Origin of the sequence: Streptococcus sp. A11 (assembly GCF_043674225.1) — a bacterium.
GTDB lineage: Bacteria > Bacillota > Bacilli > Lactobacillales > Streptococcaceae > Streptococcus > Streptococcus suis_V.
Genome location: NZ_JBIMJS010000018.1, coordinates 1 through 48557 on the forward strand (window position 1 = coordinate 1; position 48557 = coordinate 48557).

Consider the following 48557-nt stretch of genomic DNA (forward strand, 5'->3'; position numbering starts at 1 on the left):
TTCAATTGGTTTCTTTCCCATTTTAAGATAAGCAGCAATTTCACCACGTTCTGTGGCTGAGAGATGAGAATAGGATGAGTTTCTGGTAGAATGAGTATTGGACATGTTCATCTGCTTTCTATACTGAGTTGGGGAATTCTAGTATATCAGACGAACATGTCTTTTTTGTTGCATTTCATTTTACAACGCGGGAAATTATCCTAGTTAGTTTTCTTGGTAGATTTCACTGTCCACGCCAGCATTGCCAAAGAAAAGAGCTCGTAGAGAACGAAAAACAAGATAAAGCAATGGAGGAAAAAGTCCTGTGGCAGAATGTAGATGACAGGGTCTTTTGCTGGGTCAAAGAGCCAGGTCGAATCGCCCGGAAAGAGGACCTTGTGGAAGAGGACAAAGAACGTATCAAATCCAATTAAGACACCGACCAGTCCGATAAGAACAGGCGCCAAGGCAACCCAAGTAAAAACCCGATGATAGATCTGACCATAGCCCATGTTTAGAACCTGTTTAACAAAGGAAATAAAGACTGGCAGGCTAATCAGAAAGGCAAACTGGGCAAAATGAAAGAGATACTTAACATCCCTAAAATGCTTGAGACCAGCTGCCGATGAGCGGAAATTTGGCATGTCTAAAACACTTGCAAAAGGATTGGTCAGATAGTTCATCAGGATATTGAAATTGTAGGAAATATCCGACGCATTCATGTAGACAACATTTTCCAAGCCTAGGTAGGAAATTTCTAGCGGATAAACTAGCCAAGCTAGGTAGATGGTTCCTAGAACTGCTGCCGACAAGACAAATAAAATCGTTCCGATAATCTGTAACTTAGTTCTCATCAAAACTCCATTCATCTAAGCTCTCGAGGACATGGGTTGGAGCCAGGGGTAAGTCTGCTACTTCTTCTGGCTTAGTGAAGCCAGTCAGGACTAAAAGAGTTGGAAATCCATTATCAATCCCTGCACGAATATCCGTCAGGTAGTTATCTCCCACCATAACCGTTTGGCTGCGTTCTGTCCCTAAAATCTCTAGAGCCTTGTCCATGATAATAGCTTCAGGCTTGCCAATAAAGATCGGCTCAACACGGGTAGCAGCTTTCAAGAGTGCAATCAATGAACCAGCACCTGGCAAGTGACCACGCTCCGTCGGAATATTGAGGTCAGGATTGGTACCTATAAAGGTCGCTCCCTTTTGAATAGCCAAGGTAGCAATGGTAAGCTTTTCATAGGTCAACTGAGCGTCCAGTCCCACCACCACATAGGCAGGATTTTCCCTGTCTTCCACATAACCTGCCTCAAAAATGGCAGACTTGAGCCCGTCCTCACCGATGACATAAACCGTCATTTCCCGACCCAAATCATTCATATAATCCACGGTAGCCAGACTGGCCGTGTAAATGGTCTCAAGTGGCGTTTCAATATTAAAATTCTCCGCCAACATAGCTTGTACCGTTTCAGGACGACGAGTGGTATTGTTGGTCACAAAGAGATAGGGAATGTTGCGCTCCTGCAAACCATGAATAAACCGTTCACCAGCAGGAATCCGCTTTTTCCCTTCATAGATCGTCCCATCTAAATCGATCAAATATCCTTGATAGGTCATACTTTCTCCTTAATCAAATCGTGTTTCCCAATGCTCAGACCGACTAGCTTCCAAGCAAAGTGCTAACTGCTCAGGAGTATTTTTCCCAAGGTAGAGCGGAGGCAAGTCATCTAGACTGAAAAAACCACTGGCGACTGTTTCCGAATTGGGCTGAAACTCACCGCCAAGTAGACGACATAAAATGAAGACCTTGGTCACGCGGTGGGCTGACTTGGCAGGATTGTTCTTGTGCTTGTCCAAAATCGCAACGACTCGCAGAGCCTCCACATCCAGCCCCGCTTCTTCCTTTACTTCCTTGACCACATTGTCCTTGATGGACTGGTCCACATCGCACCAACCACCTGGTAAGGACCAGAGCCCATCGTTTTCCTGGACCAGTAGGATTTTATCCTCTTGGAAAATAGCTGCGCGGGTATCCAACTTAGGTGTCTGATAGCCTGTTTCATTGCAAAACAAGTCATTCACCACTTCCAAGGGCTGCCCAGACGGCTCCACCAACATTTCTGCCGCAATCTGTCTGATTTCTTCGAAACGCTCCATGTCATAAACATCTTTTCCATAGGCCAAACCTGTCTGAGCCAAGGCCTGTAAACGTACGGCCCATTCCAACCACTTATCCTGTGACATGATTTTCCCTCCATTCTATGACAGCTTGCGCATGGATATGCCCATCTACCACAATCTCATGCTGGCTGATACCAGGTTCTGCCACCATGCGTGAACTCACCAAGCTAGTCGCCTCTACCTCCTTGAGATACTTGAGTTGGATTTTTTTAGGAACATGGCAGAGCAGAAAATCATAACCCAGTGCTTCATACATCCATTCCAAATACTTGCCATTATTGACATGACCATTCATATCCAAATCAAAATAGCGAACAGGAAATTCTTGTACAGACGGATTTTCCAAGAGCTGATACTTGGGAGCCCGAGGCAATTTCTTGACCTGCTCAGACTGATAAGGAGCAATCAAATCTTCTGGCACAGGCGCCACCTTGCGAGTTTCAAAATCAATCAAAACAAAATAGCAAAGAATATCTAGCAAGAGATTACCGACCTCATCGTAGATATAAAACATCCGATGACAGAAAAACTTGTTATAGGCAACCGCTTCTGTTTTAATGGTAATGGTTTCATTGTATTTAGGTAGGCCTTGAATAGTCAGTTCATAGTCTGTCACCACCCAAATCAAGCCAAATTCCTGAAACACATAGAGATCACTCCGCCCCAGCTCTTCTGACTGTCGGCCCGAAAGCCCCAGACAATAGGAAATCAAGTCAGGCAGTTTGACAGCCTGCTTCACATCACACATATCAAAGGGAATGCTGAAATTTTCTTGGTAGGTTAAGCCCATCGTTTTTGCTCTTTTCTAATCTGTAATAATAAATCGTTCAGCAACCGTATCGCCCAGAAATAACCCTTTTTTGGTCATCCGAAGCCAACGGTCTTCTTCTTGCAAGAGACCTTCATTTTTCAAGTCTCTGACCACCTGACCGTAGCGGTCTTCAAAGGAAATGCCAAACTTTTCCTCGAATCGCTCAATGGACACGCCAGTTTTCTTCCGTAGACCTAAAAACATCTCTTCTTCCATCTGCTCGGTCTGGCTGAGGAATTCTTCGTGTAAGCGAGAATGGCCTTTTTCGCGGATAGACTTGAGGTAGTGCTGGATGGGGCCGCGGTTGCGATAGCGCATGCCGTCGATGTAGCCAGATGCTCCTGCTCCTAGACCATAGTACTCCGAGTTGTCCCAGTACATGAGGTTGTGGCGGCTTTCAAAACCTGGCTTGGTGAAGTTGGAAATCTCATAATGCTCGAAGCCGTTTTTCTCCAACTCCTGAAGAATATAGTCGAACATATCGGACTCCACATCTTCGTTGGGTAGATGCAGATTGCCACGGCGTTGACGGTTCATGAAGACCGTGTGGTTCTCCAAAATCAAGCTATAGAGGCTCATGTGGGGAATGTCCAGCTCTAGGGCCTTGGTGACATTGTCCACCACCTGCTCCATGGTCTGACCAGGCAGGGCATAAATCAGGTCAATGGAAATGTTGTGAAAACCCGCTTCCTTGAGGGCTGCAATGGTTTCATAAATCTGGGCCTGGTTATGGCTGCGACCGATTTTTTTCAGCATACGGTCATCAAAGGTCTGAACACCAAGCGACACCCGATTGCACTTGGATTTTTTCAGAACCGCAATCTTATCCGCCGTCAAGTCACCTGGATTAGCCTCAATGGTGAATTCTTCCAGCTGTGACAAGTCCAGCAGGTCCTCCAGATTGGTCAGGAGATAATCTAGCTGGTCTGCCGAGAGAGCCGATGGTGTTCCGCCTCCGATATAAAGCGTGCGGAGGGCTGGCAGGTCGTAAAACTTGACCTCTTCCATGAGGGCTGCCAAATACTCATCAACAGGCTGATTCTTGATAAAAACCTTAGAAAAATCACAATAGTAACAAATCTGGGTACAAAATGGAATGTGGATATAGGCAGATGTCGGTCGTTTTTTCATAGGACTATTATAGCATACTGTCAGGGAAATTATTTTCTAGATACTTTACCCCCCCTCAAATAATGATATAATGAAATACAGAAGAGATACTCTTAATAAGGTTATAGGTTAAATACTATTGAGGACAATAAAATAAAAGGAGATGATCAAGTCATCTCCTTTTATTTTATTGTCCTCTTGAAGTTTGTTTTTAATTTAATAGGTCAAGAATAGGTACACTCATTCCTGAACCCCCTCCGGCATGATTATTTGTTTCAACACCAGGAATGACCACACTCACTCCACCGGGACCAGCAGCAGCACCCCAAAACTCTACTTTTCTTATTTTTCCATTTACATATATTGATCCAGAAACAGATTGACCTGGGCCTCCACCTCTGCTTACAGGGTAGATTAAATTTCTTCCGTTTGTTAATGTAATACTAACTGTACCAATAAAGGTATAATGGGATTTAATATATGGACGAGCATACCACCAAGCTCTACTACGATTATCATGAATTTCTATTTTTGATACTCCCCCATCTCCATATGCAGTTGCGTACGGAGTGATACTGTTTGTTGGTAGAGTATCAGCATATGTTGTAGAAATACTAAAACAAACAGATAGAGCGGCAAACCAACAACAAAATACATTTTTTCATCATAAAAACTCCTTTTTTTTGTATAATTATATCATATAAAAATAATTTTTGAAAGGGTTTTCAATGGAGGGGGATACATTTTTTAACATTTTTTTAGATTCTTTGAAACTGTGTTTAAATAGTGTTAAAGGCAATACTGAGAGAGATTTGAGTTTTGTTCATTTTTTAAAACGAGGAAACAATACATTTATTGTTATTGAAGATTATATTTTAGAATCTTTAGTAGTATTAGTGAACTTGTTGAGTGAAGAAAAAATTATATTTTCTTGTGGAATAATTTATGAAGAAAATGTTATTGTTGGTATAGAGGTATGTATTAATTCTTTAGATTTAGAGAGATTTGGAAAATGGTAATGTTAGAATTTATCTTTGAAACGTTTTTTAAAACTTTACCAGTTATTTCTTGTGTTTTGGCTGCCCAATTAATTGTAAAAATAAAAAATAAAAAGTCTCCTTGAGAGACTTTTTCGTGTGCTCATTTGTACGAATTAGCTCTCTGCAAGAGTCCCTCGGAGGAGCGTTTGCGTTTTGATACGAAGTGTCAAAACTGCATAAACGTTACTTTTTTGGAAAAAGTAACAAAAATTTGGTAGTAGGCACAAATGACATCAAGGATATGCACGAATACAAGGCTATGATTCAAGAGGTCAACCGAGAGAAAGAACGTCTATTATCTCAAATTGACGTAGAACGCTCTCAGAAGCTCTTAGAGAGCCGAAAACTTCAGGAACGATTAAATACCCTCCAAAACAAACAAAATGTCTTAGAGGGCAAAATAAAGGCTTTAGATGACGAAATATTGACTAAGGAGGAATATAGTCATAAACTGGAGATGGAAGCTTTTAGTCTGGAAGAAGTTCACCTACCTCGCTTACGAGCCGAAAATAAGACCCTAGAAGAGCGTATACAGCGTTTTACGTCCGAGGTAGGGGAAATGGAACAGAGAGTTCGAGAAAGCCATGAGAGGGTCTTAAAACAGCTCGAGGAAGATTTTGATGTTATTACCCAGGAAATGACTGCTCAACTTCCTGAAGTTGGTCAAAGCAATCAAGAAAGGAGGTCCTCTATGAAAAAAGAAGTTATCTATGACTGTATTAACCTGATCCTGTCATTTCTACTTTGCCGCTGGCTCTTCATGACCTTTCTCTTTTACCAGTTCACGACCATTTTCATGACGGTTGATTTTTGGCCAGCATTTGCCGCAATCCTGTTAATGACCGGATTTTGCTTTACCCTATTTCGACTTGTCTATAAGCCCCGCATTTCGCGACCGACACTTTGGTTTTTCTACGCTTGCTACGGGCTTCTGCTAGTCTATCTTCTCTTTTTCAAAAGCATGGGTGTCCAAGGCATCAACTGGAATCTCATTAGCACCTTTTCTCAAGACCTATTTATCAATCCTGCTATATTGATCTTTAACCTCTTACTCTTTTTACCACTTGGGTTGCTTTTTTCATTTTCTTGGAAAAAACTTTCTCTCTTTGTAGGTGCCATATTGCTAGTTGAAGCCTGTCAATTCTTCTTTTCACTGGGCTTCTTCGACCTTGGCGACATCTTGCTCAACACCTCTGGTTTTGCCCTCGGAAACCTCTTGGGACAATCCGCAATCGCTCAATCGTTCAAAAATAGAATACAGAAAAAATGACCCCGAAAGGTCATTTTTATATGCTACGCTTCCAAATGCCAAATATCTTCGTTGTACTGTTGAATGGTACGGTCTGATGAGAAGAATCCTGCTTTGGCAATGTTGACGATAACCTTATCCAACCAGCTGTCACGATCTTCGTAGTCTGCCAGCATTCTTTCCTTAGTTGCAATGTAGTCTTCCAAGTCTAGCAAGGTCATGAAGTGGTCATTGTGCTTGAGGTTGTCTTGTAAGCGCCAGAGGCGTTCATCGATACCACCAGCCTGACGAATAGTGTCAGAAGTGATGAAATCAATCAATGGACGGATAGCTTCGCGCTCGTAGAAGGCATAAGGATGGTAGGTTCCATTTGCATAGTGGTCGATAACAGTCTGGCTATCTTGACCGAAAATGTAGATATTTTCATCGCCAACTAATTCATGAATTTCCACATTGGCACCGTCATCTGTACCGATGGTCAAGGCACCATTGAGCATGAATTTCATGTTACCAGTACCAGAAGCTTCTTTAGATGCAAGAGAAATTTGCTCCGAAATGTCTGCCGCTGGGATGATAAAGCTAGCTTCCGTTACGTTGTAATTTTCAATCATAACCAACTGCAAGTGTGGTGCTACTTCTGGGTCATTTTTGATAACCTGTGACAAGACCAAAATCAAGTGGATAATATCTTGAGCCATTGTGTAAGCAGGTGCTGCTTTTCCGCCAAAGAAGACTGTCAACGGACGAGTTGGGATATTACCAGCCTTGATATCCAAATACTTGTGGATAACATAGAGGACATTCATCTGTTGACGCTTGTACTCGTGCATGCGCTTGATTTGCACGTCGAAGATAGACTCTGAATTGACCTCCACACCTTGCGTCTTAGCAATATGACGTTGCAACTTACGCTTGTTGTGCTGCTTGGTTTCTTCCAACCATTTCTTCAATTCTTTGCTGTCTTTGTGATCCAAGAGTTTTTCCAACTCGCTGGCATCATGGTGGTAGCCATGACCAAGTAGGCCATCAAGATAGTTAGCCAATCTTGGGTTAGCATGCATGAGCCAACGGCGGAAGGTGATACCATTCGTCTTGTTGTTAAATTTCTCTGGGTAAAGCTCGTAGAAGGCTTTCAACTCAGATGTCTTCAAAATCTCAGTATGGAGGGCTGCCACACCGTTGATAGAGTAGCCATAGTGAATATCCATGTGGGCCATGTGGACACGACCGTGCTCATCGATAATATTAACCGCTGGATCATTTTTTACTTCTTTGGCACGGCGGTCCAACTCCTCGATAAATGGTACTAAGTGAGGTACCACACGATTCAAGAAGTCAAGCGGCCATTTTTCAAGGGCTTCAGACAAGATTGTGTGGTTGGTATAGGCAGTCATCTTCTTAACAATTTCGATTGCCTCATCAAAGGAAATGCCACGGAGTTCCAAGAGACGAATCAATTCTGGAATGACAAGTGATGGGTGTGTATCGTTGATTTGAACCACTGCATAATCAGGCAAGTCATGAAGATTTGACCCTTTGGCAACCGCTTCATCAATCAAGAGTTGGGCAGCGTTAGACACCATGAAATACTGCTGGAAGATACGGAGAACTTTACCCTCGTCTGTCGAATCATCTGGATAAAGGAAGAGAGTCAAGTTACGGAAAATGTCTTCCTTGTCAAACTCAATGCCATCGTAAATGATATTGTCATCAACTGAACCAAGGTCAAACAAACGCAAACGGTTCTTCCGCTCAGTCTTATAACCTGGCACATCGATATCGTACAACTTAGAAGTTAAGGTAAAGTTAGCAAAGGGCACTTGGTAAGAAATTGGGGATTCTGTCAACCAAGAACGTGGCGTAATCCATTCATTTGGCACTGCAGATTGTTGGTGGTATTCAAACAACTGACGGAAGAGTCCGAAGTGGTAGTTCAATCCGACACCATCTCCGTTGAGACCAAGGCTAGCAATGGAATCAAGGAAGCAGGCAGCCAAACGACCCAAACCACCATTTCCTAGTGATGGCTCCATCTCCACATCTTCAATAGCAATCAAGTCTTTACCTGCGGCTGCAAGCTGGCTCTTCACCTCATCATAAACACCCAAGTTGATCAAGTTATTAGACAAGAGTTTACCAATCAAGAACTCAGCAGAAATATAGTAAACTTTTTTCTTCTGCTCATTGGTGTACTTAGCTTCACTTTGTTGCTTGGTAAATGCAAGCAAGGCATAATAGAGTTCGTAATCCGAACAGTCTTCAATCCGCTTAGCGTACATGGACTGGACAAAATTTTGTAAATTAATCATTCCTAATCTCCTAAATGAAACTAATATATGTAAGTGTTCATGATTATTTCGTTACTATATGTAACCGTTTTCTATTATACACTAAAAAACAAAAAAAGACAAGCTAAGTTCCATACAAATAGAACTTAGTTCGTCTTTCAAACGGTTACAGATTAACCTGATAACTTCTCTGTCTACTGATTTAGGCTGTCGGACGATTGTCCTTAAACTTAACAACCACGCGTAGTTGACGGTCAGGATGTTCCGTCAAATCAATCATTTGAACGCGAGCTTCCAAAATATCCCCGTGTCCATAAAAAAGCATCCGGCTGATTAAACTGTTCTTGTATTTTGGAATGTAGCCCAATTTCTTCCCCCGATAAAGAATAAGCACCGCTTCTGAATCATAAGGATTAGTTGGTTCAGCCAGTAAATCTAGAGAAGTTCCCAATTTTAACTCTTCGACAACATCTAATCCGTCATAATAAGCAAATCCTGCCAAGTGAAAATCTTCTACATTTCGAGTTGGTTCAAAGTGTGCAAATGTCATACATTCCTCCTTATCACAAGTTACTCCTTAGTCCGGCCTATTCCGCAATCAAGGTTTCCAGACCAACCTTCATCATGTCTGTGAAGGTATTTTGGCGTTCTTCTGCCGTTGTATCCTCATCTGAATTGACCAAGCTATCAGAAATGGTCATGATAGCTAGGGTTTGGACACCGAATTTAGCACCCAGATAGTAGAGGGCTGCCGCTTCCATTTCAACCGCCTTGACACCGATTTGCCCCAGTTCCAAGTTACGACTGAAGAGTTTTGGAGAATAGAAACTGTCTGAAGACAAGACATTGCCGACATGCGTTGTCAAATTAAGGTCTTTAGCAATATGATATGCCTTATCCAAAAGGTTGAAACTTGCAATTTGTGGCAAGTCATATTCCGGCCAATCAATATTAATCATACGAGAGTTGGTTGCAGCTGCTTGCGCCAAGACCAATTCACGGACATGAACATCCTTGTTCATAGAGCCTGCTGTTCCGACACGGATCAATTTTTTCACACCGTATTCGTTGATGAGCTCGTGGGCGTAGATGGAAATGGATGGCATCCCCATACCAGTTCCCATGACAGAAACACGGTGGCCCTTATAAGTACCTGTGTAGCCGAACATATTGCGGACCTCGTTGAAGCACACAGCGTCTTCAAGGAAGTTTTCAGCAATAAATTTAGCACGGAGTGGGTCACCAGGAAGCAAAATCTTATCTGCAATCTCACCTGGTTTTGCAGAAATATGGATAGACATGTATTGTACCTCTTTATTATTCTATATTCAAATTCTTACAACTCCGCCAAGATAGCCTTGACCAAGCCTTTGAAGTTGCCTTTGATTTGCTCGGTTACTTCTACCACTTCTTCGTGGTTGAGTTCGGATTGGAAACCAGCCGCAAAGTTTGTGATAGCAGAAATACCCAAGACTTTCATGCCAGAGTGAGCTGCCACGATAACTTCTGGAACAGTTGACATACCAACTGCATGGGCACCCATGGTCTTGAAGGCCAAGATTTCAGCTGGTGTTTCGTAGGTAGGTCCTGTCACACCGAGGTAGACACCATTGTCCAACTTGATGCCCAATTTTTCCGCAACGGCATGAGCTTTCTCACGGTATTCTTTGGTATAGGCGTTGGACATATCTGGGAAACGTGGACCAAATTCTTCCAAGTTTTCTCCAATCAATGGGTTTTGACCAGTCATGTTGATGTGGTCTGTAATAGCCATCAGGGTACCTGGTCCATAGCCGATACCACCAGCAGCATTGGTGACAATCACACCTTCACAGCCAAGGGCTTTCATAACACGAACTGGGAAGGTCACGACTTCCATTGGATTGCCTTCGTAGAAGTGGAAACGACCTTGAAGAGCCAAAACCTTACGACCCGCCAAATCTCCGTAAACCAACTTACCAGCATGGCCAACAACTGTTGATTTGCCCCAGTTTGGAATATCCGCATAGTCGATAACAATAGCATTTTCAACTTCTTCCGCTAATTCGCCCAAACCTGAGCCCAAAATCAAGCCAAATTCTGGCTTAATCATTCCATTTTCTTCCAAATAAGCTTTTGTTTCATAAATTTTTGCAAGTAAACTCATATTTTCTCCTTTATAAATAAGCTGACCAGTCGTATTCTGGCATTTTTTCTACGATTACGTCCAGCGGTCTGCAGAGAAAAGCGGTACTTTCTCGCTCGACAATGGGTCTGTTGACAAGACTGGGTTCAGCTACCATGAGTTCCAGAATTTCTGGCTCGGATTTTCCTGCAAAATCGTCCTGTGCTAGGCGGATAAGCTGGGAAGGCTGGGCATCCATTTTAGCCAAAATCCTTTCCAAATCTGCCTTGGACAGGGGATTTTCCAGATAATTAACCCAGGTTACTTCCAGATCTTGATGAGTGAGAAGGACCCGCAATTTCTTGCACTTGCTACAATCGGGATTGTAATAAACGGTTGCTTTTTCCATTAGACTAATTTATCCAAGAATGGCTCACCAATCATGGCTTTGTCCACACCAAAGTTTTCAGCAATGGTCGCCGAAATATCCGCAAAATGTCCCTGTGGAATCAAGCCGTTGCCAGTAAAGGAGGGACTGTAAGCCAAGAGCGGAATGTACTCACGAGTATGGTCCGTACCGACATAGGTCGGGTCATTCCCATGGTCAGCTGTGATGAGGAGCAGGTCGTCCTCACGCATGGCAGCCATAATCTCTGGCAAGCGAGCATCAAACTCATGCAAGCAATCACGGTAGCCCTTGGCATCACGGCGGTGACCAAAGTTGGCATCAAAATCTACCAGATTGGTGAAGGAGAATCCTGTCTCAAACTCAGCCAGACCCATGGTTGTCAAGAGGGTATCGACACCGTGGTTGTTATTTTTGTTGTGGCCCATGTCGTTGGTAATGCCTGAGGCGTTGAAAATATCGCTAATTTTACCAACAGAGTAGGTCGAGATACCAGCATCTGCCAGTTTATTGAGAACAGTAGGCTCAAATGGAGAAACGGCATAGTCGTGGCGGTTGGCTGTGCGGGTAAAGTTACCAGGCTCACCAACATAAGGACGGGCAATGATACGACCCAGAAGGGCTGGACGCTCTAAGGTTATAGAACGCGCGTACTCACAGATGCGATAAAGCTCCTCAAGCGGAATAATGTCCTCATGAGCGGCAATCTGAAGGACAGGGTCTGCGGAGGTGTAAATGATGAGCTCCCCAGTTTCCATTTGACGAGGACCAAAATCATCAATCACAGCCGTTCCAGAATAAGGCTTATTGGCCTCGCGGATGACCTTACGACCTGAAAATTCTTCAATTTTGGTCAAAATTTCCTCAGGGAAACCATTCCAGAAAGTATCGAAAGGCTCGGTAATGTTGAGGCCCATGATTTCCCAGTGACCCGTCATAGTATCCTTACCAAGTGATACTTCTTCCAATTTTGTTGCATAACCTGTCGGATTTTCCTCGGCAGGAACTGTTTTCAGAGGTGTTTCACGAGGGATATTGCCGAGGCCCAGTTTAGCCATATTTGGCACATTCAAGCCGACTGTTTTTGAAATGTGTCCCAAGGTGTCTGATGCACCGTCTGGCACGCCTGCATTGGTAAAGTTGTTGGCATCTGGCGCCGCACCGATTCCCACAGAATCCAGGACAACCAGGTGAATACGTTTAAATTTAGGCATATTGCTCTCCTTTTTTTTGTAAATAAACGTTCGTCTTTTAATTATAACATAAAAAAGCTCTCATTTTATAAAAAAATGAGAAGCGTTTTCAACTATTCTTTAGTAAGGATTTTGGGACCTTCTGCTGTTCCCACGATGACTCTTGAAATCAAGTTGATGAAGAGACCGTGCTCTACTACTCCAACTGTGTGGTCCAGTTCATTGGCCAAAGCAAGCGTATCCAAAATTCGTTGCAAATCCAGGTCAATGATGAAATTCTGCATATCGGTCACCAATTTCTGGCCGTCCTTCATACGGAAACTTGGACGATAGCCCTTCTTCTCAAACAGTCGGAAAAGATTTTCAGAACCGTATTGAACCACTTCAACCGGCAGTTTGAAGGCTCCGAGTGTTTCCACTAGCTTGCTTTCATCGACAATCCAGATAGAGTCCTTGGAATAGCTGGCAACGACCTTTTCCATGAGCAGGGCTGCACCGCCACCCTTGATGCCGTTAAAAGCTCCGTCTACTTCATCTGCTCCGTCCACCGTCAAGTCAACATAATCCACCTCATCAATATTCTTCAGAGGAATCCCCAGTGAAGCAGCGTGTTTCGCTGTGGCATGCGAAGTCGTCACACCGATGATGTCCAGGCCTTCTTCCTGGACCCGGCGACCGATTTCCTGGACGAAATAATAGGCAGTCGATCCTGTTCCCAGGCCCACAATCATCCCGTCCGTGACAAATTCAGCAGCCTTAATCCCAACTTGTTCTTTCAAATTTGACATAGTTTACTCCTTTGCTTTCTTAACTAGCCCTGTTGGTAAACCATGGTCTGCGCAAGTGCTTGACCGTCACCACCCAGCAACTCAACCAGTTTATAGGCAAATGGCAGACTGGTTCCGGCACCTCGACTGGTCACGATATTGCCATCGACAACCACCTCATCCGTCTGGTGAATCCCTGAGGCAATCTGCTCTTCCATGCCTGGATAGCAGGTAAAATGACGGTCCTTGAGAAGCTCCGCTCTCTCTAAAACAATGGGTGCCGCACAGATTGCTGCCACAAATTTACCAGCCGCAGCTTGAGTTTTCAATTCCTCAATCAAACCAGAATGGTCACGTAGATTGGTCGCCCCTGGCATACCGCCTGGCAGGACAATCAAATCATAGGCTGACAAATCGCCATCAAAGACAGAATCAGTCTGAACAGGAATCCCATGAGAACCTGTTACCGTCTGGCTGGTCAAGCCAACCATCTGGCAATCCATATTGGCCCGACGAAGGACATCAACCGGTGTCAGGGCTTCGATTTCTTCAAAACCTTCTGCAAATAAAACCGCTACTTTTTTCATTTTTCCCTTCTTTCTACACGCTTTATCGTGATTTTCTTATAGGATGATACTTGGCGAGTCTGAGCCTCGTCAAACAAGGTAAATTGGTAACTCATGGACAATATCAGGCCAATGCCAATCAAGTTGGAAACCATAGAAGACCCACCCTGAGATATGAAAGGTAAGGGAATCCCGGTCAGAGGCAAGATACCTGTTGCTGCACCGATATTTTCAAAGACGTGAAAGAGCAACATGACAATGAAACCTGTCGAAATATAGGTGTAAAAACGATTGTTGGACTCGACAGTTATTTTCAACATGCGATAGATCAAGAGCAGATAGAGCGCAATGACCACCGAGGCTCCGATAAATCCAAAATCTTCTGCAATAACTGTGAAAATCATGTCACTTTCGCGAACAGGAATCAGCAGATTGGTTTTATTGATCCCGATACCCGTCAGACCGCCACTGCCAATCGCAATCAAGCTTTGGGCTTGCTGATAGGTCGTTGATTGGGCATTTTCAAAGGGATCTAGCCAGCCCAAAATTCGGTTGATTTGATAGGTGTCCATCCCCAGATTATGAAGGAAGGATCGCCCACCAGGACTGATGAATATCAGCAGAAAAACTCCGACCAAGACGACAGCTGTCAAGACGGCTGGTAATAAAATTTTCCAGGAAATTCCCGACAGGAGCAACATGCCACCGTATATGGCCACGAAAACCAAGGAAGTCCCCAAATCTCGCTGTAGATAAAGCAAGCCCAAGACTGGCAAGGTCAAGAGGGTCAGAAAGGCAATCAGACGAAAATCTTCCTTTAACTGCCGCGCTGGATTCCGCTGTTGAAAGCTGACAATCAATCTGGCTGACATGACAATGTAGGAAATCTTCATGAATTCCGACGGTTGAAACAGTGTCATATCACTGACCGTTACCCAGTTTTTAGCCCCTGTAGAGGCAACCAGCTCTGGACTAAAATAATAGAGAGGCAAAATCATCAATCCCAGTCCCAGCATGTAAAGAAGCGGAGCCATTTTCCATAAAAACTTATTGGAAAAGAACATAACTAGGAAGGCCAAACCGATACCTAAGGCAATCCACAGCAGCTGCTGGCTGACTATCCGCACCAGGCTTTCCGGAAAATCAATGCTAACCGCTATATAGAGGGATAAGATACCTATCAACAATAGCAAAAATACAGGTAATATCAGACCGTAATCAATCCGATTATCTAAATCAATCTTTCGAGTGCTCATGTCTCCTGCTTTCTAAATCTAATCTTCTACTATTATAGCAGAAAATAACGCACCGTATTTTATCAAACCCAAGATTCCTATCAAAAATCGCAGATGCGGCTGGCTAACTACAGTCTAGAGCAATCAAAATGGCAATCACGCGCACAAAAAAGCCCTCTCCGAAACTCGGAAAAGGCTTAAAATCAATGTTTCTCTTAGTTCGCAGCGTTTGCGTCTTTGAGACCGTATTTATTATCAGTTAGTCGGTCATCAGTTTTCAATAAACTTAGAAAGGCAATCTTATCAGGTATTAAGCTAAAAATGGTTGTCGTCTGCTATCATCATTTCATTTAGATGGCAATCATTTTGGCAATCAAAAACTAAAGTCTTGTCGGCAGATAAAAGGAATCCATTTGAAGAAATGATTTAGCCGTGGTATAATGGAACGGTAAATAAGTTATGGTGGTAGCTACGAGTTTCGTAGAAAGGTGGTGGTGCTTATGAAAGTAAGTGCTAAAATCTGGATAGAAAGGAGTAGCTCTTTTGTCCACAGCGGAGGCTTTACAGTTGATGTTGGAGTTCGGTGGCTTTGTCCTCAGTCTCTTATCGCTGATTATTGTCCTTATTAAGCTGAATGATAAAAAGAAATAACCGTCTCAAACTTTAGCGAGTTGACGGTTATTTCTTAATCTAAAACTTAGCTACCGTCTTAAACGGATTTACACTGGGAGTTGTTGGAGCAACTCCCTTTTATAATTCCATTATAAGCTATTGGTGGGGAATTTGCAAGTGAGAACTAAATTGTGTATGTGATTATTGTCCGATTGCATCTACTGCTTTCTTTAACTCATCTCGGTATTCTTTCAAGAATTTAACGAGTTCCTCTTTACCCATTAGCTTCTTAGTTCCCATACTACCATAGGCGTCTTTTTGTTGTTGGACGCCTTGGTCTATACCTTCCTTCATGCTTTGGAAGGTTGCTTCATCAGCTAGTCCATACTCATCCATTTTAGCTTTATAGCTATCCAGATAGTGGTTTACAATTTTACCGTAGACTGTTATGTAGTCATTGTAAGTTTTGATAGCTTCAATGTCTGAATCAGCTACAGGAGGTGTGGAAGGACTGGTGCCCGCTGAGCTTGGCGTTGTAGTTGCTTGTGTGGTTGATTCACTTGTTGTAGAGCTAGTAGACGCTTGTGTACTAGCTTCCGTTACTTTTTTTCAGATGATTGGTACTCCTTGAAATCTTCGTCTGTAAAAAATGTGATTTTCCAGATTGTGGCACCTTCCCAGCTTTCAAATTTAAATTTGGTGTCGCTATCTATCTCTACTTTATATGGTTTTCCAATCGTGTTAAGTTGTTCATACTCGTAATCCAACGAATTTAGGTCTACTCCATATTGAAATCCAACATAAGCCTTACTACCCTCGGCTTGTAATTCTGTCAAAACAACATAATACGTTCCAGGTTCAATATCTGTTCCTGCCTTATATTCTCCATCAGCAAAAAATGAGACAGTCTCAGCCTGTACTTTCTCTTCTGATGATGATTGTGTTGTTTCAACTGTTTCAGAGCTTGCAGTTGTTTCCTCACTAGATTTACTGCTACAGCCAACTAAAATAATAAGTAGTGCAGTTGAAAGCAGTGTAATTTTTGTTAACTTTTTCATTATGTTTCTCCTCGTAAAAATATTTAATATTATCACTTTTATTTTTGTACTGTTACTATCTTTATTCTTGATAATTTTAAATATAGTTTATTGCGACCCATCATTTTTCTCCACTTTCCAATAAGAACGAATATACATTGTAGAATAATACATATCTGTTTTTGACAATTGAACTCACATATAGATTCAAAACGATTCTTAATTTTTATTCTTTAGGCTAATAATGTTTCTCTTTAAAATACATTATAACATAAACGTTCTGTTTTTAGAACGTTATTGTTAAATAGTTCTAAAAATATAGGTTTGTCTCTTTTATGATAAGTGTTATCCTTTGACATAAAGAGGAATAATGAATGGATAGTAATAACACCTTATCTCAGTTTGTCGTTGAAAGAATTAAATTTTTGAGAAAAGAAAAAGGCTTAACTCAGGAAGCATTATCAGAAATAGCAAGTCTTGATATTAAATATGTGAATAAATTAGAGAACTACAGGCATACAGCTCGCTTAGAAACACTAGAACAGCTTCTATTAGCTTTGGGAGTAACTTATAGTGAGTTTTTTAAGTTTGACATTCAAGCCAACTCTAACTTAATTGATGAGTTACTTGTAGCTCTATCAAAACTTCCCAAAGACAAACAAGAGAAAAAGGTTCAAGCGATTATTGATTTACTTAAAGAATAGAAAATACCACTTGATTTATTAACAAGTGGTATTTTTGGTAATAGTTGTTCCTTGCAACCAAATAAAACTGTTTTAGTATGTGGGGTTAAAAATTTATAACAGACAAATCTGAAATACCTACGATATATTTAAACCGCTTCATCTGGAAATCTAAACCAATGGCAATCACGCGCACAAAAAAGCCCTCTCCGAAACTCGGAAAAGGCTTAAAATCAATGTTTCTCTTAGTTCGCAGCGTTTGCGTCTTTGAGACCGTATTTTTTGTTGAACTTGTCCACGCGGCCGTCTGCTTGAGTGAATTTTTGACGTCCAGTATAGAATGGGTGTGAATCTGATGAAATTTCCACACGGATCAATGGGTAAGTTTCACCTTCAAACTCAACAGTTTCATTAGAGTTCTTAGTAGAACCGCTAAGGAACTTGTAACCAGTAGTTGTGTCCATGAAGACAACAGTGCGATATTCTGGATGGATATCTTTTTTCATTATAAAAATTCCTTTCTGCCATGGTCTCTTTCCGAGCCATAGATTATAACCATTTAAGTTTACCAAAAGTTAGGCAGACTTGCAAGTCTTTTCCCCTATTTTCTCAACATTTTACAAAGCAGAGGCTCCGGAGGCCACATCCGAGGCCACACGCGCCCCAAAACCGCCTCTTGAAGGGCTGGCCAAACCGTCTGACAAATGCTGTTTCCCAGCCACAACCCTGTCCACCAATCCCGGCGTCACAAAAACCTTGCCATCCAGGCCAATCAGCACAGCCTCAATACCCTCCGTCTGGCAAACCGTCCTGTAAATCTCAGCCATGGCCTGACCAAAGAGACGTGTGGTCCAAATCTCGCCCTCGACCGACCGCTTGGAGACAATGGAAATACTGGCCAGTTCAGAGGCAATGGGATAGCCTGTCTGCGGACTGAGGATATGGTGATAGGTCTTGCCTTCAACCGTTAGGCTCCTTTCGTAAATGCCAGAGGTGACCACCGATTCTTGAATGATTCGCAGAACCAAGATGTTCTGCCCTCGTTCTTTTCCAGGATCCTGAATACCGATTAGCCAGTTACCATCAGGATTATGAGGTGCCTGTCCAAATGTCTTTACATTGCCACCCAGGTTAATCAAGCCAGCAGTCACACCCATTCGCTCCAAAAATTCGACGATACGGTCTGCCACATAGCCCTTGGCTAAGGCTCCCAGGTCAATGGCCATGCCCTCTTTTTCCAGATAGACCAGCATGTCCTCATCGTCCAATTCAATATCAGCTGGGTCAATCATAGCCAGCTTTTCATCAATTTCTTCCTGACTAGGCAGCTTGGCATCGGAAAAACCAATCCGCCAGGTCTGGACCAGCGGACCAATGGTGATATTGAGAAAACTCTTGTCAGCCAGGCTGTGTTCCTTGCCCAGCTTGATCAGTTCGTACAGATCCTCTGCAACAGGAACCGCCTGTACACCTGCATTGAGATTGACTTCCATGAGTTCCGAAGTCAGGTCATTGGCTGAAAAACGGTCCTTGTACAGAATAAGGAGGTTTTCCACCTGGTCTAAAATTGGCTCAGGATTCTCATGCCAAATCTTGGTTTCAATGACCGTCCCCATGAGACGGACGCTTCTGCTACTTGCTTGCATCTCGGACAACCTGCTGGATTTCTTGATAAATGGCTTCATTTTCGGCTAGGGAATATGAATTAGCACCGCTGGCTAATGGATGCCCCCCGCCGTCATGTCGCTGGGCAATAGCCGAAATAGGAATATACTTGCTGCGGAGACGGACACGGTAGTTACCATCTGCTTGTTCCACAAAAATCCCCCAGGACTGGACATCACCAATACGACCCGGAGCGCCAACGATAAAGGAGGTTTCCGCATCTGTCACGCCGTATTTTTCAAGAGTAGCGCGGGTCAAGGTCACCCGAGCAGCACCATGTTCATCCACCTCTAAATTGTCATAGACATAGCCTGTCAGCTTGGCAATATTGTAGTCAATGGTGTCCATTTGGCGGCTCATCCTGGTAAAATCAAAGTCCTCCTGACGCAGGCGGGCCACAATTTCAAAGGTGCGAGCAGTCGTCGCAGGGTAAAGGAAACGACCCGTATCTCCGACAATCCCTGCGTAAAGCAGGCGGGCGATTTCCCCGTCTAGTTTGAGGTTGTTGGCCAGAGCAAACTCCGTAATCATTTCGCTACAAGAGCTGGCAGCTGTGTTGACCCAGAGCAGGTCACCGTAAGGCTCTTCGTTTGGATGGTGGTCGATTTTGATGAGAAAATCCCCAGTGGTATAGCGATTGTCATCCACTCGCGGCGTATTGGCCGTGTCTGTCACGATGACCAAGGCTCCGTGATACTCCTCATCTGCGACTGAGTCCATGCTAGCCAGCCAAGCCAGGGTTGGTTCATCCACACCTGTCGCCTTGACGTTTTTTTCAGGAAAATTGGCCTGCAATAATTTCTTCAAACCCACCTGACTACCAATGGCATCTGGGTCTGGCCGCTGGTGACGGTGAATGATAATAGTGTCGTACTTCTTAATTGTTTCTAAAATATCTGTAGTAATAGTCATAGCAACTCCTTTCCCAATATTTTAGCACAATCTCCCCCTTTTGAAAAATAAGGGAGTGTGGTATAATGGGATTACTTTGTAACTTGGAGGAAATTATGGCACTAGCAAAAATTGTTTACGCTAGTATGACTGGTAACACAGAAGAAATTGCGGATATCGTAGCTAGCAAACTAGAGGAATTAGGTTTGGAGGTACAGATTCATGAATGTACCACAATTGAGACGGAAGAAATCCTAGATGCTGACTTAATTGTCGTAGCGACCTATACTTATTCTTATGGTGGCGACGGTGAATTGCCAGATGAAATCATTGATTTCTACGCTGACCTAGCTGACCTGGACTTGACTGGTAAGGTCTACGGTGTCTGTGGTTCTGGCGATACCTTCTATGATAATTTCTGTAGTGCGGTAGATGATTTCGACACTATGTTGGGGTCACGTGGCGCGGTCAAAGGTGCTGAAAATGTCAAGGTAGACCTGGCTGCTGAAGACGAAGACATCGTTAACTTGGAAAAATTTGCCAGCGATTTAGCTGCAAAATTAGATTAAGATGCAGAACAAAATAACCAGTAACAGGTGTTACTGGTTCAGAACGTAGACAAACTAAACTCTGGATAAATAAACTGAGTAGCTCTGCTAAGAAAAATAAAAATTAAGTTTATTTCGCAAGCGGAGTGAGCCTTAAGTCGGGACTTTCTGCTGTGATGAAAACGCTAGAAACGTTGTCGTTTCTAGCGTTCGGAGTCATTGAGACCTTAGGCTCAATGACTAGGTATGGAATTCCGAAGGAAGTCGCTACCGTCCGACATCACCTCAGGAAAGTCCGAAAAGAGACTTTGTTTACAAACTCAACCAGTAACAGGTGTTACTGGTTTTCTTAAAGGAGAATGGGATGCTATTAGAAGACATTCGAAAAGACATTAACGACTTGGACTGCCAACTTGTCAGCTTACTGGAAAAACGAATGGAACTTGTTGATCAGGTCACAGCCTACAAACGTGCGACTGGAAAGCCAGTCCTGGATGCCAGCCGCGAACAAGCTGTTCTAGATAGAGTCGGTAGCCTGGTGGAAAATCCAGCTTACCGCTCTGCCATTGTCGCGACCTTCAGCGACATTATGGCCCGGTCCAGGGCCTACCAGGCGGAAAAATTGGCTGACTATGAATAACAAGATTTCACGCACTGGACAGCTCAGTCTCTTTTCCCTTATCATTGGTCTCGCCGCAGGAGTGATTGAAACAATTTTTGGCAGAGTCTTGTTGGCTATAGGCACTATCCGTACCGATTACTTCTCCTACCTCATTCCCTTGCTCAGTCTTGCTGGACTTCTCATCATCTTTGTCTATCAAAAATGGGGGAAATCCGTCCAAGCTGGGATGAATTTGGTGTTTCAGGCAGGACAAGGACAAGACACCACTATTCCCCCTATTCTAATCCCACTGATTACCACAACCACTTGGCTGGGACATCTGGTTGGCGCATCAGTAGGACGCGAGGGGGTCGCTGTTCAATTGGGTGCCAGCATATCGCACTGGCTGGGTAAGCTCTGGAAAAGCGCACTTCCTAAAGACACTATGACGCAAATTGGGATGGCTGCTGGCTTTGCTGGGCTCTTTCAAACGCCTTTGGCAGCTAGTTTATTTGCTGTCGAGGTCTTGGTGGTCGGGAGCATTTCTTGGGTTGCCCTGCCTTACTGTCTCCTTGCTGCTATCATCGCCTCTTCTACCTCGCATTGGCTAGGCTTAGAAAAATTCAGCCATTCCCTGTCAGCTTTTCCCTTTCAATTTGAAGATCTATTCAAGTGGATGTTAGTGGCCATCTGTCTCGGACTGATCGGCAACTGCTTCGCTTGGATCCTCACACATGCCAAAGCAGAAATATCTACTTTTCTTCCCAATCCTTACTGGAGAATGCTTGCACTGGGCTTGTTGCTCTCGCTCTTTCTCTATTTAGCACACCTCGGTCGCTATTCTGGTTTAGGGACTAATTTAATTGAGGCTAGTCTATCTGGAAATACAATTTTTGCTTATGACTGGCTACTCAAGTTGGTCTTTACCTGCTTGTGCTTAATTGCAGGTTTCCAAGGCGGTGAAGTCACCCCACTCTTTGCCATCGGTGCAAGTGCAGGACTTGTTTTGGCACAGTGGCTTGGTCTCCCACCAGAATTGGTTGCTGCACTAGGTTATTGCGCTGTATTTGGCACTGCGACCAATACACTCCTTGCTCCTATTTTGATTAGCTACGAGGTATTCGGTTCTGCCATTCTTCCATTTGCCCTACCTGTGCTCGGAGTCGCTTATTTCCTCAACCGTAAACAAACCATCTACGGGCAACAAATTCATTGAATAGATAGAAAAGTCTGATTAGTAGGCTTTTTTCTTTCTCAAAAATTCAAAAAGAAACGCTGATGTTACAACGTTTCTCAAGTCATATCTATCTCCCCTACTGGAATCGAACCAGTAACTAATTCTTAGGAGGAATTTGTTATATCCATTTAACTAAGGGAAGGTTACCCTTCTATTGTAACCTAGAAGGGAAAGAATTGCAAGACTGGATTAGTCTGCTGCGTGCTTACGGTATTTTTCCATTTTGGCTTTGAACAATTCCCCATTGCTAGGTGCCGTGTAGGTAACCGCATTCGCTCCAGCCTCAATGACTGTGCGAATGCTGTCTTCGGTCGGACCGCCTGTTGCAATAATCGGAAATTCGGGGAAATCCTGACGAATCTTGGCCACAACCCGCGCAGTATCTGCTCCACAGGAAACATTGAGAATATCAACACCAGCCTCAATCCGGGCCTTAATATTTGATTTCTCAGAAACTACCGTATAGATGATAGGAATATCCACAACCTTGTTGATTTCCTGAATGGTATCAACATTGGTCGGACCATTGACAACAACCGCATAGGCACCTTCTGATTCCGAAAAGAGGCTCATATTAGCAGAGCGGAGACCTGTGGTCAAGCCACCACCCACACCTGCAAGTACAGGAACTGAAGCTACCAGCATGATGCTCTTAAGAATAGCTGGACTAGGCGTAAAAGGATAGACTGCTAGCACAGCGTCTGCATTATGATTGGCAATAATCGCAACATCCGTCGTAAACAAAATCGAGCGGATTCTGCGTCCGTAAATCATGATACCGCTACATTCTTTGATAATATTAGGCATCTGCACAATATCCTGGCGCAAATCTGACAAGATTGACGGTGGAACTGGCTTGTTCATAGGTCACCTCCATTTTTATATTTTAGAACATCAAGACTAGTCGCAAAAGGAAACTCCTCATCTCAGCAAGAACATTTCCCATCCTTAGCTGAAAATTGAAAACCTCATGTCCACTTAGACTTCTAGACTAGTTAGATTTCGGTTTAATAATATTCATTATAACACATTTTTATCAGGAATAGGAAGCTATCCCTGAAAAAATCAAAAAATCCGGAAAATCGTCCGGATCCTTTGAACTATTTGGTAGATTTGCGAACCTTAATGCCGTGATTCAGAATGACTTCACGGTTTTCCAATTCTTCCTTGTGCATGATTTTGGTCAGCATCCGCATGGCAATGGCACCAATATCATACAATGGCTGATTGATAGAAGTCAGGTTAGGTCGTGTAAACTTGGTCACCAGTGAATCATCGCTTGTAATGATTTCAAAATCTTCTGGAACGCTGAGACCCTTGTCTGAAATACCATTCAAGAGACCTGCTGCAATTTCATCTTCTGCCACCAAGGCTGCCGTCGCACCTGCGTTCAAGATACGTTCAGCAAGAGCATAGCCTTCTTCATACTTATACTTAGATTCAAAGACTAGGCCTTCGCTAAAGTCCAAGCCCGCTTCTTGCAAGCCATCCTTATAACCAGCAAAGCGGACCTTGCCATTGATATCATCAACCAACGGTCCAGATACAAAGGCGATTTTCTTGTTGTTTTTAGCCAACAGGGTAACCGCATCCTTGCTTGCTGCAGCGTAGTCAATGTTTACGCTCGGCAATTGTTTTTCCAAATCAACCGTACCAGCCAGAACAATCGGTGTACGTGAACGAGAAAACTCCGCACGAATCTTATCTGTCAAATGGTAGCCCATGAAAATGATACCATCCACCTGTTTTGAAAAGAGGGTGTTGACCACATTAATCTCTTTTTCATCGTTCTCATCGCTATTGGCAAGGACGATATTATACTTATACATATCGGCAATGTCATCAATCCCCTTAGCCAGGGTTGCAAAGTAAGCGTTAGCAATATTTGGGATAACCACACCAACAGTCGTCGTCTTCTTGCTGGCCAAGCCACGGGCAACGGCGTTAGGACGGTAATCCAAGCGCTCGATGACCTCTAAGACTTTTTTGCGGGTATTTTCCTTAACGTTCTTATTTCCATTGACAACGCGGGAAACGGTCGCCATAGAGACCCCGGCTTCGCGGGCAACGTCATATATCGTTACCGTATCATCAGTATTCAACATATTTGTGTTTCCTTTCATCTTTCTTTTTCTATGAAAATTACGCTTTCACTCTCTTATAGTGTATCACTTTTTGTAAACACTTTCAAGAGAAAAATAGGACTTTTTTCGCTAGGACTTGCAAATTTTTTGATTTTTTGAAACAATAGTCCATATAATAAACGAAAATTTCATTTTTCTTATCATCAAAAGAAAGGTATGCCTATGTCTAAATTACAATATGTGCAAGATTACCTAGAAAACAATCAACTTGAATTGGCCATTTTCTCAGATCCTTCCAGTATCTACTACCTGACCGGCTATCACGCTGACCCACACGAACGCCACATGTTCCTCTTTGTCATGCCAGACCATGAACCGCTCCTCTTCCTACCAGCTCTCGATGTCGAGCGCGCTCGTGCAACTGTTTCATTCCCCGTAACTGGCTACATGGATTCTGAAAATCCTTGGAAAATCATCCAGGCAAGTCTGCCAAACAAGGCCTTCAAGACAATCGGTGCTGAATTTGACAATATGAATTTGACCCGCTACCACGGTCTCCAGTCTATTTTTAATCAGCCTTTCTCAGACATCACTCCGCTGATCAATACCATGAAATTGATTAAATCCCGCGATGAAATTGAAAAAATGTTTATCGCAGGTGAATTTGCGGATAAGGCCATGCAGGTCGGATTTGACAACATTTCCTTGAATGTCACAGAAACCGACATTATCGCCCAGATTGAATTTGAAATGAAAAAACAAGGCATTTCAAAAATGAGTTTCGATACCATGGTCTTGACCGGTAATAATGCAGCTAATCCTCACGGCATTCCCGCTACTAATAAGATTGAAAACAATGCCCTGCTTTTGTTTGACTTGGGCGTAGAAACGCTAGGCTACACTTCTGATATGACACGGACAATTGCGGTCGGTCAGCCTGATCAATTCAAAAAAGACATTTACAATCTCTGTTTAGAGGCCCACATGGCAGCTGTCGAGATGATTAAACCCGGTGTGACTGCTGGTGAAATTGACTACGCTGCTCGCTCTGTTATTGAAAAATCTGGTTATGGTGAGTATTTCAACCACCGCCTGGGCCACGGTTTGGGAATGAGCGTTCATGAATTTCCATCTATCATGGAAGGCAATGATTTGGTTATTCAAGAGGGCATGTGTTTCTCTGTTGAGCCAGGTATCTACATTCCGGGCAAGGTCGGCGTCCGCATTGAGGATTGCGGTCATGTGACCGAGAACGGCTTTAATGTCTTTACCAAGACGCCGAAAGAACTCTTGTATTTTGATGTATAAAAAGAGAACCTCCTACTATTTTGTAGGAGGTCATTTACTTACCTATTTTTTTAGAAAAGTTGTTAATAGTCGAAAAGCATGGATCATTAGAATAACAAGAATAGCAATAACATTGATAAGAAGTGGTATTATTACGAAAGCAAGTCCATATATAGCAATGATAGTTGCATCTTCTATCTCAGCTCTGTTACTCAAGTACATCATATATAAATAGCTGGATGCCAAAATGAAAAAAATAACATAAATACCTTTGGTCCAATAGTGATATAAAAATCTATAAATCAAGGCATTTCCAACTAGCGTAGCAATAATAAGTAGTAAAATTAGCCAGTTTTCGACTAAATAAAGGAGCCAAAATATGAAAGGGAGACTCATCGATACCAACAAAGTCCCTAATATCAGACCCGCTCTTTTAAGAATTACATTCATACTTGATTAAAAATTTCGACCATTTTTGCCGTAGCCATATTTTTCCATAAAGTCCTGACGGAATTCGAGCAGGTTATCGTCCATGATAGCCTGACGAACATTTTTCATGAGGTTAATCAAGAAGAAGAGATTGTGGTAGCTGGTCAAGCGGATACCAAATGTCTCGTCGGCCTTAAGTAAATGACGGAGATACGCACGTGTGTAGTTTTTACATGTGTAGCAATCGCACTCTGGATCTAATGGTGTAAAGTCCTCAGCGAACTGAGCGTTTTTAACCACAAGACGTCCTTGACTGGTCATGCAAGTTCCATTACGTGCAATGCGTGTTGGTAGTACACAGTCAAACATATCAACCCCACGAATCACACCATCAATCAAGCTATCTGGTGCTCCAACACCCATGAGGTAACGAGGCTTATTCTCTGGCAATAGTGGGGTGGTGAAATCCAAGACTGCATTCATCTCATCATGGGTCTCACCGACAGCCAAACCACCGATGGAATAGCCCGGAAAATCCATGCTGACCAGATCGCTAGCTGATTGGCGACGGAGGTCTTCAAAACCAGCCCCTTGGACAATCCCGAAGAGCCCTTGGTCATGCGGGCGACGGTGAGCCTTTAGACCACGCTCCGCCCAACGGCTGGTCCGTTCAATGGACTTCTTGACATAGTCATACGGTTGGTAGAATTGCGGGCATTCATCAAAGCTCATCATGATGTCAGAACCAAGATTATTCTGGATGGAAATGGCTTTTTCCGGCGACAGGAACATCTTACTACCATTGAGATGGTTTTTAAAGGTCACACCTTCCTCGGAAATATTGCGGCTATCTGCCAGCGAATAAACCTGGAAACCGCCCGAATCTGTCAAAATCGGCTGGTCCCAATTCATGAATTTGTGGAGTCCACCGGCACGCGCAATCAGCTCATCACCAGGACGAAGCCAGAGATGATAGGTATTGGACAAAATAATGCCCGACCCCATTTCTTTCAGCTCCTCAGGCGACATGGTCTTGACCGTCGCTTGCGTTCCCACTGGCATAAACATAGGCGTTGGGAAGGTCCCGTGTGGTGTGATAATCTCACCCAAACGAGCACCTGTGTGCTTTTCTTTCTTGATCAAGCGATACTTGATTGGTACATCTGTCATATATATTTACCTCCTACCAGGAAAAACAGTCCTGGGAAAATCAACAGGGCTCAGCTGAGCCTGCAACTAATCTAGTCTATCAAAATTTACCTTTCTTGTCACTTGAAACTGTGTTAAAATATGGAGGAAAGGAAGGCTTTATGTTTACACTATCATCTATTCGCCAAAAAGCTCGCCTGAGCCTGAGAAGGAATCCTACTAGCTTTAAAATCGTTTTACTTCCTGTCCTTCTCACTCTGCTGATCAATCTATTTACAAATTCCCAGACAGATATGGAGCGTGTTGCAGACATTAGCCAGGACACCCAGGCTAGCATTTATTACCTACTGTCCATTTTAGGATTTACAAGCTTCTACAGGTTGCTACTTGCTCTTCTGCTACTCTCCGTCTCCTACAGCCTATTCCTATTGATGTTGGGCAAAAAAGCGACAGGGAAACTTTCTGATAGCCTAGCTATCTTCAGCCATCCATCATTTGGAAAATTCTTGGCGGTTTTCAGTTTAAAAACAATCCTGCTCATTCTCTGGAGCTTGATTTTCTACATCGGTGCCTTCTTGCTGCTAGGGTCTAGTATCCTCATCGGCAACCTGTCCGCAGAACTGCTTCAAGCCAACTCGGTTGAAGTACAGGAAAGCCTGACTGGCATGATAGCTATCGGCTTTTTGGTTTTTATTGCTGGTTTGTTCCTGGTCTGCATTGGTCTGGCCATCTATTTGCCACAGGTCTATGCCTATTCCCAGGCTGAGAACATTCTCTTCCAACGCTTGGAAGCGGACACTTATACCAGTGCCAGAGCCATTTTGAAGGAAAGCCGTCAATTGATGAAGGGCTACAAATGGAAACGATTCCTCTTGGATTTGAGCTTCTTGGGATGGTTTATCTTGACCATTATCACTAGCGGACTTGCGGATTTCTATGTTCTTCCCTATCACAAGACTGCCCAGATTTATTTCTATCAGGCTATTCTGGAAGAAAAAAGTACCAAATCAATATAATTCGACCATTCAAAAAGCGATGTCCGCTCACTTGCGGCATCGCTTTTTATTTATGTTCTTAGTTACTACTATGCTCCTGTCATGGCCAAGTATTCAATCTTGATGCACTTGTTCATGACAATGGCAGAGCGCCCAGCCTGACGCAGGATCTCTTCTGCTTCTTGGCTCTCCAAACCCAGCTGAGCCCAAAAGATTTTAGCATCTGTTTGGATAAATTCACGCGCTACATCGGGCAAGAATTCACTGCGACGGAAAATATCGACAATGTCAATCGGCTGGTCAATATCCAGCAGACTAGCATAGACTGGCTCACCAAGAATGGTTTGGCCAACTGCCGTCGGATTAACAGGAATAATCTTGTAACCAGCCTCCTGCATGAGCTTGGAAACCCGATAGGATGTGGCATCCTCACGAGCAGACAAGCCCACAACCGCAATGGTCTTGGCATTTCTCAGATAATCAAAGATGACATTCTGATCTGGATTTTGAAAAGAATAGGTCATAACTACCTCCTTTTAAGAGTGATAATGATAGACAAATAGGAAAATCAAGAGGTCAAGCAGGCACACCTGGCGGATAAGCCTGACTTCTCTCTTGCTCAGTATCGAACGACCTGGCATTTGGGGAAAGAGGGCCATCAAAACTGCCGTAGCAGCCAGACCTATATTGGCCAGATAGGCCATCTTGGTCAGGCGGGCCAGTAGGAATCTCAGAAATGTAAGTTCTACTCCCAACAGAATCATTTGCCCATAGGTCCGTGTTTGCAGCCATTCTTGCATCATAGTCGTCCTCTGAGTATTCTTATTTCTTAGAAAGGGAATAAACTACATCCTTAAGCTGACCGATAGCTTTCTTGAGTGCTGTCCGGTCCTTGTCCAAGCCTGGATCCAACGAGTAGTAGATAGAGCCTACAACAACAGAATCATCATACTCTCCAGTTGATTCCATCCGATAGAAGGTCAGGCGGGCCATTTTTTGATCGTTCATAATCTGACGACCGGCCTTCCACTCCTGGTCATTGATGGTCACAACTGACTGCTCAATGAAATTGTGGTTGGTTTCCGCCATACGGGCAGCCAACTCTTCTTCGTTCATGTTAACACCTTCTTCCAGTGGTGACTTGTTGAAAGCATTGATATTGTAGAGTTGAACCATGTAGTTGTTAGCGCCTTCCTTGACATCGTAAACCGCAGCTAGGATCTCATCTTCTGTGTTTTCTTTATTGATGGTCCAGTTGGCAGGCACATCATAGTAGCGCCAATTTTCTTTGATATTGCCGTTTTCATCACGTTCCGCAACACCATTGTTGGCCGCATGTATCTTGTGACCTTTTTGCGTCTCATCAGCTGGCGGATTGTCATTGACAGCAACGACTGGGACATTGACAAGAACATTGAACTGTTCATTTGTGGTGTCTTGTTTTTCTTTTAAAATAGGCAATTGAGTTGAGAAATCATCACCCGAAGGATTGGTTCCCTTGTTTTCTTTCTTCTGGCCACAGCCAACGAGAATCACACTAAACAAGGCAAGTAGAAGAATTGATTTTTTCACGTTATTTCCTTTCTTATTTAGCTTCATACCAGGTCTGACCGGCATTTTCATCCGCAAGCAGTGGCACAGACAGGGCAATGGCGCTTTCCATCGTTTCCTTAACCATAGCTTTGACCGTTTCCAGCTCTGCCATTGGTACCTCCAGAACAATCTCATCATGGACCTGAAGGAGCATGCGGGTAGATAGACCAGCCTCGGTCAGGGCCTTGTCCAAGTTAATCATAGCCACCTTGAGGATATCAGCAGCGGATCCTTGGATTGGAGAGTTGATGGCTGTCCGCTCGGCAAAATTTCGGACGTTGAAGTTGCGAGAATTGATGTCTGGCAACTCACGGCGGCGCTTGTAAATGGTCTCGACATACCCCTTGTCACGCGCCTCGCGAACGATGGTCTCCATGTAATTCTTGATACCAGGGAAGCGTTCGAAATAGGTGTCGATGTAATTCTTAGCCTCTTTTCTCGTGATTCCGAGGTTGTTAGAAAGTCCGAAGTCAGAAATGCCGTAGACCACACCAAAGTTGACAGCCTTGGCATTGCGACGGTCGTTAGCTGTCACATCTTCTGATTTTTCAATGCCAAAGACCCGCATAGCTGTCGAGGTATGAATGTCTGCCCCCTGCTGGAAGGCCTCAATCAAGTGCTGGTCCTGGGAAATATGGGCCAGGACACGGAGCTCAATCTGCGAATAGTCCGATGCCAGAAGAACGCTGTCTTCCAGCGAAGGCACAAAGGCCTTACGAATGAGACGACCCTGCTCCAGGCGGACCGGAATATTCTGCAGGTTGGGGTCTGTTGAAGACAGACGCCCTGTCTGGGTCAGGTCCTGGACATAGCGGGTATGAATCTTCCCGTCTTCTAAGATGGCTTCCTGCAAACCGATGACATAGGTAGACTGGAGCTTGGTAATCTGACGGTAGTCCAAAATCTTGGAAACAACTGGGGCAATTGGGGCAAGACGTTCTAAGACATCCACTGCTGTTGAGTAGCCTGTCTTGGTCTTTTTAGTGTATTCCAATGGTAGGCCCATATCCTCAAAGAGAATGGTGCCCAGCTGCTTAGGCGAATTTATATTAAATTCTTGACCAGCTAAATCATAGATTTCCTTGGTCAGCTGCTCTATCAAGACTTCATTTTCAGCCTGCATGGCTTGGAGAGTCTCTTTTTCTACCTTGATACCGGCAATTTCCATCTTGGCAAGGACATCCGCCAGGGGCAATTCCATCTCGTAGAAGAGCGCCAATTGCTCATGTTCTTCGAGTTTTGCCAGCATAGCTTGCTCGGTCTCAATCAAGACCTGGACCTTACGAGCCAGATGCGAGAAGAATTCCTCACGGGCTGGTAGGGCCAATTTGGCTCCCTTACCATAGACCGCCTCATCTGGCACCAAGCTAGTCTGACCGTAGAGGTTGGCAATGGTGGTCAAGGTATTGTCCTCAACTGTTGACAGGAGATACTTGGCCAAGCGACTGTCAAAGCTGGCAAGAGGAAGGTTCAGGCTCTTTCTAGCCAAGAGAACCTTACCACGTTTGAAATCATAGGTCTTAATGGTCTGATGTTCCAAGAAATCACGCAGGATAGGACTGTCCAGTAATTCTGGACCACCGACATAAATCCCGTCCTTATCGCCCCAGGCCAGGCCAACAATTTCCTCTCGGTGGTAATTTTCACCTAGAATCTCAAAATAGAAGAACTGGTCCTTCTTAAGCATATCAGCCGTCACATCTGTAACCGTTTGGAAATCCAGTACTACTTCCTCTTGGGTCTCGGTCACTCCCAGCTGGGCCCGGAGTTGCTTAAAGCCCATGTCATCGTAGAATTGAGCCAGCTCCTCAATATTTGGACCAGTGTAGGCAATGTCGTCCAGGCCAATTTCAATCGGAGCATTGGTATCAATGGTCGCAAGGGTCTTAGACAGGAAGGCCTGGTCCTTGTCGTTGATGAGGTTTTCCTTCATCTTGGAGGCCTTCATGCTGTCGATATTTTCGTAAATCCCCTCTAAGCTGCCGTGTTCAATGAGGAGCTTGAGACCCGTCTTTTCACCGATTTTAGTCACGCCAGGGATATTATCCGACTTATCCCCCATGAGGGCCTTGAGGTCGATAAACTGGACTGGGGTAATCCCCATTTTTTCCATGAGGTAGGCTGGGGTAAATTCCTCAAATTCTGCCACGCCTTTCTTGGAAATCTCCACAACCGTATTTTCATCTGTCAGCTGGATCAAGTCCTTGTCACCGCTGACAATGGTTACATCAAAAGGAGTGTCTATCCGCTCTGCCATTTTGTCCAAGGTACCGATAATATCATCTGCCTCGTACTGTGCCAGCTCATAGTGCTTGACCCCCATGGCATCCAGCATCTGGCGGATAAAAGGAAACTGCTCGCGGAACTCGTCCGGTGTCTTGGCGCGGCCCGCCTTGTAGTCGGCGTACATCTCCGTCCGGAAGGTGGTCTTTCCAGCATCAAAAGCCACAAGAATGTGGGTCGGCTCAATCCGCTTCATCATGTGGTCCAGCATGAGGTTAAAGCCATAAATCGCGTTGGTGTAGAGCCCAGTCGGACTCTTAAAACGGTCAATTTGGTTGTAGAGTGCAAAGAAAGCACGAAAGGCTACAGAAGAGCCGTCGATTAGTAAAAGCTTGTTTTTATTCATAGGTCTATTATAGCATGAAAAAGAGGTTTTGGTGGGCTGGGGAGGGCTGGAAAAAGAAAAATCCTAGCTAGGCTGCTAGGACTTCCTGAAGGTTTCATCAAATAAATTCTACTCCACTGACTTGAGGGCTTCCAGCATATCGACCTTTCTGAGCTGGTGGTTGACATACCAGCCCAGGCCTGCCAGAATGCCCACTATGGCTAGGACAGGGATGATGTAGACTTCTGCACCCACATGAGGATTAAAGCGAATGGAGTCTGAGCCAATCATGGCCAGGAGCAGGCGGTGCAGGTAAAAACCTGATACCAGACCGACCAGCACGCCAATCAAGGACAGGGCAATGGTTTCCCGGTAGATATACATGGTCACTTCCTTATTGTGGAATCCCAGCACCCGAATGGTAGACAGCTCCCGGATTCGCTCGGACATGTTGATGATGGTCAGATTGTAGAGGATGACCAAGCCCAGCAGGATAGAGAGAACCACTAAGATGGTCATGACCGACTGCAAGGAGCCTGCCATGGCCGTCAGCATGTTCATGAGCGAAGTATTTTGCACCAGACTCTTGACTCCAGGCATGGCTAGGAGCTGACTGGCTGTATCTTGGACCTGGTCGACTTGCCCCTGCTTGAGCTGGACCAGATAGCCATTAGCCGTCCGCCGCTTGCCCGTCACCTGCTCATAGTAGGCGTCCGTCATATAGATGAAGTGACCTGCATACATCTCGGCTACATCGGCCACACGGACGGTCACTTGCTCATCTTCCAGAGTCAGCTTGAGCTTATCACCCCTTCCGACACCGTAGAGCTGGGCCAGTTTTTCCGTTAGGACAATGCCCCTGCCACTAAGCTGGATGGACTGACCAGCCTTATTTTCCAGGCTGACCAGATTTCCTATATCCTCTCTGTCCGTCACATAGATACCGACAGACAGTTTTTTTCTCACATCGCCAATCTGCAGGGTCTGATTGGTCTGTTCAAAGGCAATTGGCAAGGACTGGCGGACCTGGTTTGACAGGAGAAAGGCAGTCAGCTTGTCCAAGTCCTCCTCAGAAGCTCTGCCATTTTCCACCACCAGTAGGTCATAATGGAGCAGGTCCCCAAACTGGCGATCGACCACCCCAGAGATAGAGGAGCGAATCCCCAGACCGCCAAAGAGGAGGGCAACGGTGCCGGCCACGCCAAAGATGGTCATGAGCATGCGGAGCTTGTAGCGGAAGATATTGCGGGCCGTCACCTTGTGAGTAAAGCTGAGACGAGACCAGACTGCCTGCCACTTCTCCAAAAGAATCTTGGAACCCGCTGCTGGAGGTTTGGGCAGGAGCAAATGGGCTGGCTTTTCCTTGAGTTCCCGGTGGACCACCAGATAGGCCGGCAGGACCGAGGAAATGAGGGACAGGACCAGGGCTAGCAGGGTCCAGAGGGGATAGAAATGGAGCTTGGCAGGGCCAATCACCGTGGTCTTGGTGATGATATCCGAAATCATGGGCGACAGGACGAAATTGCCTGCCAAAATACCAACCAAGGTGCCCAATAGACCGGCACTTAGACCATAGAGGATGAACTTGGTCATAATCTGACGGTTGGTGTAGCCCAGGGCCTTGAAGAGACCCGACTGGCTGCGCTCCTCGTCGACAAATCGAGCCATAGTGGTAAAGGTAACCAGGGCCGCTACCAGATAGAGGACTACTGGAAAGACATTACCCACTGCGGCAATAGAGCGAGTAGCATTGCTGTAGGTCGTATAGCCGTCTCCACCTGGTAGGCTGGACCGAGTAAAGACCTGATAGGGTGATTTCTCCAGCTTGGTTAAGTCTTCCTTGGCATGGGCCAATTCATCCTCGGCCTCCTTGATGTCCTTGGTGGCATCTGCTTTTTTACTGCTGAGCTCTGCTTGGACCTGGTTCAAGTCCTGGTCCGCCTGATTGAGACGGAGAGCCTCTTGATTGAGGGTCAGACTGGATGATTCCAGAAGACTAGCCCCCCATTCATAATCAGCGAAACCAGCCTGATAGGCTGCCAGACCTTGCTCGTATTGGGCCAGACCCGCCTGGTATTGGGCTAGACCTGCTTGGTGCTGGGCGTTCCATTCATTGAAGCTGGCAAGACCTGCCTCGTACTCGCCTAACTTAGCTTGGTAGAGGCTGTAGCCTGACATGTAGGTCTGATAGGCTGTGTCGTAATCCGCAGCATTGGGATCCAATTTTTCTAGGTCTGCATCCAGCTGAGCCTTGGCCTGGTTAAGCTGATTGGCAGATACTTCCAGCTGGGCATAGTTTTCTTCTAGGAAGGCACCAGTCTGGTCCAGCTGGAGCTTGCTGGCATCCAACTCTGCTTTGCTAGCTTCTAATTGGGCCTTGCTGACCATGAGTTGGTCATAGGCCGCTTGCAATTCTGCTTCAGATTGGATAATCTTGGCTCTGCCACGGGCAAATTCTGACCTACCCGTTTCCAGCTGCTCTTTACCAGACTGGAGGTCCTGCTCTGCCTTTTCCAAATCAGCCTTGGCCTTAGAAATATCCTGCTCTCCCTTGGCAATCTCTTCATGGCCTTCCGACTGGATGCTGGCCAAACGGAGCTCGTCGTTATCAGACAGGAGCTTTTCCAAGTCTTCCTGGTGCTGCTCCAACTTGTCTTCATAGGCTGGACTGGCATAATCCAAGCCTGCCAAATCATCGTAGCGGATCCGGGCAATGGTATAAACGTCCGAGTCGAAGGCTTCTTCCATGACCAGACCGTAGCCAGCCAGCTGTCCATTACCGCTAGAGGCCAGACCCATGGTCGTGTTGTCCAAGATTTCCGAAGAGGCCACAAAGCCAACTACCTTGAACTGGTTTTGCGTGAGAATGGTTCCACCCTTGTCTGGCTCCGTCATGTCTATCCTGTCACCGATTTTGAAGGATGATTGAAGCGAGGGTGACAGGGCAATTTCGTCTTTTTGCTTGGGAAAATTTCCTTCCAAGAGCTGATAGCCTGAAATGGTCGGACTGGCCGAAAAGAGGCGAACTGCCTGATCCTTTTCAAGAGTCACATCCTTAAAATATCCAGCCTCAACCCGCGCACCCTCGACGGACTCTAGCTCCTTGATGTCATCCCGAGAAATTCCCAGACCAGATAGGACGGCCAAGTCCATGGTTTGATGCTCTTGCAAATACGCCTGGGCAGTTCTCTCCATATTTGGGGCCGTGACCTTGAGCCCTGTCAGAGCAAGAGCTCCAAGCATCATGAGGCTAAAGATAGACAGGAAACGCCCCTTGGAAGTCGTCAGGGCCTGACCAATGTCCTTCCAATAAATCTTCTTTTTCATAGCCACCTCCTAGTACTCCAGACTGGCGATGTCCTGGGGATAAGGATTGAGAACAATCTCATGCACACGCGCATCCCGCATTCGAATCACTCGGTCGGCAATGGGAGCCAGTGAGCTATTGTGGGTCACGATAATCACCGTAGCACCTTGCTTGCGGGACATATCTTGTAGGATTTGCAAGACCTGCTTACCAGTTTGGTAGTCCAAAGCACCTGTCGGTTCATCACAGAGAAGGATTTTAGGCTTTTTTGCAACGGCACGGGCAATGGCCACACGTTGTTGTTCGCCGCCTGAAAGCTGAGCGGGGAAATTATTGATACGGTGACCGAGTCCGACCTGTTCCAAGACCTCCTCAGCATCCAAGGCATCCTTGACGATTTCTGCTGCCAACTCCACATTTTCCTTTGCGGACAGGTTGGCGACTAAATTATAAAACTGGAAGACAAAGCCAACGTCATCTCGGCGATAGTTGGTCAATTCATGACTGGACAGCTTGGCGATGTCCACACCGTCAATCCAAACCTCTCCCTCATCATTGCTGTCCATGCCACCTAATATATTGAGCAGAGTGGACTTACCCGCACCAGACGAGCCGAGAATGATGACTAGCTCACCCTGCTCAATTTCAAAGGACACACCGTCATTGGCCACAATGGTCGCATCCCCCATTTGGTAGTATTTTGACGAATTCTTTACTTGGATATAGGACATGGCACACCTCGCTTCTTCTCTTTCTAACAACTATATTCTTATTCTTTATTATAGCACAAAAGAGGGATTGTCACCCTCTCTGATCAACTATTATACTTGGGCAATAGCAGAGCCACCATAGAGTTTCAATTCTTCTCTGATGGTCTGGTAGTAGTAGCGGTCAAAAGCCTTCCAAGCCTGCCTGCTAGTCTCACTCAACCGCAGGTCGCCTAGTCCAACCAAAAAGCTAGTCGAACGGTAGAACTTCTCAATCGCAATCAGTTCTGAATTGGTGACCGACTTGGCCTCCGACAATAGGCGTATCGTCTCAGTCAAATTATGCTGGAACCGTTGTTCATCAACTGTCCCCAGCTTATCTGCTTGAAAGGCCTGATTCAAGTCTTGAATGAGGGCCAAAACGTCTTGAATAATCTGTGTCTTTTCCATAAAAGACCCTCCTTTGAATTATTGAATTCAGTATATCAAATTAGACAAAGATATTCAAGTCCCTTACTTTTTCATAATATTGATGACCCCAGGATCAAATCCGTCAGAAGTTCTCGTTACAATCCTCTTTACAGGAAAGATTACTATTGTGATTGCGAGAAGCAGACACACAAATTTAACTATCCGTTTCATACATACCTCCTTTTTGATATAACTAATTTTTCACTATATTTCCTTACCCATTGTTACTAAAAAATTCTTCAATGATAAATATAACTTTGTATTTCCTTGTAACTTGTATAAAACTAGTGCCTGCTCATACAAATCTAAAACTTCATCTTCTCTCAATAAGCCTTTGCTGATATTCCCCAACAAACATAGTAAATCTGGCAATAAAAAACTACTATTATAAGCATTCAATTGGTTAATCAGTTCTGTCACTTCATCTAAAGCTACGTTCGTCTGTTTCCGTTTTAGAAGAAATCTAGCATAATTGTAACCAATCTTTATATAGGCTTGAAAGTCGGTATTGATTGATAAATCAAGCTTATTCACCTCTGATTTTACATTGCTGACCAACTCCATATATTTGTCATCTTCACCAACTTCACCTAAAAAAATAGTGTAACTGTTCAAAAAATCTAAATAAAAATAGTAATGAGGAGCGATAATAGCACTTAGTCTATCAAACTCTTTTGTCGCAAAATCTCTTTCATTGTATAGGTAAAATTGAACCAAGGTAAAAATATAGTCTAAATAGGCCTTATCTTCCTCATTCAATAAGTGTCTGCTTTTCACCTCTTTCACATACAATTGCTCTACAATTTCATAATTTCTGAGAAGCAATTGTTGGGAGAAAATAGTTCGTATTTTTCCAATGCTATGTCTACTTTCTTGAACAAATTCCTCAAAAAAATAATTCATAGTCACACCCAGCCTATTAGACAGTAGAAAAAGGATTTCCGATGAGGGAGAAAGGTTGGTATTTTCGATTCTACTAATCAAACTCTGCTCACAAATATCCTTAGCTAAGGCACTCTGAGTCAGTCCAAGTTCTTTTCTTCGTTGCTTAAAACGACTACCGCATATACTATTCATAACATACTCCAAATTTATTTAATAATATTATACACTATTTAAAAATGAATTTCGTAATTTTTATATTAAATTTTTCATTTTTTATTGACGATTTTCAGATGATTATATATAATAGTATATAGATAAGATATTCTGGCGATTTACGCTTAACCGATTATCAAAAACTAGTGACGGCAATTACTTAGCCTACTATTCAGGAACTATCTCTAGATAAAAATTAAAACCTGCCCGCCCTTACAATCTCTTCTCTTTTGGAGGTATCTATGTTTCAAATTGAAGGAAAGCTATTTTTCCGTAGCAAGAAAAACTTATTCGCTATCTTGGTCATGTTGATTGCTATCCTGTCTAGTTCCTTTCTAGCAGGCTACCACAATCGCCAGGTCAAATTAAAGGTCATCCAACACTATGAAGAGTCTATCCAAAATTTTGAAAATATCATACAAGATTTAGAAACACAGTATCAGACTCAAACTCTCAGTGAAGAGGATTACCAGGCTGAAAAAACATTCTTTACAAACTATATTGCCAACCACCAGAAGGAGATTGAAGCGGTCAAGAAGGAGGACTGGACCTATTTTTATGAGAAAAATATCCAGCACTATCAGAAGGATGGTCAATACATCAGCCTTTCCTACCAAAGCTATGATTTTACCCCACAAACCATCGAAAATACCTTCTTGATTTCCAAGTATCTGCTAGAAAAGGAGATACCCTCAGCCTTTCCAATCAATCTTTACCTAACAGCCTTTGAAAATCCCAAAACACCAACAGATAGAGAAATCGTCAAGAGCCTGGGCCAGCAGGCCTTAAAAGGAACCAGTCATGAAATCTGGCAGGGGCAAAAACAGCTAGGCCTTGTCATCACCCTTCCCCTCTTTCTCCTGGCTTTCACCAATTTTTTCATCAAAGACCAGCAGGGAACCAGCCGACAGATTCGCCTCTTACAGACCCTGGGGTTGACTAGAATTCGAATGACAACCAATAAATACCTAGCCTTCCTAACACTATATACTGCCCTCTTTCTCACCCTCTATCTGAGCCATTTTCTCATCGCTTTTTTGCTAAATGGCAATAGTAGCTGGATCTATCCCGTTACCACCTATAGCAGTAGGGGACTGGCTTACAGTTTTATCACCACAACTATCAAACCTATTTACCAAGTCATCTTGCTGGCCTGTGGCATGCACTATCTCTACCTTCTATTTTTGCTGGGACTGGCACAGACCTCGGCTAGAGTCTTAAAAAATGGACTGGCTGGACTGGTTGTCACACTAGGACTTGTCATCTCTGCCAACTTCTATCCCCATATCTTCAATCCATTCAGCCTTTGGAACGCAGGCAATCTGGCAGACGGAAGTGCTATCATCTACCAACAATTAACAGGATACAGCATTCCAAAAGTCTTTACGGTTCTTCTCATCAGTAACCTGCTCATCTATATCCTGCAATTCTATCTCCTGACAAGAAAAAGTGAGGTCTAACCATGCGATTATCCATTCACAATTTGTGCAAATCCTACGGAAAAAAGAAAATACTAGACCAGCTAAACCTAGAACTGGTGGAACCTGGAATCTGGGCCTTGATTGGACCAAACGGTTCTGGAAAGACAACCCTCCTAGACTGCATTGCCAACCTGCAAACCTTTGATTCGGGAGAGATTTCTATAAACGGCAAGAAGCGCGATAATCCAACTGTCTACCAAACCTTTTCCTACCTGCAGGACAACCGTGTCCTCTACCCTGAATTGACTGGACTGGAACACTTGCGATTGGTCCAAACTATCCAAGGGTTACCCAAAGAGCGGATTGAGGAAGTCATCCAAGAAATCGGAATCCGTGATTACGTGAACATTCCTGTCAAAAATTATTCACTGGGGATGAAACAACATCTCCTGCTGGCAATCGGTATTATGAACAAGCCCCAGGTCATGCTCTTGGATGAACCCTTGAACGGCTTGGACCCGACCAGCTACATCCAGACCAGAAAATTGCTCCAGAAACTAGCCAAGAATGGCTCAACCATTATCGTGTCTTCCCACCAATTAAACGAGGTGGACCAACTAACCGACCAACTGCTCTTTCTTAAACAGGGAAAAATCATTGAGTGGAAACTGGAACAGGTTGGGCGACAATATGCCATTCAGACTAGTGACAATCAGACAGTGTATCAGAAACTTGGGCAAATGAAGGGACTGACTTTGGCCAATGATAGCATTCAGCTAGATACCAGTGTTCATAGTCTGCATTTCTACCTAGACCAAGTCATGACCTGTCAGGTGGAAATTCTGGAAATTACACTTCAGGAACACCAGTCCGAAGAGATTTATAAAGAACTATTTGAATAGGGAGGTCTGACCATGAAGCTACTGTCCCTTTTCATCCTACGACTGAAACGCAATGCTATTTTTCTATCCCTGATAACCGCTATCGCCCTCATCCCATTTGCCCTGTCCTATCGGAATGTCCTAGAGGCCGAAAACCTGCGCTTTGAGGATCGAACCCGTATCACACAAGTCAAAAAAGAAGCTGAAATGGTCTTGTACTCTGATGATAATGAAGCCCAAGCCTTAGACCATGAAAGCACGGATTATTATAAAAAACTCTTGGAACTGGCGACCACCTACTTAGAAAAGGAACATATCCAAGGCAAAAGTCAAGAGGTCTTGGGAACGGAGTTAGAACTCTACCAGACCTTGCAAAACTGGGAGGCAAAGGGAAATAGAGTCAATCATTTTACGAGTAGTGAACTGGCAGAACGTATCACAGTCTATAAAAAAGTTCTAGAGCAAACTCTTACCTTTCACTACCCTACTGCTCCCAAGGACTTTTATCTGACCTTGTTACAATTTCTTCCAGCTAGTATCTACATCATCCCCCTTGTCGTTTGCTCTTTGATAGTCTGGCTCCTCATGACTGACCTTTCCAAACATCGTGGCCTCCTCTTTATCAACGGACTATCCCCTGGTCAATATGCCACTAGCCTGACCTTACTTGCTTTTCTCCTCCAAGTTGCTATCTATGCCCTCATCCTGTTCATGCTGCTTCTATTGGCACAGCAGTTCCAATTTACCTTCCAAGAAGACTATCCTCTACTAGTCGGCACAAACACTCTCTCTACCATATCTATCAGGGAACAATTACAGAAACTCCTGCTGGTAATGGTTGGAGTGACAGGTTTCTATCTGACCTTTATCCGATTAGCAACTGCTAAAGTCCTACAAACATACAAGCGAAAATAAGCCACCTCGAAAATGGTGGCTTTTTGCTGACAAAAAAACGATGCCTGTTCAGACACCGTTATATTCTTTTATTTGACAGCCTCTAAAGCCGCTTCATAGTCTGGGTGTTCGTTGACATTGTCCAGGTATTCTACGTAGGTGATTTCATTGTCGGCATTGAGGACAAAGACCGCACGCGCCAAGAGGTTCCACTCCTGCATGAGAAGGCCATAGGATTTTCCAAAGGCATGATCATAATAGTCGGACAGGGTCACTGCAGACTCCAGGCCAGAATTTCCACACCAGCGCTTTTGGGCAAATGGCAGGTCGACTGAAACCGTGATAACCACTGTGTCTTCCATTCCAGCCAGCTCTTCATTGAAACGGCGGGTCTGGGTATCACAAATACCTGTATCAATGGACGGCACGACGCTGATAATCTTGGTCTTCTTGCCATAGTCCTTGAGACTCTTGAGATTGAGTTCATTGTCCATGAGGACAAAGTCAGGCGCCTTGTCACCAACCTGCAAACGTGGACCTACTAGGGTCACTTCTTTTCCAATAAATGTCGTCATTTTTCAATCTCCTTCCGATTGCTATACCCATTGTAAGCGTTTTTTGAAAAAATTACCACTAATTTGACTAAAGATGTAGAAATTGACACAAATTTGCTTAAATCAATTTTCTGGTCCGCAAACGCAGGGCATTGAGCAGGACAGATACAGAGCTGAGGGCCATGGCTGCTCCAGCCAGCATTGGATTGAGAAGGGGACCGCCGAAGAGATGGAGGAGGCCCATGGCAATCGGAATGCCGATGACATTGTAGGCAAAGGCCCAGAAGAGATTTTGCTTGATGGTTTTCATGGTCAATTGGCTCAGTCGAACAGCCTTAGGAACATCCATCAAATCACTGTGCATGAGAACCAGGTCTGCCGTTTCAATAGCGACATCAGTACCAGAACCAATGGCAATACCAACCTCGGCTTGGGCCAAGGCAGGAGCATCATTGATGCCGTCTCCGACCATAGCTACCTGCTTGCCTTGGGCTTGTAGGATCTTGACCTGATTGGCCTTATCCTCTGGCAAGACTTGGCTGATGACGGTATCAATTCCCACTTGGTCAGCAATGGCCTGAGCTGTTTTCTCATTGTCTCCTGTCAGCATGACCACGTCCAATCCCATCTGGTGCAAAGCCTGGATGGCTGCGTGACTGGATGGTTTTACTTGGTCAGCAATGGCAATGACTACCAACAAGTGTCCGTCTGCTGCCAGATAGACAGGCGTCTTGGCTTGGTTGGCGTAGGTTTCTGCTGTCGCAATGGCAGAGCCAAGCGCAATCCCAGACTCCTTCATCAGCTTTTCATTGCCCAACAAAATAGTCTGCTCTGCTATTTTCACCGACAAACCGCGACCGGAAAGGGCTTGGAAATCCTGACTAGGGAGAAGAGATAATCCAGCGTCCTCTGCGGATTTGAGCAGGGCTTGAGCCAGCGGATGCTCAGAGTATTGCTCCGCACTTGCTGCCAGCTGGAGAACTTCTTCCTCAGTGGCAGAACTGAAAACTGTCATGTCCGTCACTTGAGGTTTGCCTTGGGTAATGGTTCCCGTCTTGTCAAAAACGATGGTGTCGACCTTTTGAAGGACCTCAACGGCTTGACCAGACTTGAAGAGGAGACCATTTTCCGCCCCCTTACCAGTCCCGACCATAATAGCCGTCGGTGTCGCAAGCCCCAGAGCACAAGGACAGGCAATGACCAGCACTGAAATAGTGATGGAAAGAGAGAAAATCCAAGGCTCTTGCCCCAAGGTCCACCATGCTAACCCAGATAGGAGGGCCAGGACCATAACAATCGGCACAAAAACCGCTGAAACACGGTCAGCCAGCTGGGCAATGGGCGCTTTAGAACCCTGTGCCTCTTCAACCAGCCGAATAATTTGTGCCAGAGTCGTATCTGCTCCAACCTTGGTCGCTTGCATTTGAAAGGCACCATGCTGATTGAGTGTGGCACCCACTACGCTATCACCGACTGCTTTTTTGACCGGCAAACTTTCTCCCGTCAGCATAGACTCATCCACGGTCGATTGACCTTGGAGAACTTTTCCGTCAACTGGAATTTGTTCACCCGGACGGACCTGCAAGACATCCCCAACTTGGACTTGTTCCAAGGGAAGGGTGATTTCTTGCCCGTCGCGGATTAGTCTGGCTGTCTTAGGAGCTAGGTTCATCAATTTCTTGATGGCATCGGACGTCCATCCTTTGGACAGGGCCTCCATGTGTTTCCCAAGGGTAATCAAGGTTAAAATCACAGCGGCAGACTCGAAATAGAGCTCGGGGTGCCCATGCGACAGATCCGCTTGGCCTCTCGCAATCAGAACCGTCATAATCAGACCTTGCACAAGAGCTGCGCTAGTTCCCACCGCAATCAAGCTGTCCATATTGGGATGGCCTGCAAACAGTGTCTTAAAACCTTTTTGGTAGAAGGCGCGCCCGATATACATGACCGGCAGAGTCAGAAATAGTTGAACCAAGGCGAAAGTCAAGGGTTGATGAAGAAAGACAGGTAAAGGTAAACCACCACCCGGTAACATTGGCCCCATGGCGATATAGAGTAAGGGCAGGGTGAACACAGTTGACCAGATAAAACGGGACCACAAATCTGATTGATGTTGTTCCTTACTATCGACAGCTGTAACAAGCGAATTTGTTTGTGGCAAGACAGCCTTGTAGCCAGCTTTTTCAACGGCAGACAGAATCGCAGCTGCATCTAAGCGATCCTTGTCATATGTCATCGTTGCCTTTTCCGTTGCCAGATTGACAGCCACTTCTTCCATACCAGCCAGTTTCCCTAGCGCCTTTTCTACCGTCATGGCACAGGAAGCACAGGTCATGCCCTCAATAGCATAGGTTTCTGTGATAAGGTTGCGGACCAAGCCATAACCAGCCTTTTCAACTGCATGACCAATGTCGCTAAGGCTCAAGACATTTTCATCAAAACTGACACTCAATTTTTCAGTTGCCAAATTGACGCTGGCTTCCTCTACTCCTACTAATTTCCCGACAGCCTTCTCGACCGTCAAGGCACAGGTGGCACAGGTCATTCCTTGAACAGGCAGGGTCATTTTTTTCATAGAATTTCTCCTTCGACTACATTTGTAATTATATTGTACAACATTTGACTACAATTGTAAACAAACTTGTTTTAAAAAATCCATTTGAAAGAAAAATCTAGACCTCCGTATTTCCTTCCCCACCTAAACAGCCTGCGATATGCTATAATAATCTCATGCACAATCCAGTTTTATTAGACGGAGAGCGGATTGACCAGCTCTTCTCGACAGATGTTCAGATTATTCAAAATCGGGAGGTTTTTAGCTACTCGATTGACAGCGTCCTCCTCTCTCGCTTTCCAAAAATGCCTGCTCAGAAGGGGCTAATTGTTGATCTTTGTAGCGGAAATGGGGCGGTGGGGCTCTTTGCCTCTACACGCACCAAGGCCCAGATTATTCAGGTTGAATTACAGGAACGCTTGGCGGATATGAACCGCCGTTCCATTGTCCTCAACGGTCTGGAGGAACAACTTTCCGTTATCAATGATGACTTGGCAAATCTACCCCAGTATGATCTGCGGTCCAAGGTTGATTTGATGCTCTGCAATCCTCCCTACTTCAAGGTAGATAAAGAGTCAAACCTCAATGAAAGCGAGCATTACCTGCTAGCCAGACACGAGATTGCAACCAACCTAGACAGCATTTGTCAGATGGCCCAACAGGTGCTCAAGTCCAATGGTCGCTTGGCCATGGTCCACAGACCCGACCGATTTTTAGATATTTTGGACACGCTGAGAACCTACAAACTAGCTCCCAAACGCATCCAGTTTGTCTATCCCAAGGCCAGCAAGGAGGCCAATATGTTGTTGATTGAGGCAATCAAGGACGGCTCGGTGGACGGGCTGCATATCCTGCCACCTCTGGTTGTCCATGAGGAAAACGGCGACTATACTCCTGCTATTCATGAGATTTATTATGGAAAATAAAGCCTATTTTTATGTTTTAGAATGTGCTGATGGGAGTCTTTATACTGGTTACACGACTGATGTGGAGAAGCGGCTTGCTACCCATAATCGTGGGAAAGGGGCCAAGTACACCCGCGCACGCTTGCCTGTCAGCCTGGTCTACCAAGAAGCCTTTTCCAGCAAGCAGGAAGCCATGTCTGCCGAGGCTTTGTTTAAGAAACGCAGTCGGCAGAGCAAGTTAGACTACATCGCAGAAATGACAAAAAAACCTCGACCCAAATAGGTCGAGGTTTTGGTTTAAAATCTTTCTAAAATCCGATCAATTTTAGCCATTGCCTCTTCAAAAATAGCCTGAGCCTGGCTCGGATCAGCCGATTGCCCTTCGATAAAGACTTGATGAATATCTTCAAAGCCTAAAAATTCAAAGATAGACTTGATGTACTGGGCAGCTGGATCCTGACCTGCATAAACACCACCATTGGACTGGATGTGCAGGAGCTTTTTGTCCTTGACCAAACCGATAGAGCCTTCTGAACCATACTTAAAGGTCAGGCCTGCTACATTGATGGTATTGACCCAAGATACCAACTGACTTGGCACATTGAGATTCCAGAGAGGATTGACGACGACAATCTTATCAGCTGCAAGAAATTGCTGGGTCAAGGCATTGTAACGGTCCAATTGCTTTGCTTGTTCAGGACTAATATTCTCGCCTTTTTTAGCTGCTCCCATAGCCGCTAACAAGGATTTGTCCAAGGCTGGAATCTGGTCTTCAAAAACATCCACTACTTCTATCTGATCTTCTGGGTGCAAACTGGCGTAACGAGTTTGAAACTCTTCCAAGGCTCGTAAGGCGTAGGATTTTTGGGCATCAAGTAAGTGGGCTTTTACGATTAATAGACTTGCCATTGTTTTTCTCCGTGTTACTAACTATTGATAATTATATTCTACTCTTTTTGATTTGAAATTCAAATTATCTGCTCAAAGCAAGAGGCTGGTCGACCAGCCTCTCCATTTCTAAATTGTTCTTAATTTTACATAAGTATAAGCAACACAGTCCAATCTTTCAACAGCTGTAAAGCCAAGTTCCTCATAAAAAGACCGTGTTTTCTCAGTATTGTCCGTCAAGAGATGAAGCTGATAAATACCTGGGAAATAGGCAATGACCTGTTCCAAAAGATGACGCCCAATCCCTTGTCGTTGATAGGTTGGCAGAACCAAGATGTCCTGAATAAAAACGATTGATTGCCCGTCACCAACTGCTCGCAAGAGACCCACTAGACGGTCACCGTCAAAGGCCGCAAGAACGAGCAGACTATGTTCCAAGGCCTTCTGTAACATGGTAGGCCGGTCAGTATAATTTGTCCAACCAACTGAATCATAGATTTCAATGACTGCTTGAAAGTCGAGTTGAGGATTTTGTTTGTAAGTAATCATGTCTTTCTCCTTTGTATTGTTTTTTAGAATACAAAGGCTTTATCCATTGTCAAAATGCCCATGGTCAACCCTCCTGTTTTACTACTTCTAGTATAACAAAAACTGCTCCAATTAGGAAGCAGTTTCAACTTTATCTCTCACCCTTATTGCGAATTACGAAGCCTGTTTGCTTTTCACTTGAGGTGCGTTGGTGTGGTTTTTTGTTGTCTTGACGGCGGTTATCACGTTTGAACTTGTCATCGCGACGGTTGCGGTCTCCACGGCGTCCTCCACGATCTCGATTGCGGTCACCATCACGACGACCACCGCGATCACGGTCGCGACCTCCACGTCCACCTTTACCCTTAGCTTGACCGGGTGCAAACTTGAATGGCAATGGTTTTTCACGCGCGATTTCCACTTCTGGCAAGCTATCTGGATCTTGTACGGTCAGGCTGAGTACGTATAGAGCAAGCTCTTCAGGGGTAAATTCGGCCGCCAACTTAACTGCGTCTTTCTTAAACTTATCAAAGTTTCCACGAATGGTCTCGTCTGCGAAGTCACGCTCAATCTTTTTCAAAGCAACTTTCTTCTTGGCTTCAAAAGCCTCTTCAGCGGTCGCAGGCTTGAGCCCCTTCATACGCTTCTTGGTCAACTCTTCGATGATAGCCAAGTAACCCATTTCATTTGGCGAAACAAAGGTGATCGATTGACCAGACTGGCCAGCACGACCTGTACGACCGATACGGTGTACGTAACTTTCAGGGTCTTGTGGAATATCGTAGTTGTAGACATGTGTCACACCTGAGATATCCAATCCACGCGCTGCAACGTCTGTCGCAACGAGAACATCAATTTGATCTCCCTTGAAATCGCGGATAACACGCAGGCGTTTATTTTGATCTAAATCTCCGTGAATCCCTTCTGCACGGAAGCCACGCAGTTTGAGTCCACGAGTCAATTCATCGACACGGCGTTTGGTACGACCGAAGACGATAGACAATTCTGGCTGGTCAACATCCATGAGGCGTGTCATAGTGTCAAATTTCTCATTTTCTTTGACACGGATATAGTATTGATCCACGTTGACGTTGGTCAATTCCTTGGCCGCAATCTTAACGTGCTCAGGCTCTTTCATGAACTTGACACCGATACGCTTGATTGGCTCAGGCATGGTCGCAGAAAATAGAAGGGTCTGGCGACTTACTGGCACACGTTCGATGATCGCTTCGATATCATCCAAGAAGCCCATGTTAAGCATTTCATCCGCTTCATCAAGAATAAGGGTTTCAACACCATCAAGCTTGAGAGCCTTGCGTTTTATCAAGTCCAAGAGACGACCAGGTGTACCAACTACGATGTGGGCACCTGAACGAAGAGCCTTGATTTGTTTTTCAATGCTAGAACCACCGTAAACAGAGCGAACTTTTACACCCTTTTCACGACCAAATTTGAAGAGTTCTTCCTGGCTTTGTACCGCCAACTCACGCGTTGGGGCAATAATCAAGGCTTGGACAGCTTGATTGTCAATGTCAATCTTATTGAGGGTTGGCAGACCAAAAGCTGCGGTTTTCCCTGTCCCCGTCTGGGCCTGACCAATCACATCCTTGCCTTCCAAAGCAAGCGGAATAGTCTGCTCCTGAATTGGTGACGGCGTTTCAAAACCAGCCTTCTCAACGGCAAGCAAAATGTCTTCTGATAGATTTAATTCAGTAAATTTCAATGTATTCTCTTTTCTAAAAGGCAGTGCGAAGCTACCTTATCTCACTTTTTTGTAACAATTATTTCCACTGGCAGCGAACTAACCAGTATCAGACTTGCAACTTATCCAGTATAACACAAACCCGAGAGAAAGGTTGGGATTTACCTTGAAAAGAAAAATAATACGTTTTCATGATTTGTCCCAAAACCGAGCACATCCTTCCGAAAGTTCTATAATGAAGTTAGCCACCCCAACCTAGCCAAAAAACAGCTGTTTCAACTGGTTCAGCTGTCTGTTCT

General features: G+C 44.6%; 49 protein-coding genes and 1 pseudogene. 14 read left to right on the forward strand and 36 right to left on the reverse strand.

The features are described 5' to 3' along the window. The 6 genes and pseudogenes from ACHBIF_RS09510 to hemW all read right to left on the reverse strand — a co-directional run. Positions 1 to 105, reverse strand: a pseudogene (locus ACHBIF_RS09510) (IS30 family transposase); the annotation flags it as partial. 95 nt (positions 106 to 200) lie between these two features. Next, positions 201 to 833, reverse strand: a complete 633-nt coding sequence (locus ACHBIF_RS09515) for a TIGR01906 family membrane protein (protein WP_105160558.1) — start codon at positions 831 to 833, stop codon at positions 201 to 203. Beyond that, positions 823 to 1596 (reverse strand): TIGR01457 family HAD-type hydrolase, encoded by a 774-nt coding sequence (locus ACHBIF_RS09520; RefSeq protein ID WP_394720153.1) that lies wholly within the window; start codon positions 1594 to 1596, stop codon positions 823 to 825. The genes ACHBIF_RS09515 and ACHBIF_RS09520 overlap by 11 nt, the downstream gene beginning before the upstream one ends. 9 nt (positions 1597 to 1605) lie before the next feature. Further along, positions 1606 to 2223 carry an NUDIX hydrolase N-terminal domain-containing protein gene (locus ACHBIF_RS09525; RefSeq protein WP_394720155.1) on the reverse strand — a complete coding sequence of 206 codons (618 nt, stop codon included), beginning with the start codon at positions 2221 to 2223 and terminating at the stop codon, positions 1606 to 1608. Next, a complete protein-coding gene (locus ACHBIF_RS09530) occupies positions 2210 to 2950 on the reverse strand; it encodes an acyl-ACP thioesterase domain-containing protein (protein ID WP_394720157.1) in 741 nt (246 codons plus the stop codon). Before ACHBIF_RS09530 ends, ACHBIF_RS09525 begins: the two co-directional genes overlap by 14 nt. Positions 2951 to 2965: 15 nt before the next feature. Then, a complete protein-coding gene (gene hemW / locus ACHBIF_RS09535) occupies positions 2966 to 4102 on the reverse strand; it encodes a radical SAM family heme chaperone HemW (RefSeq protein ID WP_394720159.1) in 1137 nt (378 codons plus the stop codon). Between the two features lie 707 nt (positions 4103 to 4809). On the opposite strand from hemW, the gene ACHBIF_RS09540 reads away from it, so the two are divergent. Further along, positions 4810 to 5100: a hypothetical protein gene (locus ACHBIF_RS09540; RefSeq protein WP_394720161.1), complete on the forward strand. Its 291-nt coding sequence runs from the start codon at positions 4810 to 4812 to the stop codon at positions 5098 to 5100. A 232-nt stretch (positions 5101 to 5332) separates the two neighbouring features. Further along, entirely contained in the window at positions 5333 to 6391 is a 1059-nt protein-coding gene (locus ACHBIF_RS09545) for a VanZ family protein (RefSeq protein ID WP_394720163.1), read from the forward strand. A gap of 23 nt (positions 6392 to 6414) precedes the next feature. On the opposite strand, the gene ACHBIF_RS09550 is transcribed toward ACHBIF_RS09545, so the two are convergent. The 9 genes from ACHBIF_RS09550 to ACHBIF_RS09590 all read right to left on the reverse strand — a co-directional run bounded on the left by ACHBIF_RS09550 (position 6415) and on the right by ACHBIF_RS09590 (position 14950). Next, entirely contained in the window at positions 6415 to 8679 is a 2265-nt protein-coding gene (locus tag ACHBIF_RS09550) for a glycogen/starch/alpha-glucan phosphorylase (protein ID WP_394720165.1), read from the reverse strand. A 181-nt stretch (positions 8680 to 8860) separates the two neighbouring features. Further along, positions 8861 to 9208: an HIRAN domain-containing protein gene (locus ACHBIF_RS09555; protein ID WP_105122526.1), complete on the reverse strand. Its 348-nt coding sequence runs from the start codon at positions 9206 to 9208 to the stop codon at positions 8861 to 8863. 37 nt (positions 9209 to 9245) lie between these two features. Beyond that, positions 9246 to 9959: a purine-nucleoside phosphorylase gene (gene deoD / locus ACHBIF_RS09560; protein WP_394720167.1), complete on the reverse strand. Its 714-nt coding sequence runs from the start codon at positions 9957 to 9959 to the stop codon at positions 9246 to 9248. A 35-nt stretch (positions 9960 to 9994) separates the two neighbouring features. Further along, positions 9995 to 10804 carry a purine-nucleoside phosphorylase gene (locus tag ACHBIF_RS09565; RefSeq protein WP_125266046.1) on the reverse strand — a complete coding sequence of 270 codons (810 nt, stop codon included), beginning with the start codon at positions 10802 to 10804 and terminating at the stop codon, positions 9995 to 9997. Between the two features lie 10 nt (positions 10805 to 10814). Beyond that, positions 10815 to 11171, reverse strand: coding sequence for an arsenate reductase family protein (locus tag ACHBIF_RS09570; protein ID WP_394720170.1), 357 nt, complete (start codon positions 11169 to 11171; stop codon positions 10815 to 10817). Then, positions 11171 to 12382, reverse strand: coding sequence for a phosphopentomutase (locus ACHBIF_RS09575; RefSeq protein WP_394720172.1), 1212 nt, complete (start codon positions 12380 to 12382; stop codon positions 11171 to 11173). The genes ACHBIF_RS09570 and ACHBIF_RS09575 overlap by 1 nt, the downstream gene beginning before the upstream one ends. A gap of 92 nt (positions 12383 to 12474) precedes the next feature. After that, entirely contained in the window at positions 12475 to 13149 is a 675-nt protein-coding gene (rpiA, locus tag ACHBIF_RS09580) for a ribose-5-phosphate isomerase RpiA (RefSeq protein ID WP_105122532.1), read from the reverse strand. Between the two features lie 23 nt (positions 13150 to 13172). Beyond that, the gene (locus ACHBIF_RS09585; protein WP_105122533.1) at positions 13173 to 13715 is read right to left on the reverse strand and encodes a DJ-1 family glyoxalase III; all 543 of its coding nucleotides are present in this window, start codon (positions 13713 to 13715) and stop codon (positions 13173 to 13175) included. Then, on the reverse strand, positions 13712 to 14950 hold the full coding sequence (locus tag ACHBIF_RS09590) for an FtsW/RodA/SpoVE family cell cycle protein (protein WP_394720175.1): 1239 nt from the start codon (positions 14948 to 14950) through the stop codon (positions 13712 to 13714). Before ACHBIF_RS09590 ends, ACHBIF_RS09585 begins: the two co-directional genes overlap by 4 nt. 522 nt (positions 14951 to 15472) lie before the next feature. Between ACHBIF_RS09590 and ACHBIF_RS09595 the strand changes: the two genes are divergently transcribed. Beyond that, entirely contained in the window at positions 15473 to 15580 is a 108-nt protein-coding gene (locus ACHBIF_RS09595) for a putative holin-like toxin (RefSeq protein WP_105125669.1), read from the forward strand. Between the two features lie 162 nt (positions 15581 to 15742). Here ACHBIF_RS09595 and ACHBIF_RS09600 read toward each other — a convergent pair whose 3' ends face one another. Together ACHBIF_RS09600 and ACHBIF_RS09605 are read right to left on the reverse strand one after the other, a co-directional pair. Continuing rightward, entirely contained in the window at positions 15743 to 15937 is a 195-nt protein-coding gene (locus tag ACHBIF_RS09600; RefSeq protein ID WP_172059413.1) for a hypothetical protein, read from the reverse strand. A 203-nt stretch (positions 15938 to 16140) separates the two neighbouring features. Beyond that, positions 16141 to 16599: a hypothetical protein gene (locus tag ACHBIF_RS09605; RefSeq protein ID WP_394720178.1), complete on the reverse strand. Its 459-nt coding sequence runs from the start codon at positions 16597 to 16599 to the stop codon at positions 16141 to 16143. A 353-nt stretch (positions 16600 to 16952) separates the two neighbouring features. Between ACHBIF_RS09605 and ACHBIF_RS09610 the strand changes: the two genes are divergently transcribed. Beyond that, positions 16953 to 17282 (forward strand): helix-turn-helix domain-containing protein, encoded by a 330-nt coding sequence (locus ACHBIF_RS09610; RefSeq protein WP_172059411.1) that lies wholly within the window; start codon positions 16953 to 16955, stop codon positions 17280 to 17282. Between the two features lie 224 nt (positions 17283 to 17506). Here the strand turns inward: ACHBIF_RS09610 and ACHBIF_RS09615 are convergent, their stop codons facing one another. From ACHBIF_RS09615 to ACHBIF_RS09625, 3 genes are all read right to left on the reverse strand, one after another. Then, positions 17507 to 17767, reverse strand: a complete 261-nt coding sequence (locus ACHBIF_RS09615) for a type B 50S ribosomal protein L31 (protein ID WP_105110411.1) — start codon at positions 17765 to 17767, stop codon at positions 17507 to 17509. Positions 17768 to 17878: 111 nt separating this feature from the next. Beyond that, the gene (locus ACHBIF_RS09620) at positions 17879 to 18907 is read right to left on the reverse strand and encodes an FAD:protein FMN transferase (RefSeq protein WP_394720181.1); all 1029 of its coding nucleotides are present in this window, start codon (positions 18905 to 18907) and stop codon (positions 17879 to 17881) included. Then, on the reverse strand, positions 18894 to 19838 hold the full coding sequence (locus ACHBIF_RS09625) for a bifunctional oligoribonuclease/PAP phosphatase NrnA (RefSeq protein WP_105122536.1): 945 nt from the start codon (positions 19836 to 19838) through the stop codon (positions 18894 to 18896). Before ACHBIF_RS09625 ends, ACHBIF_RS09620 begins: the two co-directional genes overlap by 14 nt. Positions 19839 to 19933: 95 nt before the next feature. On the opposite strand from ACHBIF_RS09625, the gene ACHBIF_RS09630 reads away from it, so the two are divergent. The 3 genes from ACHBIF_RS09630 to ACHBIF_RS09640 all read left to right on the forward strand — a co-directional run bounded on the left by ACHBIF_RS09630 (position 19934) and on the right by ACHBIF_RS09640 (position 22182). Further along, entirely contained in the window at positions 19934 to 20386 is a 453-nt protein-coding gene (locus ACHBIF_RS09630) for a flavodoxin (protein WP_394720183.1), read from the forward strand. Positions 20387 to 20729: 343 nt separating this feature from the next. Further along, positions 20730 to 21005 carry a chorismate mutase gene (locus tag ACHBIF_RS09635; protein ID WP_105110415.1) on the forward strand — a complete coding sequence of 92 codons (276 nt, stop codon included), beginning with the start codon at positions 20730 to 20732 and terminating at the stop codon, positions 21003 to 21005. Then, positions 20998 to 22182: a chloride channel protein gene (locus ACHBIF_RS09640; RefSeq protein ID WP_105110416.1), complete on the forward strand. Its 1185-nt coding sequence runs from the start codon at positions 20998 to 21000 to the stop codon at positions 22180 to 22182. The genes ACHBIF_RS09635 and ACHBIF_RS09640 overlap by 8 nt, the downstream gene beginning before the upstream one ends. A 210-nt stretch (positions 22183 to 22392) precedes the next feature. Here ACHBIF_RS09640 and ACHBIF_RS09645 read toward each other — a convergent pair whose 3' ends face one another. Then, the gene (locus ACHBIF_RS09645; protein WP_394720186.1) at positions 22393 to 23067 is read right to left on the reverse strand and encodes a hydrolase; all 675 of its coding nucleotides are present in this window, start codon (positions 23065 to 23067) and stop codon (positions 22393 to 22395) included. Positions 23068 to 23303: 236 nt separating this feature from the next. Further along, the gene (gene ccpA / locus ACHBIF_RS09650) at positions 23304 to 24305 is read right to left on the reverse strand and encodes a catabolite control protein A (RefSeq protein WP_283241320.1); all 1002 of its coding nucleotides are present in this window, start codon (positions 24303 to 24305) and stop codon (positions 23304 to 23306) included. Positions 24306 to 24509: 204 nt separating this feature from the next. Between ccpA and ACHBIF_RS09655 the strand changes: the two genes are divergently transcribed. After that, positions 24510 to 25595, forward strand: a complete 1086-nt coding sequence (locus tag ACHBIF_RS09655) for a Xaa-Pro peptidase family protein (protein ID WP_105160576.1) — start codon at positions 24510 to 24512, stop codon at positions 25593 to 25595. A gap of 435 nt (positions 25596 to 26030) precedes the next feature. Here ACHBIF_RS09655 and tgt read toward each other — a convergent pair whose 3' ends face one another. Next, positions 26031 to 27173 (reverse strand): tRNA guanosine(34) transglycosylase Tgt, encoded by a 1143-nt coding sequence (gene tgt / locus ACHBIF_RS09660; RefSeq protein ID WP_105110421.1) that lies wholly within the window; start codon positions 27171 to 27173, stop codon positions 26031 to 26033. Between the two features lie 140 nt (positions 27174 to 27313). Here tgt and ACHBIF_RS09665 point away from each other — a divergent pair, with 140 nt between their 5' ends. Next, positions 27314 to 28168: a DUF975 family protein gene (locus tag ACHBIF_RS09665; protein WP_105110422.1), complete on the forward strand. Its 855-nt coding sequence runs from the start codon at positions 27314 to 27316 to the stop codon at positions 28166 to 28168. Between the two features lie 68 nt (positions 28169 to 28236). On the opposite strand, the gene ACHBIF_RS09670 is transcribed toward ACHBIF_RS09665, so the two are convergent. The 8 genes from ACHBIF_RS09670 to ACHBIF_RS09705 all read right to left on the reverse strand — a co-directional run bounded on the left by ACHBIF_RS09670 (position 28237) and on the right by ACHBIF_RS09705 (position 37910). Beyond that, complete coding sequence (locus tag ACHBIF_RS09670) at positions 28237 to 28671, reverse strand: CoA-binding protein (protein WP_105110423.1); 435 nt, start codon at positions 28669 to 28671, stop codon at positions 28237 to 28239. 12 nt (positions 28672 to 28683) lie between these two features. Beyond that, entirely contained in the window at positions 28684 to 28950 is a 267-nt protein-coding gene (locus tag ACHBIF_RS09675) for a hypothetical protein (RefSeq protein WP_394720190.1), read from the reverse strand. 19 nt (positions 28951 to 28969) lie between these two features. After that, the gene (locus ACHBIF_RS09680; protein WP_394720192.1) at positions 28970 to 29746 is read right to left on the reverse strand and encodes a glucose-6-phosphate isomerase; all 777 of its coding nucleotides are present in this window, start codon (positions 29744 to 29746) and stop codon (positions 28970 to 28972) included. Continuing rightward, positions 29733 to 32369 (reverse strand): DNA polymerase I, encoded by a 2637-nt coding sequence (gene polA / locus ACHBIF_RS09685; protein WP_394720194.1) that lies wholly within the window; start codon positions 32367 to 32369, stop codon positions 29733 to 29735. Before polA ends, ACHBIF_RS09680 begins: the two co-directional genes overlap by 14 nt. Positions 32370 to 32477: 108 nt before the next feature. Continuing rightward, complete coding sequence (locus tag ACHBIF_RS09690; protein WP_394720196.1) at positions 32478 to 35675, reverse strand: FtsX-like permease family protein; 3198 nt, start codon at positions 35673 to 35675, stop codon at positions 32478 to 32480. 9 nt (positions 35676 to 35684) lie between these two features. Further along, positions 35685 to 36386: an ABC transporter ATP-binding protein gene (locus ACHBIF_RS09695; protein ID WP_394720198.1), complete on the reverse strand. Its 702-nt coding sequence runs from the start codon at positions 36384 to 36386 to the stop codon at positions 35685 to 35687. Positions 36387 to 36476: 90 nt separating this feature from the next. Then, a complete protein-coding gene (locus tag ACHBIF_RS09700; RefSeq protein WP_394720200.1) occupies positions 36477 to 36812 on the reverse strand; it encodes a helicase BlpT in 336 nt (111 codons plus the stop codon). 225 nt (positions 36813 to 37037) lie between these two features. Next, positions 37038 to 37910: a helix-turn-helix domain-containing protein gene (locus ACHBIF_RS09705; RefSeq protein ID WP_105114672.1), complete on the reverse strand. Its 873-nt coding sequence runs from the start codon at positions 37908 to 37910 to the stop codon at positions 37038 to 37040. A 263-nt stretch (positions 37911 to 38173) separates the two neighbouring features. Here ACHBIF_RS09705 and ACHBIF_RS09710 point away from each other — a divergent pair, with 263 nt between their 5' ends. The 3 genes from ACHBIF_RS09710 to ACHBIF_RS09720 are packed head-to-tail and all read left to right on the forward strand — an operon-like array spanning position 38174 to position 41148. Then, the gene (locus ACHBIF_RS09710) at positions 38174 to 39391 is read left to right on the forward strand and encodes a hypothetical protein (RefSeq protein ID WP_394720202.1); all 1218 of its coding nucleotides are present in this window, start codon (positions 38174 to 38176) and stop codon (positions 39389 to 39391) included. Between the two features lie 2 nt (positions 39392 to 39393). After that, entirely contained in the window at positions 39394 to 40254 is an 861-nt protein-coding gene (locus tag ACHBIF_RS09715; protein WP_394720204.1) for an ABC transporter ATP-binding protein, read from the forward strand. Between the two features lie 12 nt (positions 40255 to 40266). Beyond that, the gene (locus ACHBIF_RS09720; RefSeq protein WP_394720206.1) at positions 40267 to 41148 is read left to right on the forward strand and encodes a hypothetical protein; all 882 of its coding nucleotides are present in this window, start codon (positions 40267 to 40269) and stop codon (positions 41146 to 41148) included. A gap of 68 nt (positions 41149 to 41216) precedes the next feature. Here the strand turns inward: ACHBIF_RS09720 and tpx are convergent, their stop codons facing one another. Continuing rightward, on the reverse strand, positions 41217 to 41702 hold the full coding sequence (tpx, locus tag ACHBIF_RS09725) for a thiol peroxidase (protein WP_172009936.1): 486 nt from the start codon (positions 41700 to 41702) through the stop codon (positions 41217 to 41219). A 97-nt stretch (positions 41703 to 41799) separates the two neighbouring features. Beyond that, positions 41800 to 44256: a heavy metal translocating P-type ATPase gene (locus ACHBIF_RS09730; protein ID WP_394720209.1), complete on the reverse strand. Its 2457-nt coding sequence runs from the start codon at positions 44254 to 44256 to the stop codon at positions 41800 to 41802. Between the two features lie 155 nt (positions 44257 to 44411). Here ACHBIF_RS09730 and ACHBIF_RS09735 point away from each other — a divergent pair, with 155 nt between their 5' ends. Both ACHBIF_RS09735 and ACHBIF_RS09740 read left to right on the forward strand, forming a co-directional pair. Beyond that, on the forward strand, positions 44412 to 45161 hold the full coding sequence (locus ACHBIF_RS09735; protein WP_394720211.1) for a tRNA1(Val) (adenine(37)-N6)-methyltransferase: 750 nt from the start codon (positions 44412 to 44414) through the stop codon (positions 45159 to 45161). Further along, entirely contained in the window at positions 45151 to 45423 is a 273-nt protein-coding gene (locus ACHBIF_RS09740) for a GIY-YIG nuclease family protein (protein ID WP_257117526.1), read from the forward strand. The genes ACHBIF_RS09735 and ACHBIF_RS09740 overlap by 11 nt, the downstream gene beginning before the upstream one ends. Positions 45424 to 45437: 14 nt before the next feature. Here the strand turns inward: ACHBIF_RS09740 and ACHBIF_RS09745 are convergent, their stop codons facing one another. The 3 genes from ACHBIF_RS09745 to ACHBIF_RS09755 form a co-directional block, all read right to left on the reverse strand. Further along, a complete protein-coding gene (locus ACHBIF_RS09745) occupies positions 45438 to 46049 on the reverse strand; it encodes an FMN-dependent NADH-azoreductase (RefSeq protein WP_394720213.1) in 612 nt (203 codons plus the stop codon). Positions 46050 to 46157: 108 nt separating this feature from the next. Next, positions 46158 to 46577, reverse strand: a complete 420-nt coding sequence (locus ACHBIF_RS09750) for a GNAT family N-acetyltransferase (RefSeq protein ID WP_105123541.1) — start codon at positions 46575 to 46577, stop codon at positions 46158 to 46160. Between the two features lie 130 nt (positions 46578 to 46707). Then, on the reverse strand, positions 46708 to 48279 hold the full coding sequence (locus ACHBIF_RS09755) for a DEAD/DEAH box helicase (RefSeq protein ID WP_394720216.1): 1572 nt from the start codon (positions 48277 to 48279) through the stop codon (positions 46708 to 46710). Positions 48280 to 48557: the final 278 nt, after the last annotated feature.

Coding starts and splice junctions, on each gene's coding strand:
- hemW (WP_394720159.1), bottom strand. CDS start 4,102: ATGAAAAAACGACCGACATCTGCCTATATCCACATTCCATTTTGTACC.
- ACHBIF_RS09555 (WP_105122526.1), bottom strand. CDS start 9,208: ATGACATTTGCACACTTTGAACCAACTCGAAATGTAGAAGATTTTCAC.
- ACHBIF_RS09610 (WP_172059411.1), top strand. CDS start 16,953: ATGGATAGTAATAACACCTTATCTCAGTTTGTCGTTGAAAGAATTAAA.
- deoD (WP_394720167.1), bottom strand. CDS start 9,959: ATGTCTATCCATATTTCTGCAAAACCAGGTGAGATTGCAGATAAGATT.
- ACHBIF_RS09675 (WP_394720190.1), bottom strand. CDS start 28,950: ATGATGCAAGAATGGCTGCAAACACGGACCTATGGGCAAATGATTCTG.
- ACHBIF_RS09600 (WP_172059413.1), bottom strand. CDS start 15,937: ATGGATGAGTATGGACTAGCTGATGAAGCAACCTTCCAAAGCATGAAG.
- ACHBIF_RS09740 (WP_257117526.1), top strand. CDS start 45,151: ATGGAAAATAAAGCCTATTTTTATGTTTTAGAATGTGCTGATGGGAGT.
- ACHBIF_RS09715 (WP_394720204.1), top strand. CDS start 39,394: ATGCGATTATCCATTCACAATTTGTGCAAATCCTACGGAAAAAAGAAA.
- ACHBIF_RS09620 (WP_394720181.1), bottom strand. CDS start 18,907: ATGCAAGCAAGTAGCAGAAGCGTCCGTCTCATGGGGACGGTCATTGAA.
- ACHBIF_RS09680 (WP_394720192.1), bottom strand. CDS start 29,746: ATGAAGCTAAATAAGAAAGGAAATAACGTGAAAAAATCAATTCTTCTA.
- ACHBIF_RS09625 (WP_105122536.1), bottom strand. CDS start 19,838: ATGACTATTACTACAGATATTTTAGAAACAATTAAGAAGTACGACACT.
- ACHBIF_RS09525 (WP_394720155.1), bottom strand. CDS start 2,223: ATGTCACAGGATAAGTGGTTGGAATGGGCCGTACGTTTACAGGCCTTG.
- ACHBIF_RS09705 (WP_105114672.1), bottom strand. CDS start 37,910: ATGAATAGTATATGCGGTAGTCGTTTTAAGCAACGAAGAAAAGAACTT.
- ACHBIF_RS09730 (WP_394720209.1), bottom strand. CDS start 44,256: ATGAAAAAAATGACCCTGCCTGTTCAAGGAATGACCTGTGCCACCTGT.
- ACHBIF_RS09590 (WP_394720175.1), bottom strand. CDS start 14,950: ATGAGCACTCGAAAGATTGATTTAGATAATCGGATTGATTACGGTCTG.
- ACHBIF_RS09605 (WP_394720178.1), bottom strand. CDS start 16,599: ATGAAAAAGTTAACAAAAATTACACTGCTTTCAACTGCACTACTTATT.
- ACHBIF_RS09530 (WP_394720157.1), bottom strand. CDS start 2,950: ATGGGCTTAACCTACCAAGAAAATTTCAGCATTCCCTTTGATATGTGT.
- ACHBIF_RS09645 (WP_394720186.1), bottom strand. CDS start 23,067: ATGAACAAGCCAGTTCCACCGTCAATCTTGTCAGATTTGCGCCAGGAT.
- tgt (WP_105110421.1), bottom strand. CDS start 27,173: ATGACAGATGTACCAATCAAGTATCGCTTGATCAAGAAAGAAAAGCAC.
- ACHBIF_RS09585 (WP_105122533.1), bottom strand. CDS start 13,715: ATGAAAAAAGTAGCGGTTTTATTTGCAGAAGGTTTTGAAGAAATCGAA.
- ACHBIF_RS09700 (WP_394720200.1), bottom strand. CDS start 36,812: ATGGAAAAGACACAGATTATTCAAGACGTTTTGGCCCTCATTCAAGAC.
- polA (WP_394720194.1), bottom strand. CDS start 32,369: ATGAATAAAAACAAGCTTTTACTAATCGACGGCTCTTCTGTAGCCTTT.
- ACHBIF_RS09695 (WP_394720198.1), bottom strand. CDS start 36,386: ATGTCCTATATCCAAGTAAAGAATTCGTCAAAATACTACCAAATGGGG.
- ACHBIF_RS09570 (WP_394720170.1), bottom strand. CDS start 11,171: ATGGAAAAAGCAACCGTTTATTACAATCCCGATTGTAGCAAGTGCAAG.
- ACHBIF_RS09745 (WP_394720213.1), bottom strand. CDS start 46,049: ATGGCAAGTCTATTAATCGTAAAAGCCCACTTACTTGATGCCCAAAAA.
- ACHBIF_RS09540 (WP_394720161.1), top strand. CDS start 4,810: ATGGAGGGGGATACATTTTTTAACATTTTTTTAGATTCTTTGAAACTG.
- ACHBIF_RS09520 (WP_394720153.1), bottom strand. CDS start 1,596: ATGACCTATCAAGGATATTTGATCGATTTAGATGGGACGATCTATGAA.
- ACHBIF_RS09630 (WP_394720183.1), top strand. CDS start 19,934: ATGGCACTAGCAAAAATTGTTTACGCTAGTATGACTGGTAACACAGAA.
- ACHBIF_RS09550 (WP_394720165.1), bottom strand. CDS start 8,679: ATGATTAATTTACAAAATTTTGTCCAGTCCATGTACGCTAAGCGGATT.
- ACHBIF_RS09720 (WP_394720206.1), top strand. CDS start 40,267: ATGAAGCTACTGTCCCTTTTCATCCTACGACTGAAACGCAATGCTATT.
- ACHBIF_RS09710 (WP_394720202.1), top strand. CDS start 38,174: ATGTTTCAAATTGAAGGAAAGCTATTTTTCCGTAGCAAGAAAAACTTA.
- ACHBIF_RS09690 (WP_394720196.1), bottom strand. CDS start 35,675: ATGAAAAAGAAGATTTATTGGAAGGACATTGGTCAGGCCCTGACGACT.
- ACHBIF_RS09640 (WP_105110416.1), top strand. CDS start 20,998: ATGAATAACAAGATTTCACGCACTGGACAGCTCAGTCTCTTTTCCCTT.
- ACHBIF_RS09515 (WP_105160558.1), bottom strand. CDS start 833: ATGAGAACTAAGTTACAGATTATCGGAACGATTTTATTTGTCTTGTCG.
- ACHBIF_RS09575 (WP_394720172.1), bottom strand. CDS start 12,382: ATGCCTAAATTTAAACGTATTCACCTGGTTGTCCTGGATTCTGTGGGA.
- tpx (WP_172009936.1), bottom strand. CDS start 41,702: ATGACGACATTTATTGGAAAAGAAGTGACCCTAGTAGGTCCACGTTTG.
- ACHBIF_RS09670 (WP_105110423.1), bottom strand. CDS start 28,671: ATGACCTATTCTTTTCAAAATCCAGATCAGAATGTCATCTTTGATTAT.
- ACHBIF_RS09565 (WP_125266046.1), bottom strand. CDS start 10,804: ATGAGTTTACTTGCAAAAATTTATGAAACAAAAGCTTATTTGGAAGAA.
- ACHBIF_RS09665 (WP_105110422.1), top strand. CDS start 27,314: ATGTTTACACTATCATCTATTCGCCAAAAAGCTCGCCTGAGCCTGAGA.
- ACHBIF_RS09655 (WP_105160576.1), top strand. CDS start 24,510: ATGTCTAAATTACAATATGTGCAAGATTACCTAGAAAACAATCAACTT.
- ACHBIF_RS09735 (WP_394720211.1), top strand. CDS start 44,412: ATGCACAATCCAGTTTTATTAGACGGAGAGCGGATTGACCAGCTCTTC.
- ACHBIF_RS09615 (WP_105110411.1), bottom strand. CDS start 17,767: ATGAAAAAAGATATCCATCCAGAATATCGCACTGTTGTCTTCATGGAC.
- ACHBIF_RS09750 (WP_105123541.1), bottom strand. CDS start 46,577: ATGATTACTTACAAACAAAATCCTCAACTCGACTTTCAAGCAGTCATT.
- rpiA (WP_105122532.1), bottom strand. CDS start 13,149: ATGTCAAATTTGAAAGAACAAGTTGGGATTAAGGCTGCTGAATTTGTC.
- ACHBIF_RS09635 (WP_105110415.1), top strand. CDS start 20,730: ATGCTATTAGAAGACATTCGAAAAGACATTAACGACTTGGACTGCCAA.